Genomic DNA, 55,966 nt, shown 5'->3' with positions numbered 1-55,966 from the left:
TCGGGGCTCGCTCGAGCTCGCGCCCGTGATCGCGAGTCTCTGAGATGACGTTTCCAGCCCCCGCTCCGGAGTGATCGATGACGTCTGAACCCAAAGCACCTTCGGCCACGCCTTTGCCGCCGCCGCCGATCGGCCTGTTTGCCCAGGTCATCTTTGGCTCGCGCTGGCTGCAGGTGCCGCTCTATATCGGCCTCATCGTCGCGCAGGCCGTCTATGTGCTGCTGTTCTTGAAAGAGCTCTGGCACCTGGTCCTGCACTCGTTCGACGCCAGCGAGCAGCAGATCATGCTGGTCGTGCTCGGGCTGATCGACGTCGTCATGATCTCGAACCTTCTGATCATGGTGATCGTCGGCGGCTACGAGACTTTCGTCTCCCGGCTGAACCTGAGCGGTCATCCCGACGAGCCGGAATGGCTCAGTCACGTCAACGCCAGCGTGCTCAAGATCAAGCTGGCGATGGCGATCATCGGCATCTCCTCGATCTCGCTGCTGCGGACCTTCATCGAGGCCGGCAATCTCGGCACGACGCGCAGCAATTTCACCGAGAGCGGCGTGATGTGGCAGGTGCTGATCCACCTGACCTTCATCATCTCGGCGATCGGCATCGCCTGGGTCGATCGTCTCAGCGATAGCGGGCACCGCAAGGCCGGTCACGGCTGACGTGCGATCGGGCCGCGCTCAGAGACGCCGGCCCCGCGCCAGCGTCTCGGACGGCGCTTCGCCGAACGTCATCTTGTAACCCCGCGCGAAGTCGCCGAGGTGCCAGAAGCCGTTGCCGAGCGCTGCGGCCTTGACGCTCAATCCGGCGCCGCCGGTCAACAACTGGATGCGGGTGAACCACAGCCGCTTGAGCCTGAGATAGTGATGCAGGCTTACGCCATGCACAGCATGCGTCGCGGTCTGGAGCGTGCGCACGGACACGCCGAGCGCGCGGGCGAGGTCGTCGCTGTAGAGCGGCTTGCCGCGGATCAGCGCAATGACTTCATCGAGATGAGCAATCAGCCTGCGGTGCTTGTCGAAAGATCCGCGCGGCGCGGAGAGCGCGCCGGCCGGCAGCAGGACGTCGTCAAGGCAGGAGAGCAGCGTCTCCTGGAGCGAGCGGCTGAGCGCGTCGAACTCTCTCGGATTGTCGAGATCCGAGGCCAGGCGGAACATGCTCAGGATCGTGGTACGCAGGCGTGCCATGGCGGCATCGTGCGGGCGGACATAGCTGAGTCCGCTGTCGTAGTCTGCCCAGCCGCGATGGCGCATGTCCGAGTTGTAGCGCATCATCAGATAGGTGTTCGTGCCATGCGCGATGGAATCAATCGGCACCGTGCCGCGGACGACATTCACCATGGAATTGTCGATCTCGTGGCCGTTGGTGATCGAATGAAACGAGAATGGCACGGTGAGGCCGATGCCGCGGTCGGTGCCGACATCGACCTCGAGACGGCGCGGGAAAGCGCGCTGGAGCACGAAGAGACCGTCCTGAAGCGGCAGGATGGCGCGAGACAGCGAGACCTCGCGTGGGCGAAGCGGCGTGCTGACGCCGAGGCCCAGGACGTCATTGGCCCGAAACTCGTCGAAGTCCGAAAAGCGCTCGATGCGAAGGATGCGCGAAGGCGTGAGCTGACTTACCGGCATGGCGGCATACTGGGCGGTGTCAGGAAGGGCATGAGCGATCCGTGGAAACTACCAGATGGCCAACCATCGGCCCTATCCCGGGAAACTACTGTCAGACTTCATCACGCTACTTGCGGATAGGACGCGCTCTCCCGCCGCTCGCGCTCGCCGAGCTCACGCACGAGCTCTTGAAGAAACGACTCGGTGTAGGCGGGCAGGGTGCGCTCGGCGCGGACATAGATGCCGAGGTCCGACCAGACCGGGCTCCCGGCATTGTCGAGCGGCAGGAACACGAGCTGGCTCTCGCGCGACAGGCGGCCGATGCCGAGCTGGGTCTGAAAGGCGACGCCGACACCGCGCGCGGCGAGCTCGCGCATCAGGTCGATCGAGTTGGCCTGGATTGCCGGCTCCGGCGTTTCCGGGAGCTGAGCGATCAGCGGCTGGAGCAGGTGATAGATCGACAGCTCCGGCAGCGCGTTGATGACGGGAAAGGCGAGGCATTGTGCCAGCGTGACCGTCTTGCGACGCGCCAGCGGATGTTCGCGGGCGACGATGGCGCCGAGGCGAAACCGCTTCAAGGCGACCTGGCGCAGGTCCGGCGGATGCCGCAGCGCCATGGCGATGCCGATGTCGGCCTCGCCGCGGCTGAGCGCTTCCAGCACGTCCGACGATCCTTTCACCTCGGTGGTGAAGCTGACGCGCCGGGCGCGGCCGCGATGCGAGGCGATCAGGTCCGGCAGCACCGACTCGGTCAGGGACTCGATGCAGGCGATGCTGACCGTGCCGTGCCAGGCACCGGAGAGCGACGCGACGTCCGAGCGGAAGCGGTCGAGGTCCTGGAGCACGTTCATGACGTGCCGGGCCAGCATCTCGCCGACCGTGGTCAGCGTCAGGCCGCGCGCATTGCGCTCGAAAAGAGGCGATCCAACTTCTTGTTCGAGCTTGAGAATCTGGCGGCTCACCGCCGACGAGGCGACGTTCAGGACGCGCGCCGCTGCGCGGATCGAGCCGGTGCGGCGGACCGCGTGGAAATATTGGATGGATGGTGAGTGAAAGCGCATGAGATCCCCGGTCCGATTATAGCTGTTGCCGAAACGGCATCAACATGTGCGAAATTCTCTGCTTTTCGAGAGCGGCCGTCCCGCCTAGGTTGCCGCCGGCTTGGCCGGCCTTGCCGGGGGGACGGCAGGCCTGCGCAACGAGGCGCCAGGGGATTTTGGGGTGGACGAGAACGTTGCTTGCGAGGTCGTGCGGGACACCCGCATGGTCGACCGCCGCCGGGCCGCGGCCTATGTCGGCGTGACCGCCGGACGCTTCGAACAATTGGTGCGCGACAATGTAGTGCCGCCGCCGGTGATGGTGGACAACAAGCGGCGCTGGCCGCTCGCGTTGCTGGATATTGCCAGGGACGCTGTCCTCAGCAGCATGCCGCGCCTGCCGGAAGTCAAGGTCGATGCTGCGCCGGACCTGCGCCCGTGCGAACGCGACCCGGCGCCGGTCTCGCGCGAATTGCCCGATCAGGCCTGGTTCGAGCAGCGCGCGAGTTTCGTGCAGCGGGTACGCCGGTCGCTGCTGTCGGGCAACGAGATTCGTCTCTTGCGCGAGTTCAAGCTGCTCAAGCAGAACCAGATCAGCATGTTCGGCTATTACGGCAGCTTCGAAGCCCTGATGGTGCGCGGCTATGTCGTCGAAGTCGCCCGCAAGCCGCCATCGAGCCGTCCGCTGGTGACCTATCGCCTGACCACGCAGGGCGAGCAGGTGATCTCGGCGCTGAAGGACGAGCCGGTGATCTGAGCCCGTCAGGACTTTCGCGAGCGTGCGATGTCCGACTTGAGCGCCGTCAGCTCCTTGCGCACCGCGCGCGCCGCGTCGCGCTCGATCTTGCGGTACCGCGCGATCAGGGTCGCGCCGAATGTCGTGAGCATCGCGCCGCCGCCATTCTTGCCGCCTGCCTGCGGTTCGACCGCAGCACGACCGCAAATACGGTTGATCTCGTCCACGAGATCCCAGGCGCGCTTGTAGGACATGTCCATCGCCCGGCCGGCCGCCGAGATCGAGCCGTGTTGCCGGATCTGCTCAAGGAGCTCGATCTTCCCGGGGCCGATGCGGCCCCGGTCGTCAAGATCGATGCGAACGCTCAGTTGGGGACGTGAATTTGCGCTCGCGCGCGGCATGATCGGATCTCTTGGGCCAATTGCATCAGAGATTGCCACTCCTGCCGGTCGCGGACAAGGAGAGTGCGGCCTGCCGGGTCCCGTGACCTGCCGCAGCACGGCATCGTTTTCAAGATCGCTAAAATTGTCTGCGATCCGCTCAGCGGCTGCAAACTCTCCCGACAAGTCCCGCAGCGCCTTAAACCTAGGTTTTGCAACCGGCGTGCATGCTGACTGCAAAGGGTGGGGCATCAGAATGTCAGTTGTCAGGGAGATCGTCGCAGCGGTCGCGGGAGTCTACGCGCTCCTGTTCGTGTGCGACGCAGTGTTCGGCGTCGGCGAGGCGCGTTTCGACGACGCCTATTATAGCGCCAGCACCTACGCGCCGCGGCCAAAGGAGTTTCGCTTCGCCGGCGACACGCCGCCGGCTAAGCGCGTCAGCGATGCCTTTGCGCAATTCGCGCCGGGCGAAGCCAGGCCGAACAGGCGTTACTCGTCTCTGACGACGATCATCCGCTAACGTCACTCCCCTTGGATCCACTCCGCGACGCCGCGCCACAGCGTGTCGCGGTGCTCGGGGCGGAAGAAGCCGAAATGGCCGATCGCCTTGGCACCGACGTCGGACGGCTTGACCGTTAGCACCTCCGGTTTGATCGCGCTGAAGCCGCCGGTGAGCAGCTCGACCGCGGGCCGCGTCGCCCAGGGATCGTCGGAGAAGCACATCGCGCGCAGCTCGCCCTTGAACTTCGCGAAATTCTCCAGCGCGGGCAGCTTTGAATCGAAGAGATAGCGCGGGCTCGAGACCCAGTCGGCCCATTGCAGGAAGACGCCCTTGGGCAGGTCCTCGCCGATGCCGGCCCAGCCCGGTGCGTAGCCGAGCGCGTGGGCGAGCGGTACGCCAATGAGGTTCATGAAGGCGAACACACGATATTTCTCCGGCGACGTCATCAGCCGCCAGGTCGCGGCCTGCGAGGCCACGAACGCGGCGCGCGATATTTCCGTGTTGTTCGCAATCAGCCCGAGCGCCTGGCCGCCGAAGGAATGGCCGACATAGGCAAGGGGCAGGGTGGTGTAGCGCTCGCGCATCCAGCGCACCGCGGCGGTGACGTCCTGCGCGGCCCAGTCCGACATCGAGGCTTTGAAGCCGACCAGCGATTTCGGCTGGTTGTAGCCGACCATCGCCGGCTGGCGGGAGTCACCGATGCCGCGATAGTCGTAAGTGAGGACCGCGCAGCCGCGATGGGCAAGGTAGGAGGCGAAGCCGCGGTAGATCTTTCGCGGGACGGCGGTGGCCGAATTGATCAGCACGGCATGGCGCTTGGCGCCGCGCGGCAGGAACAGGGTGCCGGTCAGCGCATACCCGTCGGTCGCCGGGAAGCTGATCTCGTCGATGAAAACGTCGTCCGGTGCGGCGTCCATTGGCTGGAGGGTGTGCTGCCAGTTTCTTCTACCGCCCCCAGCAAATGCGAATTCAGCTTTTCCCGCAAGGGTTTGCAGTGCGAAATGGATTTACAACTGGCGGCGCGGGGCCAGCCTGTGTATAAGGCGGCCCTCGCAACCCACAGATCAGGTTGTGTTTTTTGCTTCACGGAGAGATTGCGATGTCCGAGCGGTGGACGCCCGAGTCCTGGCGCAGCAAGCCGGTGCTCCAGGTGCCCGATTATCCCGACGCCAAGGCCTTGGCCGACGTCGAGGCGCAGCTTGCGACCTTTCCGCCGCTGGTGTTCGCGGGCGAGGCACGCAATCTGAAGAAGGCGCTGGCCCGCGTGGCGGCCGGCGAGGCCTTCCTGCTCCAGGGCGGCGACTGCGCCGAGAGCTTTGCCGAGCACGGCGCCAACAACATCCGCGACTTCTTCCGCGTGCTGCTGCAGATGGCGGTGGTGCTGACCTATGCCGGCGCCGTGCCGGTGGTGAAGGTCGGCCGCATCGCCGGCCAGTTCGCCAAGCCGCGCTCCTCGCCGACGGAGAAGATCGGCGGCGTCGAGCTGCCGAGCTATCGCGGCGACATCGTCAACGACATCGCCTTCACGAAGGAAGCGCGGGTGCCGGATCCGCAGCGTCAGCTGATGGCCTATCGCCAGTCGGCCGCGACGCTGAACCTGCTGCGCGCGTTTGCAACCGGCGGCTACGCCAATCTGGGCAGCGTGCATGAGTGGATGCTCGGCTTCCTGAAGGATAGCCCGCAGTCCCGCCGTTACAAGGAGCTGGCCGACCGCATCTCGGACGCGCTCAATTTCATGCGTGCCTGCGGCCTCGACCTCGAGAGCCATCCCGAGCTGCGCGCCACCGATTTCTACACCAGCCACGAGGCGCTGCTGCTCGGCTACGAGCAGGCCATGACCCGCGTCGATTCCACCACCGGCGACTGGTACGCGACCTCGGGCCACATGATCTGGATCGGCGATCGCACCCGTCAGCTCGACCATGCCCACGTCGAATATTTCCGCGGCATCAAGAACCCGATCGGCCTGAAGTGCGGCCCGTCGCTCAAGCCCGACGAGCTGCTCAAGCTGATCGACGTGCTCAACCCGGACAACGAGCCGGGCAGGCTGACGCTGATCAACCGCTTCGGCTCCGACAAGGTCGCCGACCATCTGCCGGGCCTGATCCGCGCCGTGAAGCGCGAGGGCAAGGTCGTGGTCTGGTCGTGCGATCCCATGCACGGCAACACCATCACGTCCACGTCAGGCTACAAGACGCGGCCGTTCGACCGCGTCCTGTCCGAAGTAAAGTCGTTCTTCACCATCCACGCGGCGGAAGGCACCCATGCCGGCGGCGTGCATCTGGAGATGACCGGCCAGGACGTCACCGAATGTATCGGCGGCGCCCGCGCCATCACCGACGAGGATCTCAACGACCGCTATCACACGGTCTGCGATCCCAGGCTCAACGCCGAGCAATCCATCGACATGGCTTTCCTGGTCGCCGAGCTCCTCAAGCAGGAACGCGTGGGCAAGGCGAGGCCGATGCCGGTCGCAGCGGGGCTCTAGGACCTTGCTGCGGATCTGGAAGGCCACGATCAACTCCCGCAATGGTCTTGCCTTTGCGTTCCGCTCGGAGCAGGCCGTCCGGGAGGAGATTTTCGCGCTGCTGCTGTCGCTTCCGCTCGCGTGGTTCGTCGGCTCGACCGCAACGCGCGCGGTCGAGCTGGTGTGCGCGGTCGCTTTCGTGCTGGTGGTCGAGCTGCTCAACACCGCGATCGAGAAGCTCGCCGATCGCCTGACCATGGACCATGACAAGCAGATCGGCCGGGTCAAGGACATGGGCTCGGCCGCGGTCGGCGTCGCGCTCCTGATGGCCGGCGCGTTCTGGATCCTTGCCATCGTCGAACGATTGGGCTTCGTCTAGCCAAGGGATCGGAGCGCGGTGGCCATGACGGAACGTCTCAACGCATTCGCGGTCACGCTCGCCCAGCTCAATCCGACCCTGGGCGACATCGACGGCAACGCCGCCAAGGTGCGGGCCGCGCGCGCGCAGGCGATCGCCGACGGCGCCGATCTCGTGCTGTTTCCGGAATTGTTCATCGCCGGCTATCCGCCGGAAGATCTGGTGCAGAAGCCGGCCTTCCAGGCCGCCTGCCGCGCCGCGATCGAAAGCCTCGCGCGCGAGACGGCCGACGGCGGGCCAGCCATGCTGGTCGGCACGCCATGGGTCGAGGACGGCAAGCTCTATAATGCCTGCGCGCTGCTCGACGGCGGCCGTATCGCGAGCTTGCGCTTCAAGTGCAATCTGCCGAACTACGGCGTGTTCGACGAGAAGCGGCTGTTTTCGCCCGGGCCCGCGGCCGGCCCGGTGACCGTGCGGGGCGTGCGGATCGGCGTGCCGATCTGCGAGGACATCTGGCTTGAGGAGTCCGAAGACTACGAGAACGTGGTCGAGACACTGGCCGAGACCGGCGCCGAGATCATCCTGGTGCTGAACGGCTCGCCTTACGCCCGCGACAAGAACGACGTGCGTCTCTCGGTGGCCGTGGCGCGGGTGACGGAGAGCGGGCTGCCGCTGGTCTATCTCAATCAGGTCTGCGGCCAGGACGAGCTCGTGTTCGACGGCGCTTCCTTCGCGCTCAACGGCGATCTCTCGCTCGCCGCGCAATTGCCTGCCTTTGCCGAGAACATCAGCACGCTGCGTTTCATCAGACATGGCGACGATTGGCGCTGCGCGGGGCCGATCGCGCAGCTGCCCGAGGGCGACCACGCCGACTACGCCGCCTGCGTGCTGGGCCTGCGCGACTACGTCGCCAAGAACGGCTTTCCCGGCGTGCTGCTCGGAATTTCCGGCGGCATCGATTCGGCGCTCTGCGCGGCGATTGCGGTCGATGCGCTCGGTGCCGACCAGGTCCACGGCGTGATGCTGCCCTATCGTTACACGGCAGCGCATTCGATCGCGGATGCCGGCGAGCTCGCCGGCCATCTCGGCATCCGCTACGAAGTGCTGCCGATCGCCGAAGCCGTGACCGGCTTCGAAACAATCTTGTCCGGCATCTTCAAGAACCTGCCGCCCGATATCACCGAGGAGAACCTGCAGGCCCGCACCCGCGGCACGCTGCTGATGGCGATCTCCAACAAGACCGGGCTGATGGTGGTGACGACAGGCAACAAGTCGGAAATGTCGGTCGGCTACGCCACGCTCTATGGCGACATGAACGGTGGGTTCAACCCGATCAAGGACATCTACAAGACCCAGGTGTTTCGGCTGGCAAGCTTGCGCAACGGCTGGAAGCCGGATGGCGCGCTCGGGCCTGCGGGCGAGGTGATCCCGCCCGACATCATCACGCGCCCGCCGAGTGCGGAGCTGCGCGAGAACCAGACCGACCAGGACTCGCTGCCGCCCTACGAGGTGCTCGATGCCATTCTGCAGGGTCTCATCGAACGCGAGGAGCCGCTCGATCAGATCATCGCGTCCGGCTTCGACCGCGAGACGGTGATCCGCATCGACCATCTCCTCAACGTCGCCGAATACAAGCGCCGCCAGGCCGCGCCGGGCGTGAAGGTGACGGCGAGGAATTTCGGCCGCGACCGCCGCTATCCCATCACCAACCGCTTTCGCGACAAGGGCGAGGAGCTGCCGGTGGCGGACGAGACGCTGGTCTCGCGCGGCAACCGGGCGTCGATCGACGCGTTCGAGGGGTGACAGTTATCGAGTTGGGGGCTGGCGTGGTTGGCGCAGGCGGTCTCGCCACCCAGTCCGCTGTCATCATCCGCCTTGTGCGCAATTGCGCACTGGGGCGGATGATCCAGTACTCCGCGGCCGACGTTGTCAAAACCAATTGATGACACGGCGTACTGGATGCCCCGCCTTCGCGGGGCATGACAGTTGAGTGTGCAGCGCGACTACCTGCTGTCGCTACTTCTGTTGCTGCGGCAGGAAGCTCGGCCCCACCGAGCGGATCGGCTTGTTCTCGGAGGACGTCGTCGCCGTGCCCGTGTCTGCCGGGGGCGTTGCGGCCGGAGCGTTCGCTGTCGTCGGCGCCGGGGGCGTGCCCTTCTTCGCGTTCGTCGCAGGTGCACCCTTACCAAGCCGCTGCTGCTGCATTTTCTTGGCGCTCTCCTCGGTGACGATGATGTCACCCTGCTGCTCGGCTGACGCCTTGTCGTCGGCCGATTTCAAGGCGTCGGCCCAGGTCTGGCCCGCCGCCTTGCAGGAGCAGGACGGGTTGAACTCGCTGCGGAATTTGAACGCGGTCGGTAGCGCCGTGTAGGGCTGGCCGCTGGTGGAGACCGCGGAGTTCATGTCCTCTCCGGGATTGCGGTGGGTGTAGAGCACGGCTTCCGCGGCCGGGCACAGCGCCTTGCAAGTCTTTTCGTCGTCGGGGAAACGCGCCGGCACGGTGGCGAACGAGATCGGGAAATAGGCGCCGTCGCAGGTGCGCACGCACACGGTGCGGAAGGTGCCGGATTGCGGGCCGAGATCGGAGGGCGGGCCGCCTTGCGGATTGTTGGGATTGTTGCCGCCGAACAGATTGCTCAGGAAGTTGCCGCCGCCTTGTGATTGCGCCGCGTTGGCGTATTGCGGGCCGCAATTGTTCTGCGCGAGCGCCACCAGCACCGAGCGGCGCTGGCTGTCGCGCTCCGGGCTGAAGCCGCCGGCGCCGCCGCCGCGCAGGCGTTCGAGATTGCCGGTGATCTGGTCCAGATTGGCGCGCATCTGCTGGATCTGGGTGTTGACCGGGCCGCATTGCGCCGACTGGCCGTTGAACAGCGAGAAGAAGCCGGAGGAATCGCAGCCCATGCGCTTGGCCTGCATGGTGACGCGGTCGAGCTCGGCCTGCTGCTTGGCCTGGGAGTCCTGATAGCGGCGGATCTGGTCGTCGCGCGCGGGATCACCGCCGCCGCCGCGATCGAGCGCGGCGAGCTGGCCTTCCAGTCGGACGCACATCGGATTGGGGCCAAGCCCATTCTGGCCGGGCTGGGGCGGTGGACCGGGCGGGCCGGCCTGCGCGAAAGCGCCGGTGGCGAGCACGACGGTGCTCAGAAGCACGGTGCAGGCAGAGAGGAAGCGGGCACGGGAGAGAGACAAAAATTCAGGCATATCCGCCATTCTAGCGAGGTCACGGCCCCATGTGACATTGGAGGGCAGAAGCGCGCCCTCCCATAGCCGCTTCCTGCGGCATCGTCACGTCGTTTCGGGGCCAAAGACCGGGCCTAAGATACGCCAGTTCCGAGCGAATTCAGCGCTGGCAGGTGATTGCGACATATTCGTCGCAATGGCCATGCGAGCAGTTTGCGCCGGTTTTGGGGACAGAGCCGGTAATTTCGTCGGGATCGACCCGGCGATAGCTTGATGCCTGGGCAAAATCCCGTGACTGGCAGTAGGTCCGGGCGACCTGCGCGCCGCATTTGTCGCCCTTGGCCAGGCAATGATCGACGCCGTAGCCGTCAGCCTGGTTGGGAATGATGAAGACGCGGGTTTCGGCAAAAGCGCTGGATGCTGAAATGATGGAGGCGCAGGAAATGAGCGCGAGCAATGATCGCATGAGAACACCGGAGGCAAAAAGCAGGAACTGCCGGTTCCAGAATGGGCGCAAATAGTTAAGGATCATGAACCCTTAGGGCCGGCGAGGGCGCAGTGCGGAGACAAAACGGCATTTCCGCGGCACTCTTGACGCGGGGCCGCCTCATAGCCCATATGTTCCGCCATGAACGGTCTCCTCGTCATTTGCGCCATTTGCCGCGAGATTACGAGCTAGCGATTCGCTGGCTGGAGCCGTCTTTTCTCAAAACCATTGAGAGCACTGGACGCCCGGCCAACAGCCGACGGGTATCCATATGGAACTGCGCCTTTACGATACGCTGACGAAGGAGAAGCGGCCGTTCGTGCCGCTCAATGCGAACGACGTCCGCATGTATGTGTGCGGACCGACCGTCTACGACTTCGCCCATATCGGCAACGCGCGGCCGGTGATCGTTTTCGACGTGCTGTTTCGGCTGCTGCGCCATCTCTACGGCGAGGCGCACGTCAAATACGTCCGGAACATCACCGACGTCGACGACAAGATCAACGACCGTGCCGCGCGCGACTTCCCCGGCCTGCCGCTGAACGAGGCGATCCGCAAGGTCACCGAGCAGACCGGACAGCAGTTTCACGCCGACGTCGATGCGCTCGGTGCGCTGCGGCCGAGCGTCGAGCCGCGCGCGACAGAGCATATCGGCGAGATGCGCGAGATCATCGAACGGCTGGTCAAGGGCGGCTTTGCCTATGCCGCCGAGGACCACGTGCTGTTCTCGCCGCAGGCGATGAACGCGGCCAATGCCGGCCTGCCGCGCTATGGTGCGCTGTCCAATCGTTCGCTGGACGAGATGATCGCTGGTGCCCGCGTCGACGTGGCGCCCTACAAGAAAGACAACACCGACTTCGTGCTGTGGAAGCCGTCCAAGCCGGGCGAGCCGTCATGGCCGTCGCCGGCCGGCATCAAGGCCGAGGGGCGACCGGGCTGGCACATCGAGTGCTCGGCCATGGCCTGGAAGCATCTCGGCGAGCATTTCGACATCCATGGCGGCGGTATCGATCTCGTATTTCCGCATCACGAGAACGAGGTCGCGCAGACCTGCTGCGCCTTCCACCGCGAGCGCATGGCGAACTACTGGATGCACAACGGTTTCCTGCAGGTCGAGAGCGAGAAGATGTCGAAGTCGCTCGGCAACTTCATCACGATCCACGAGTTGCTCGCGGATTGGCCGGGCGAGGTGCTGCGCCTGAACATGCTGAAGACGCATTATCGGTCGCCGATCGACTGGACCATGAAGTCACTGGAGGAGAGCGCCAAGACGCTCGACGACTGGTATCGCGTCGCGGCCGACGTCGCGCCGGGCAAGCCGGCTGCGTCCGTGGTCGATCCGTTGCTCGACGACCTCAACACGCCGCTCGCGATCGCGGCGTTGCACGGTCTGCGCAGCAGCGACGTACCCGCCCTGGCGGGTTCATTGCGGCTGCTCGGCTTCCTGTCCGAGAGCGCTGCGCAGTGGGAAGGGCGCAAGCAGCAGGCCAGCGGCGTCGATGCCAAAGAGGTCGAGCGCCTGCTCTCGGAGCGGACGGCGGCCCGTAGCCGCAAGGATTTCAGGGAGTCCGACCGCATCCGCGATCTGCTCGCTGCGATGGGCGTTGCGATCAAGGACTCCAAGGACGGGACGACCTGGGAGGTCATGCGATGAAACGCCCCGACACGCCGTTTCCGCGGCACTGGCTCTATTACATCGCGCTCAAGATTCTGCTGCTCGGCGCCGCGGTGGCACTGGCGCTCAAGCTCTACGGGATATGGTGAAGACCATGGGACAGACTTTGCCAAAGCCCGGCTTGCGGCCCTTCCTGCCGGCTGACGTGCCGATGCTCGCCGCGATCTTCACGGCCAGCATCGAGGAACTGACCGGCGAGGACTACAACGAGGCGCAGCAGCAGGCCTGGATGGAGGCCGCTGAGGATGAGGAGTTCGGCAAGCGGCTTGCGGCCGACCTGACGCTGGTCGCTACATTGGAAGGCTCGCCCGTCGGCTTCGCCTCGTTGCGCGGCGCCGATCACATCCGCATGCTCTATGTGCATCCCGCCGTGACCGGACAGGGCATCGCGACCATGCTGGTCGACGCGCTGGAGAAGCTTGCCGGCGGCCGCGGCGCGACCGGCCTCTCGGTCGACGCCAGCGATACCGCAGAAGGATTCTTCGCCAAGCGCGGCTACGTCGCCATGCAGCGTAACAGCATCAGCGTCAACGACGAGTGGCTCGCCAACACCACGATGAAGAAGACGCTCGGAGCTGCGTCATGAGCAGGGAGCGCCTCTATCTGTTCGACACCACGCTGCGCGACGGCGCGCAGACCAATGGCGTCGATTTCACGCTGACCGACAAGCAGATCATCGCCGCGATGCTGGACGAACTCGGCATCGACTATGTCGAGGGCGGCTACCCCGGCGCCAATCCGACCGACACCGAGTTCTTCGGCACCAGGCCGAACTTGTCGCATGCGCGCTTCACCGCCTTCGGCATGACGCGCCGGGCAGGGCGCTCGGTCTCCAACGATCCCGGTGTTGCCGGTCTACTGGAAGCGAAAGCCGATGCGATCTGTTTCGTCGCGAAGTCCTCCGCCTATCAGGTGCGCGTGGCGCTGGAGACGACGAAGGAGGAAAACCTCGCTTCCATCCGCGACAGCGTCGCGGCGGCGAAGGCGGCCTGCCGCGAGGTCATGCTCGACTGCGAGCATTTCTTCGACGGCTACAAGGAAGATTCCAGCTTCGCGCTCGCCTGCGCCAAGGCGGCCTATGAGGCCGGCGCGCGCTGGGTGGTCTTGTGCGACACCAACGGCGGCACCATGCCGAACGAGATCGAGGCGATCGTCGCCGAGGTGACCAAGCACATCCCCGGCGATCATCTCGGCATCCACGCCCATAATGACACCGAGCAGGCGGTGGCGAATTCGCTCGCCGCGGTGCGCGCCGGCGCGCGGCAGATCCAGGGCACGCTGAACGGGCTTGGCGAGCGCTGCGGCAATGCCAATCTCTGCTCGCTGATCCCGACCTTGAAGTTGAAGCAGGAGTTTGCCGACGCTTTCGAGATATCGGTCACGGCGGAGAAACTGGCGACGCTGGTCAAGGTCTCGCGCACGCTCGACGACATGCTCAACCGCGTGCCGAACCGGCATGCGGCCTATGTCGGCGAAAGCGCCTTCGTGACCAAGACCGGCATTCATGCCTCCGCCGTGCTGAAGGATCCGCACACCTACGAGCACGTGCTGCCCGAGACGGTCGGCAATCACCGCAAGGTGCTGGTGTCCGACCAGGCCGGCCGCTCCAACGTCATCGCCGAGCTCGACCGCGCCGGCATCATTTACGAGAAGAGCGATCCGAAGCTGACCCGGCTCGTGGAGGAGTTGAAGGAGCGCGAGGCGGCCGGCTACGCCTATGAATCCGCCAACGCCTCGTTCGACCTGCTGGCGCGCCGCACGCTCGGCAAGGTGCCGCAATATTTCGAGGTCGAGCAGTTCGACGTCAATGTCGAGCAGCGCTACAACGCGCTTGGCGAGCGTGTGACGGTGGCACTTGCCGTGGTCAAGGTCGATGTCGCCGGCGAGCATTTGATTTCGGCCGCGGAGGGCAACGGCCCCGTCAACGCGCTCGACGTCGCGCTTCGCAAGGACCTCGGCAAGTACCAGAAATACATCGAGGGTCTGACGCTGATCGATTACCGCGTGCGTATCCTCAATGGCGGCACCGGCGCGGTCACGCGCGTGCTGATCGAAAGCAAGGACGAGAACGGCGACAGCTGGACCACGGTCGGCGTGTCGCCGAACATCATCGATGCCTCGTTCCAGGCGCTGATGGATTCGGTGATCTACAAGCTCGTGAAGTCCGGCGCGCCGGCGTAGGGGGCGGCAATTCGAGGCATGGCGGCGCCACAATCGCCGTCATTGCTAGGAGCGAAGCGACGAAGCAATCCAGTGGCTTCCGCGGATGCACTCTGGATTGCTTCGCTTCGCTCGCAATGACGAGGGGAGGGAGCGTTTGCAATGATCGACCACATTTCCGTCGGCGTCAGCGACCTCGAACGCTCCGCAAGGTTTTACGAAGCGACGCTCGCCGCCCTCGGCCTGACGCGCTTGGTCACGCGGCCGCGGACGATCGGCTTCGGCAAGGCCTATCCCGAGTTCTGGATCAACTTGCGCGAGAACATGCCGCTGGTGCCGTCGGAGAGCGGCGTGCACATCTGCCTGCGGGCGAAGACCACGGCGGAGGTCGACGCGTTTCACGCCGCAGCACTCAGGGCTGGAGGTGCGTCCGAGAGTGCGCCGGCCCTCCGCCCGCACGACCGTGTGCGCTACTACGCGACATTCGTCGCCGATCCCGACGGCAATCGCATCGAGGCGGTGACGTTCCCGAGCGAATGATGTTTAGAGCTTGCGCGCCACGTCCGGGGCGAGCTGCTTTTCGGCTTCGGCGAGCTGGGCCACGGCGGACTTCAGCTTCGGCAGGATGTCCTCGACGCGATCGGCCTTGAGGATGTCGACCGACAGGCCGGCGCGGATGAACTCGGTCTGGCGCATGTGCGACAGCAGCGAGAACAGCGGCTCCCAGAAATTGTCGATGTTGGCGAGCAGCACCGGCTTGGCGTGGCGGCCCAGCTGCTTCCAGGTCAATTGCTCGACCAGCTCCTCCAGCGTGCCGACGCCGCCCGGCAGTGCCACGAAGGCGTCCGAGCGTTCGAACATAAGCCGCTTGCGCTCGTGCATGTCGGGAGTGACGATCATCTCTTGCACGCGCGTCAGCGCGTTCTCGCGCTTGCGCAGGAATTCGGGGATGATGCCGGTGACGGTGCCGCCGTGATCGAGCACGGAGGTCGCGACCGCGCCCATCAGGCCGACCGAGCCGCCGCCATAGACCAAGCGGACGTTGTTCTCGGCGAGCGCCTTGCCGAGCGCCTTGGCGCCTTCGGTGAAACGTGGATTGGTTCCCGGGCCGGAGCCGCAATAGACACAGACGGTTTTGATGGTGCTCATTGGTACCATGATGCATTGCAGCGAAAGGGCGTCAAGCTCAATCGGTGATTCGGACCACCCGGAAATCTACCGGTAAATGGCGACAAACAATCGAAGATTCGCCATCTGGCGGGGTGCGTTCGCCTCCGGAAGCTTCTATATGACGAGCGAAAATCCTTAATCGCAACGCAGCCCGCATTCGGCGGGCTTTCAGGCTGTTTGATGACTCCTCCCCATTCGCCCCATGGCGCCGAAGTGCCCGAGCCGGCCGGCGGACCGCTGGAACGGGCCACGCTGATGGGCACGCTGGCGCATCTGTGGCCCTATATCTGGCCGGGTGACCGCTTCGACCTAAAGATGCGCGTGGTCTGGTCGATGGTGCTGCTGCTCGCCGCCAAGCTGATCACGCTCACGGTTCCATTCAGCTTCAAATGGGCGACCGATGCGCTGACCGGCGCCAACACCGCGCCGGTGCAGCCCGACAACTGGCACCTCTGGGTGATCGCCTCGCCGTTGCTGCTGACCGCGAGCTACGGCGTGATGCGCATCATGATGGCGGTGCTGACGCAATGGCGCGACGGCATCTTCGCCCGCGTGGCCATGCATGCGGTGCGCAAGCTCGCCACCATCACCTTCATTCACATGCACGAACTCTCGCTGCGCTTTCACCTCGAACGCAAGACCGGAGGCCTGACGCGTGTGCTCGAGCGCGGCCGCGAGGGCATCGAGGTCATCGTGCGGATGGTGATCCTCCAGTTGATCCCGACCATCGTCGAGGTCTCGCTGCTGATGGCCGTGCTGCTCTGGCAGTTCGACTGGCGCTACGTGGTCGCGACCCTGATCACGGTGACGGTGTATATGTACTACACCTACGTCGCGACCGAATGGCGGATCGGCATTCGCCGCAAGATGAACGATTCCGACACCGAGGCGAATACCAAGGCGATCGACTCGCTTCTCAACTACGAGACCGTGAAATATTTCAGCGCCGAGGCGCGCGAGGCGCAGCGTTACGACAAGTCGGTCGCGCGCTACGAGGAATCGAGCGTTCAGGCCTATACGTCGCTCGCCGTGCTCAACACCGGACAGGCGGTGATCTTCACGATGGGGCTGACCGCGACCATGCTGATGTGCGCGATCGGCGTCCGCAACGGCACCAACACGGTCGGCGATTTCGTGCTGGTCAACGCCATGATGATTCAGCTCTACCAGCCGCTGAATTTCATGGGCATGGTCTATCGCGAGATCAAGCAGGCGATCATCGACATCGAGAAGATGTTCAACGTCCTTGGCCGCGAAGCCGAGATCAAGAACGTGCCCGATGCGAAGCCGCTGGTGGTCTCCGCCGGGAATGTGCGTTTCGAGGACGTGCGCTTTGCCTATGAGCCTGCACGCCCGATCCTGAAGGGCATCAGCTTCGAGGTGCCGGCCGGCAAGACGGTGGCGATCGTCGGCCCGTCGGGGGCAGGCAAGTCGACCATCTCGCGGCTTCTGTTCCGCCTCTACGACATCTCGGGCGGCAGGATCTTGATCGACGGCCAGGACATCCGCGAGGTCACACAGGCCAGCCTGCGCGCCTCGATCGGCATGGTGCCGCAGGATACCGTGCTGTTCAACGACACCATCCGCTACAACATCCGCTACGGCCGGTGGGACGCCAGCGATGCCGAGGTCGAGCAGGCAGCGCAACTGGCGCAGATCGACCATTTCATCCGTATGGCGCCGAAGGGCTACGAGACCCAGGTCGGCGAGCGCGGCCTGAAGCTCTCCGGCGGCGAGAAGCAGCGTGTCGCCATCGCGCGGACCGTCTTGAAAGCGCCGCCGATCCTGGTGCTGGACGAGGCGACGTCGGCGCTCGACACCCACACCGAGCACGAGATCCAGGGCGCGCTCGAGCGGGTGGCGAAAAACCGCACCTCGCTGGTGATCGCGCACCGGCTTTCCACCATCGTCGGCGCCGATGAGATCATCGTGCTGGACCAGGGCCGCATTGCCGAGCGCGGCACCCACGCCAAGCTGCTCGCGCAGGGCGGCCTCTATGCCAGCATGTGGAACAGGCAGCGCGAGGCGGAGGCCGCGCGCGAGAAGCTGGCCAAGATGGCTGATACCAGCGAGGCGCCCAACCGGGAGCCGCCGCCGGTCCAGGATGCCCTGACAGCGCCTGCGGCCGCGGAGTGACCTTGTCTCCGGTCCCAACTCTGGCCTAAACAACCGCGCGGGGCACCCCGCGTGCCATCAACCCTCAGGCGGCAGATAGCGATGTCCATTCTCGATTCGATCCAGCGTCAGATCCCGCCGATCCACAAGGAGGGCTATCCCTTCATCGGCGGCTTTGCGCTGGCAAGCCTGATCCTGTTCTGGCTGTGGTCGCCGCTCGGGTGGATCGGCACGATCCTGACCGTGTGGTGCGCGCTGTTCTTCCGCGACCCCGTGCGGGTGACGCCGGTGCGCGACGGGCTCGTGGTATCGCCGGCCGACGGCCGTGTCTCGATGATCACCATGGCGCTGCCGCCGGCCGAGCTCGGGCTCGGCGACCGTCCGCTGCCGCGCATCTCGGTGTTCATGAGCGTGTTCAACTGCCATGTGAACCGCGCCCCCGTTGCGGGCAGGGTGGACCGCATCGCCTACCGGCCCGGCCTCTTCATCAATGCCGAGCTCGACAAGGCGAGCGAGGACAATGAGCGCAACTCGCTGGTGATCACGACGCCGACGGCACGGATCGGCGTGGTCCAGATCGCGGGGCTGATCGCCAAGCGCATCGTCTGCTTCGTCAGGGAAGGGCAGGCGATCGGGGCCGGTGAGCGCTTCGGCCTGATCCGCTTCGGCTCGCGCCTCGATGTCTATCTGCCCGTCGGCACCAGGGCGCTGGTCTCGGAAGGGCAGACCGCAATCGCCGGCGAGACGATTTTGGCCGACCTTGCCGGCGACGACCCGAGCCGCGCCTACCGCGCCAATTAACCCATAAGTCGGTCCATGGGGGCCTTCCGCCGCAATGGCGGAGGGAAGCGGGGCTTGCTATATCTCGCCTTGAGGTGAGGACGATCCATGACGCCCTACGACTCCAGAGATCCAGACGTGCGCCGCCGCCGGTTCCGCCCGATCCCGGTGCGGATGCTGGTGCCGAACGTCATCACGCTGCTGGCGATCTGCGCCGGCCTGACGGCGATCCGGCTGTCGATCGAAGGGCGGATGACGCTTGCCGTCTATGCCATCGTGTTCGCTGCGGCGCTCGACGGCATCGACGGCCGCATTGCCCGGCTGATCAAGGGCCAGTCCAAGTTCGGCGCCGAGCTCGACAGCCTCGCCGATTTCGTCAATTTCGGCGTGGCCCCCGGCCTGATGCTGTATTTCTGGCAGTTGCACGAGCTCGGCAATGCCGGCTGGATCGCGGCCATGGTGTTTGCGATCTCCATGTGCCTGCGGCTTGCGCGCTTCAACGCGACACTGGACGATCCGAACAAACCGGCCTTTGCCGCCAATTTCTTCACGGGCATGCCGGCGCCGGCCGGTGCAATTACCGTGATGTTGCCGATTTATGCCGCGTTCCTGGATCTGGGCCGCTGGCCCGCGTCGCTCACGGCCGGCTATACGCTGTTGATTGCCTTCCTGATGGTATCGCGCCTGCCGGTTTTCTCCGGCAAGAGCATGCGCATGCGGGTGCCGCCGGAGCTGGTGTTGCCGGCCTTCGTCGCGGTGATCTTCTTCATCGCGCTCCTGATCAGCTATCCCTGGTATGTGCTCTCGATCGGCACGGTGCTGTATCTGGCCTCACTGCCGCTCGGTTTCAAATCCTATCGCGATCAGGCCCGTGCGATGGAAGCGACCGCGCCGGCCGCAGGAGGCGAGGTCCCGTCGCCCCCCTCGGCGCCGACACTGGCAAACCTGGCGGAGCCGCCGGACGAGGACGACCGGCCCGGACGGCTGCACTGAGCGGCAAGACACTGAGCGGCAAGACACTGAACGGCAAGACACGGATATCTGCCATGAGGGCGTGCTGAGTTGGGTTGAAGCCTGATCTCGGCTATATCGCCCGTGCAGGCGGCACCGCGCCAACAGCGGCCGCCAATCTGGGAGAGAACGCCGTGACCAATTCCGCGACCGGGCCGCTGCCCGCTTCCGTCCTCGAAGCGCTGGGCCGCTACGACACCCCGACGATCTGCAATGCCATGGAGATCGTCGCGCCCGAGCGCCGGCTGATCGGCTACACCACCAAGCAGCTCGTCTGCCCGTTCCCCGATCTGCCGCCGATCGTCGGTTACGCCCGCACGGTCGCGATCCGCTCGGTGCTGAAATCCTCGCTGCCGCCCGAAGAGCAGTCCAAGCGCCGCATCGACTATTACGAATATGTCGGCACCGGCCACGGTCCGCGCATTTCGGTGATCCAGGATATCGACGGTCCCGATGTCGGCTACGGTGCGTTCTGGGGCGAGGTGCAGAGCAACGTGCACAAGGCGCTCGGCTGCCTCGGCGTCATCACCGACGGCTCGATCCGAGACATCCCGCAATGGGCCCCGGGCTTCCAGGCACTGGCCGGTTCGATCGGCCCGTCGCATGCGTGGGTGCATGCGGAGAGCTTCGGCGGCGAAGTGCGCGTCGCCGGCATGACCGTGAAGTCGGATGACCTCATTCACGCCGATCAGCATGGCGCTATCGTGATCCCGCTCGACATCGCCGCGAAGCTGCCGGATGCCGCCGAACTCTGCGGCCGCCGCGAGACGCCAATCCTCGAGATCGCCCGTAGCCCCGACTTCACGCTGGAGAAGCTGAAGGCCGCGCTGAAGCGCTCGGCGGAAATCCACTAAGCTCCTGACTTGGCAAGCGGTCGCCGGCTCGCACGGGCCGGCGACATGGATGTGGTCCTGGTGCGCAAGACAAATTGCTTCTCAAGACAAATCGCTTGTTCAGAAGCGTCTGACCATTCCAGACATCGGCCTGCACGAGACGCCGAGGATTTCGTCGCATGGCGGCGTCATCATGGTTAGCGAAGTGTTGAGATTCATGTCGCTGCGCGGCAATCGCGGTACCATCGGCAGCGGCGGACACGCTGTCCGGACTTAACCTTTACGCGTCTTTAATCGCGGCTCACTAGGGTTTCCAATGCGGTTCGGGGTTGGGCCGCGCCATCGGCCAGGACGGCCGTTGTTGCGTTCGCGTTGGAGTCTCCCATGGATATCATGACGGGCGCCGGGCTTGTGGGCGGCCTCGCCGTTATCGCGCTGATGGTGTTCATGGGCGGCGATCTGCACATGTTCATCAGCGATCATGCGGCGATCATCATCTTCGGCGGCTCGGCCGCAGCGACCATGATCCGCTTTCCGCTCTCGGTGCTGATGCATGGCCTGCCGCTCGGCATGAAATTCGCCTTCACGATGAGCCGGCTGTCGGCGCACGACCTGGTCGACGAACTCGCTCGCATCGCCGAGATCGCCCGCAAGCAGGGCCCGGTGGGGCTGGAAAAGGTCGAGACCGACGAGCCGTTCCTCGCGAAGGGAATCCGCTACGTCGCCGACGGCTACGACCTCGACTTTATCAGGGACAATATGGAGCGCGACCGCGACAATTTCCTGCTGCACCTCAACGAAGGCAGCAAGATCTACCGCGCCGTCGGCGACTGCGCGCCTGCGTTCGGCATGATCGGAACGCTGATCGGCATGGTGCAGATGTTCTCGAACATGTCGGATCCCTCGAAGCTCGGCCCGTTCATGGCGACCGCCCTGCTGGCAACTCTCTACGGCGCGCTGGTCGCGAACCTGCTCTGCCTGCCGATCGCCGACAAGCTGCATGGCAAGCTGATCGACGAGGAAACCAATCGTACGCTGATCATCGACGGCATTCTGATGATCCGCGACTCCAAGAGTCCGACGTTGGTGCGCGAAATGCTGCTGGCCTATCTGCCCGAGAAGCACCGTCACGCCGAAGGCGAGCCGGTTCCGGCGTAAACACCGGACGCCGGGATCTGACAGATGGCAAAGAAGAAACGCGAAGAAGCTCACGGCGGCCATGGCTGGTTCGTGACGTTTGCCGATCTGATGGCCTTGCTGCTGGCGTTTTTCGTGATGCTGGTCGCGTTCTCCACCCAGGACTCCAACAAGCTGAAGATCGTCGCGGGCTCCATGCGCGAGGCCTTCGGCGTCCAGAGCGAGGCGCGCTACGCGGGCATCATCGAATCCGACGGCCTGCCGACCCGTGCGCGGCTGAAGAACGTCGACCACATCCAGCCTGAGGAGTCGTCGAACACGCCGACGCCGGACCAGGAGGATCACGACAAGACGTCCGGCGCGAGGCTCAAGGTCGACCGCGGTTTCGCGCTCGCCGCAGCGTCGCTGCGTCAGGCCCTGCAGGACATGCCGGAACTGACCGAGATGTCCAAGCACATCATGTTCGAGGAGACCAAGCAGGGCCTCAACCTCGAGATCGTCGACCAGGACGGCCGCTCGATGTTCGCCGACGGCTCAAAGGTGCCCTTTGACCGCACGCGCCGCCTGATCGAGAAGCTCGCCATTCCGCTGAAGGCTACGCCGCTGCGCGTCTCCATCGCCGGCCACACCGCAGCCGGTTTCGTGCCGACCCGCAGCGACTACGGCGCCTTCGATCTGTCGGCCGATCGGGCCAATGCAGTGCGCCAGATCCTCGAACGAGAGGGCCTGCCGCCGTCGCACGTCTTCGCTGTTTCGGGCAAGGCAGACACCCAGCCGCTGTTTCCGGACGACCCCTCGCTGGCGGCCAACCGCCGGGTGACGATCACCCTGATGCGGGAAGATCCGCCGCTGCCGCCGAATTTGAAGCCCTAGAGGTCTTGCGCTACCATCTTACCTGAGGCATGTCGTCGCGCTGGCGGCAACCGTTGCTGCGGCGTCACAGCATCTGCCTCGCCGCCTGCTAAGGTGCTGTGCCGATTGACAGCCGCGCCGGAAGCGTCAAAAGGCGCCGGATCAATTCCAGGGACGAAGCGTTTTCCATCCACATGACCACGAGCATCACATCGGCCGAGACCCAGGACGGGCCGGTCACTTCGGGCTTTTGGTCCCTTACGCTCGGGAGCATCGGCGTCGTCTTTGGCGACATCGGCACCTCGCCGCTCTACGCATTCCACGAGGCGGTCAGAGGCGCGGCCCATGGCGAGCCGGTGTCGCGGGTCATCGTGCTCGGCGTGCTGTCGCTGATCCTGTGGGCGCTGTTTATCGTCGTCACCGCCAAATATGTCCTGCTGCTGCTGCGCGCCGACAATAACGGGGAGGGCGGCACGCTCTCGCTGATGGCGCTCGGCCAGCGCGCGCTCGGGCGGCGAAGCTGGTTCCTGCTCGCGCTCGGCGTGGTCGGCGCCTCCATGTTCATCGGCGATTCCATGATCACACCGGCAATCTCGGTGTTGTCGGCAGTCGAAGGTCTCAAGCTCGCCACGCCCGCCTTCGAGCATTACGTCGTGCCGCTCACCGTCTTCATTTTGGTGCTGCTGTTCGCGGTCCAGAGCAAGGGGACAGCGCTGGTGGCCTCGGCCTTCGGGCCGGTGATGGTGATCTGGTTCACCTGTCTGGCGGTGATGGGCGCCGTCCACATCGCCGACGATCCGTCGGTGCTGGCCGCGATCAATCCCTATTACGCGCTGGAGTTCCTGCTGTCGCACGGCACCATCGGCCTCGTCACGCTGGGCGCCGTCTTCCTGGCGGTCACCGGCGGCGAGGCGCTCTATGCCGATCTCGGCCATTTCGGCCGTAAGCCGATCCAGTCCGCCTGGATGTTCTTCGTGCTGCCCTCGCTGCTGATCAACTATTTCGGACAGGGCGCGCTGGTGCTGTCCGATCCCAGCGCGATCGAGCATTCCTTCTACCGCATGGTGCCCGAGTATCTGGTGTTGCCGCTGGTCGGACTCGCGACCGCCGCGACAGTGATCGCGAGCCAGGCGGTGATCACGGGCGCCTATTCCCTGGTCTATCAGGCGGTGCAACTCGGTCTCTTGCCGCGCTTCGAAGTGCGCTACACCTCCGCAATCCATGCCGGCCAGATCTATCTGCCGCGGGTGAACCGGCTGCTCCTGATCGGCGTGATGCTGCTGGTGCTGTTGTTCCACACCTCCAGCAATCTGGCTTCGGCCTACGGTATCGCGGTCTCCACCACCATGGTTGCCGACGGCATCATGGGCTTCGTCGTCATCTGGAAATTGTGGAACTGGCGCGCCGCGACGGCGGCCGCCGTGATCATGCCCTTCGTTATCGTCGACATGACTTTCTTCAGCGCCAATCTGCTCAAGCTGCTCGAAGGCGCCTGGGTGCCGTTGCTGTTCGGCGTCGTCATGGCCGGGACGATCTGGACCTGGCGGCGCGGCACGGGGATCCTGATCCAGAAGACGCGCCGGATCGAGGTGCCGCTGGACGACCTGATCAAGAGTCTGGAGAAGCGGCCGCCGCACGTCGTCAAGGGCACGGCGGTATTCCTCACCAGCGATCCTTCCTTTGTACCCACCGCTCTGCTGCACAATCTCAAGCACAACAAGGTGCTTCACGAGCACAATGTGATCCTGACCATCGAAACCGCGCAGACACCGCGGGTCGATCTGGCTGATCGGTTCAGGATGGAGAAGGTCAGCGACAAGTTCTCGAAGGTCCGGCTGCGGTTCGGGTACATGGAGCAGCCGAACGTGCCCAAGGCGCTCGCGATCGCACGCAAGCAGGGCTGGCAGTTCGACATCATGTCGACGTCGTTCTTCGTGTCGCGAAGGTCGCTGAAGGCCTCGGCGCAATCCGGCATGCCGCTTTGGCAGGACCATTTGTTCATCGCGCTGAGCCGGTCCGCCAATGACGCCACCGACTATTTCCAGATTCCCACCGGGCGGGTGGTTGAAGTCGGCACACAAGTCACCATTTGATCGCAATCGGCGAATCTATGCGATTTTTGCATGGCGAGGGCCCAAAAACGGGCTAGGCTATGCCGGTAGCGCAGGGCTATAAGCCGCGCGCTCTTACGCCGTTGTGCAGTGAAGCATTTTAGAGGCCACTGGGCTCTCCCATGACAAGTGATGTAGCGATTTCCGCCCCGGAAACGGCGGCGGCCAATGGGCATGGCGAAGCCCATACGACCGCCCGTTTCGGTGCGCTGACGCTCGGCAGCATCGGCGTCGTCTACGGCGATATCGGCACCAGTCCCCTCTACGCGTTCCGGGAGGCCGTCATGGCCGCGTCGGGGACGGAAGGGGCCCCGACCCAGGCTGCTGTGCTCGGTGTGCTCTCGCTGATCCTGTGGGCGCTGGTCGTGGTGGTGACCCTGAAATACGTGGTGATCCTGCTGCGCGCCGACAATAACGGCGAAGGCGGCACGCTCGCCCTGATGGCGCTGGCGCAGCGCGCGGTCGGCACCCGCGGGGCGACTATCGTCATGCTCGGCATCATCTCCGGCGCTCTGTTTTACGGAGACGCGGTGATCACGCCGGCGCTCTCGGTGCTGTCGGCGATCGAAGGCATGAAGGACGTCACGCTGCGGTTCGAGCCCTACATCGTGCCGCTGACCGTGGTGATCCTGGTCGGCCTGTTCGCCGTGCAGTCGCGCGGCACCGCCCGGGTCGCCGCCTTCTTCGGCCCTGTGATGTGCGTGTGGTTCGCGGTGATCGCGGTTGCGGCGATCCATCCGATCATCGAGCAGCCGCAGGTGCTGTATGCGCTGAACCCGCTCTACGCCGTGTCCTTCATGCTCCACCACGGCATCATCGGTTTCGTGACGCTGGGCGCGGTGTTTCTGGCCGTCACCGGCGCCGAGGCGCTTTATGCCGACCTCGGCCATTTCGGCAAGCGGCCGATCCAGACGGCCTGGTTGTTCATCGTGCTGCCGTCGCTGGCTCTCAACTATCTGGGGCAGGGCGCTCTCGTCCTCGGCGATCCCGGCGCAATCGTGAGTCCGTTCTTCCAGCTCTTCCCGCAGGGTTTCTTCCGTGGCTGCATGGTCGTGCTCGCCACCGCCGCAACCGTGATAGCGAGCCAGGCCGTCATTACCGGTGCCTATTCGCTGACACGCCAGGCGATTCAGCTCGGCCTGCTGCCGCGCTTTGAAATTCGCCATACGTCTGAAGCCCATTCCGGCCAGATCTTCATCCCGCGCATCAACCAGTTGCTGCTGGTCGCGGTGGTGCTGCTGGTGCTGCTGTTCCGCTCCTCCAGCGCGCTCGCCTCGGCCTATGGCATCTCCGTGACTGGCACCATGGTGGTCACGGCGATGATGGGCTTCGTCGTGATCTGGAAGGTCTGGAAGTGGTCGCCGTTTGCGGCCGCCGCTCTGATTGCGCCGTTCCTGTTCCTCGACCTGACATTCCTCGCTGCGAACCTGCTCAAGGTGTTCGAGGGCGGCTGGGTGCCGCTGGCGCTCGGAGCGCTCATGATCATTCTGATGTACACGTGGCGGCGCGGCAGCCGGCTGCTGTTCGAGAAGTCGCGCAAGCTCGAATTTCCGCTCGCCGATCTCGTGGCGATGCTGGAGAAGCGGCCGCCGCAGCGAGTGCCCGGCACCGCGGTGTTCCTGACCAGCGATCCGCTCAGCGCGCCGACCGCGCTGATGCATAGTCTGAAACACTACAAGGTGCTGCACGAGAAGAACGTCATTCTCACCATCGAGACCGCGCAGACCCCGCGCATCGATCCGGCCGAGCGGGTCAGGCTGGAGCAGATCAGCCCGACCTTCTCCAAGGTGACGCTGAAGTTCGGCTTCATGGAATCGCCCAACGTGCCCAAGGCGCTGGCGATCGCCCGCAAGCTCGGCTGGCAGTTCGACATCATGTCGACCTCGTTCTTCCTGTCGCGCAGGGCGCTGAAGCCCGCCGTCCATTCGGGCATGCCGCGCTGGCAGGACCGGCTGTTCATCTCGCTCAGCCGCTCCGCCAACGATGCCACCGACTATTTCCAGATCCCCTCCGGCCGCGTTGTCGAGGTCGGAACTCAGGTGACGATTTAAGGTCCGGATTCAAGGCACACTTCAAGTCGCTGCGATTTAGCCTTAACTTCCGGCATGCGGCTCAAGCCTTTGTAGCGCTTGATTTTCGCCTGCCGAGGGGCGAGGTTGCCGGCGCCGGGATCACCCCGGCGGCGGCTCGCGACGTTGGAGGATGATGTGGCAAATCAAGTACAGGATCTGACCCCGGACGAGGTCTCCAAGGGTGTCGCGGAAGGGCGCTATATGCTCGTCGACGTGCGCGAGCCGAACGAGGTCGAAGCCGAGGCCTATCCTTATGGCATCGTCGTGCCGCTCTCGACCTTCGATCCCAAGGCGATCCCCGATCCCGCCGGCAAGGAGGTCGTGTTCGCCTGCCGTTCGGGCAAGCGCTCGGTGACGGCCTCGCTCGCGGCACAGGCGGCGGGCCTGCCTTACGACAAGCACCTGGCCGGGGGCATGCTCGGCTGGAAAGCGGCGGGTCTTCCCAGCAAGGTCGGTGGCTGATCGACCCGATGTCAAAGAGCTCGTCCCTGAACAAGATCTTCGCCGATCTTCCCGTCACCATCTTCGAGGCGATGTCGCAGGCCGCCCGCGACAATGCCGCCATCAATCTCGGCCAGGGCTTCCCTGACGATCCGGGTCCGGAGGACATCCGCCGCGCCGCGGCGGAGGCCTCGCTGAACGGCTACAACCAATACCCGTCGATGATGGGCATCCCGGAGCTTCGCCAGGCGATCGCCACCCATTACGGCCACTGGCACGGCCTCAAGCTCGACCCGATGAGCGAGGTGATGGTGACCTCCGGCGGCACCGAGGCGCTGACCTCGGCCATTCTCGCGGTGGTCCAGCCCGGCGACGAGGTGGTCTGCTTCCAGCCGGTCTACGATTCTTACCTGCCGATCATCCGCCAGGCCGGCGGCATTCCGCGCCTCGTCCGGCTCGAGCCGCCGCACTGGCGTCTGAATGAAGACATGCTGAAAAGCGTCTTCAATTCAAAGACCAAGGCGGTGCTGTTCAACAATCCCCTGAATCCCTCCGCGGTGGTCTATCCGCGCGAGGACCTCGAGCTGCTGGCGCGCTACTGCCAGGAGTTCGACGTCATCGCGATCACCGACGAGGTCTGGGAGCACGTCACTTTCGACGAGCACAAGCACATCCCGCTGATCACCATCCCCGGCATGCGCGACCGCACCATCAAGGTCGGCTCGGCCGGCAAGATCTTCTCGTTGACCGGCTGGAAGATCGGCTTCGTCTGCGCCGCGCCGCCGCTGCTGCGGGTGGCGGCCAAGGTGCATCAGTTCCTGACGTTTACGACCGCGCCAAACCTGCAAGCCGCCGTCGCTTACGGTCTCGGCAAGTCCGACGACTACTTCCTGTCGATGCGCAAGGACCTGACGCGGAGCCGGGACCGCTTGACCAAGGGGCTGGAGAGCCTCGGCTTCCCCGTGCTGAAGTCGCAAGGCACGTACTTCCTCACCGTCGACCTGTCGCCGCTCGGGCTCAACGAGAGCGACACCGAGTTCTGCTGGCGGATCGTGAAGGACTACAAGGTCGCCGCGATCCCGGTCTCGGCCTTCTACGAGCAGGACCCCGTGACGTCGGTGGTGCGCTTCTGCTTTGCCAAGAAGGACGAGACCCTCGACACCGCGCTGGAGCGGCTGTCGGACGCGGTCCGTGGACGCAAGAGGTAGACAGGGATGACGAACGTCGGCCGCTCCGGATTTGGCTTTGGTCTCGCGATCGCCGCAGCGCTGACGTTCCTCCCGGTGCCGGCAGGGGCCGAGGACCGCGTCGTCAACTTCTACAACTGGTCCAATTACATGGCGCCTGATGTGCTAGAGGCCTTCACCAGGGAGACCGGCATCAAGGTGGTCTACGACACCTTTGATGCCAACGAGACGCTTGAGACGCGCCTGATGGCCGGCAAGTCCGGCTATGACGTCGTGGTGCCCACGGCCTATTTCCTGCAGCGCCAGATCAAGGCCAACATCTTCCAGAAGCTCGACAAGGCGAAGCTGCCGAACCTCGGCAATGCCTGGCCGGTCGTGACGCAGCGCCTCGGCATCTACGATCCCGGCAACGTCTACGCCGCCAACTACATGTGGGGCACGACGGGCATCGGCTACAACGTCGCCAAGCTGAAGCAGATCCTCGGGGCCGACGCCAGGATCGACAGCTGGGACATCGTGTTCAAGCCGGAGAACCTCGCCAAGTTCAAAGACTGCGGCGTCCACATGCTCGACTCCGCCGACGACATCTTTCCGGCGGCGCTGAGCTGGCTCGGGCTCGATCCGAACTCGACCAAACAAGCGGACCTCGAGAAGGCCGCCGACGTGGTCGCCAAGGTCCGTCCGTCCGTGCGCAAGTTTCACTCCTCCGAATATCTGAGCGCGCTCGCCACCGGCGAGATCTGTTTCGTGGTCGGCTGGTCCGGCGACATCATGCAGGCCCGTGCGCGCGCCGCCGAAGCCAAGAAAGACAACAGCAGCGGCATCGAGATCGGCTACACGATCCCGAAGGAGGGCGCGCAGATGTTCTTCGACAATCTCGCGATCCCAGCGGATGCCAAGAACGTCAAGGAAGCCTACGAGCTGATCAACTATCTCTACCGCCCCGACGTCGCCGCCAAGAACTCAGACTTCCTGTCCTACGCCAACGGCAACCTCGCGAGCCAGAAGCTGGTCGATCCGAAAATTCTGAACGACAAGAACATCTATCCGGACGAGGCGACGCTCGCAAAGCTGTTCGTCATCACGGCGCGCGAGCCGGCGACGCAGCGCATCATCAACCGGTTGTGGACGAAGGTGAAGACGGGGCGCTGAGAGTATACGTCATTGCGCGGAGCGAAGCGACGAAGCAATCCAGGCTATTTCCGCGGAAAGACTCTGGATTGCTTCGCTTCGCTCGCAATGACGGAGCAAAATCACCGCCACCTGCGATGCAGCCACAGCCACTGCTCGGGATATTCGCGCACCCAGCTCTCCACCACGCTGGTGATCGCCTGTGTCGTACCCTGGATGTCGATCTTGCCGTCGGCATCACGCACCGGCGGAATCTCCTCGGTCAGCTCGGCGCGGAAGCGATTGCCGAGCAGGCGGATGATGCGGACGCCGTGGATGGGGCATTCGACCTGGCGGAGCAGGCGCGCCAGCATCGGGTTGGCGCGGGTCTTGCGGCCGAAGAAGGTGACCTCGACTCCGCCGGTCAGATACTGGTCGATCAGCATGGCGACGTGCTTGCCGTCCTTGAGCGCCTGCGCGAGGCGCAGCGGCGCGTCGCGCCCGGCAGGGATCAGCGTGCCCATGTTGACCTGGCGCATCTCCTGGATGATGCGATCGGCGGAGGCGATGTTCGGCCGGCGGTAGAGGATCGCGGTATCGAGCCCGTGTGCGACGGCGGCCAGCGCCGGCAGTTCCCAATTGGACAGATGCGCGGCGAAGATCAGCGCCGGCTTGCCGTCGTCGCGGATGCGGTCGAACAGCTCGATGCTGCGCTGGGGCAGTTCGATCCGGCTGTTTTCCGGATGGTCGCGATCGTAATCCCAGACGTGGTCCATGTGCGCAAACTCGCCGCCGACGCGGCCGAGATTGTCCCACACGCCCATCAGGATCTGCTCGATCTCTTCCGGCGACTTCTCGGGAAACGCGGCGGTGAGGTTGGCGCGGCCGATGCGGTGCTCGCGCAGGCGCGGGCCGATCAGCTTGGTGACGCGCGCGAAGAAGTCCGAGGTCTTGACCGGATCGAAATAGCGCGTGGTGCGCAGCATGCCGACGGTGGCGGCGCCGATCAGGCTCCCGCCGATCGACTTGGCAGCATTCCGCGCGCGAATCTTCGTGCTGATAGGAATCAGCGCCATGCCGCGTCCGGTCAGACCGGTTCGCGGGTCAGGATCAGCGAGGCGTTCTGGCCGCCGAAGCCGAACGAGTTCGACATCACCGCGGTGACGCGGGCATCGCGCGCCTTGTTGCCGACGACGTCGAACAAGATCGTGGGATCCGGCGTCTCGTAGTTGATCGTCGGCGGGATGCGCTGATGCTCGAGCGTCAGCAGCGAGAAGATCGCCTCGACCGCGCCGGCGGCCGAGATGGTATGGCCGACCATCGACTTGTTGGACGTGACCGGGATCTTCGAGATGAGATCGCCGAACACGGCGGATGTCGTGTTGTACTCCATCTTGTCGTTCTCGGGCGTCGCGGTGCCGTGCGCGTTGATGTGGTCGATCTGGTCCGGCGTCATGCCGGCATCGGCCAGCGTCTTGTTCATGCAGCCGATGATCGGCTTGCCGTCGGGCGAGGAGCGGGTGCGATGGAAGGAGTCGGTCAGCTCGCCGCAGCCGGCGATCACGCCGAGGATCTTCGCGCCGCGGGCGGTGGCGGCTTCGTAGCTCTCGAGCACCAGAGCGCCGGCGCCTTCGGCCATGACGAAGCCGTCGCGGTTCTTGGAGAAGGGGCGCGAGGCCGCCTGCGGCGGATCGTTCTGGGTCGACAGCGCCGAGAGCAGCGAGAAGCGCACCAGCGCTTCCGGGTTCACCGTGCCGTCGGTCGCGACGCACAGCGCGGCATCGGTCTCGCCGCGGCGGATCGCCTCGACGCCGAGCTGGATCGAGGTCGCGCCCGAGGCGCATGCCGTCGACAGCGAGATCGGCGAACCCTTGGTGCCGAAGGTCTCGGCGAGGTGGGCTGCCACCGAGCCGAACATGAAGCGGTGGTGATAAGCGCTGTACTTGCCGCCGCCCGAGATGCGCAGCAGATCGTCATAGGTGAAGTCCGGCGAGCCGACGGCGCGGCCGAGCTCGCGGCGCTGCGGCCATTCGACCTCGACCGGCGCAACCGCGAGGAAGAGGGGACCCGGGAAATCGGCCTTGGCGCCAATGCCGGCCTGCTCGAGCGCCTCCTGCGTCACGAGCTCGGCCATCCGCTCGGACAGGCCGGTGGAGGAGAACGGATCGACGCTGACGAAATCCACGGTGCCGGCCATCGTGGTCTTGAGGCCGTCGACCGGAAAGCGCGTGATGGTGCGGATGCCGGATTCGCCGGCGACGAGCTTCGCCCAATTGTCGGCCTTGCCGGCGCCGAGCGAAGTCATGATGCCCATGCCGGTGACGACGACGACGGGACGCCCGAGTTTGTCGCGTGGTGCAGTCATAATCGATCCCCCGATAGAGCTAGAGCGTCATCAGCCCAAACGCGCCGCGCCTCAGCCGACCGCCTCGACCAGCGCCATGCCTTCGCCGCGCCAGTGTCCGGCCCCCACAACCACAATCTGGGTGGGCGTCCCCTGCATTTCAATCTCAAGCCCCGTCGAATCGTTCGGCGGGAACAGCGCGCCGCGCGAGATCGACAGGGCGGCGAGCGCGAGCCCAAGCGGGAATTGCGTTTCCATGGTGTGGCCGAACATCGTACCGGTCGAGCGCACTGGGAATTCGGCATGGCTCTTCAGGAAGCCGCGCTCTTCCGATGTCGCCGGCTCCGCGCCGGTCGCTCCGGTGATGATCGCGCCCTTGCCCTCACGCTTGGGCAGCTTGGCCCAAAGCTTCTCCAGCGTTGCCGCCATGTCGCCGGGCTGCTTGCGCCGGGCAAGATCAGCGACGACGCTCGACAGCTTCGCAAACGGCTTGGCGCCGCGTGCCTCGGCGTGCGCCTTCGATTCCAGCACCAGGAAGGCACCGGCCGAGCCGAGCGCGAAACCGGCGTGATCCTTGCGCGCCCAGACGGGGGCAAACTTGTCCTTCAGATTGAAGTCGCCGAATTCGTAGAGGACCATCAGGTCCTTGCGCTCGCCGTTATGCGAGCCGCCGATCAGCGCGATGTCGCTCTCGCCCGAGGCGATGCGCGCCAGCGCGATGCGGGCGGCATCGGCGCCCGCGACTTCTTCGCCCATGAAGGTGCGCGAGGTGCCGCCGAGACCGTGCACGATGGCGATGTTGCCGGCGAGGAGATTGGAGAGCTGGGCCAGGAACAGCGTCGGCCTGAGATCGCTCATTAGCCGCTCGTTCAGGAAGCCGGGCGCGTTCGCACCCTTGGCCTCCGCCGTGAGCACGCCGGTGTCGACGTTGAGATCGCGCTCGCCGCCGCCGGCGGCGACCACCATGTCGATCTTCGACAGAATGTCCTTGTTGCCCTTGATCCCCGCAGAGTCGAGCGCGAGGCCGGCGGCATAGGTGCCGATGCGCTGCCAGGCTTCCATCTGGCGCTGGTCGCCCTTCTTCGGGATCTGGCTGTCGAAGGAGACGGGCATCAGGGGATGCACGATGTAGGGCGCAAAGCCCTTCTCGTCGACATTGATGCGCTTCTCCTGGAGCGCGGTCCAGTTGGCGTCCAGGCCCTCGCCGAGCGAGGTCGCAAGTCCAATGCCGGTGATCCAGACTTCCGTCTGGCCGGGCTTCGAAGAGGTTTCAGTCATGGCGATACGGCCTGTTGCGGAAAGCCGACTCGCTCGGCGACTTTCGTCATGTATCCGCGCATATCCGCATTGGGGAAGGGGATCAGCGTGAAGGTCAGCGATGAATTCGCGCGCAGCTTGCCGCCGACCCGGATCTTGGCTTCGGTCATGGCGTAACCCGAGCCCTCATGGGCCACGCTTGCCTCGAGGGTCATCAGTTCGCCCGGAAACACCGAGCCGCGCACCTTGGCTTCCTTCACGGCAGCGAGAATCGGCATACGCTCGAACTTGAGCACGCCAAGCAGGAGGAAGCCCGAGGCCTGCGCCATCGATTCGATCAGGAGTACGCCGGGCATCAAGGGATAGCCCGGAAAGTGTCCCTCGAAGACGGTGCTTTCCTTCGGGACCTCGGCTTCAACGACGATCGTCTTCTCGTCGACCTTGAGGTCGACGATGCGATCGATCATGTGGAAATATTCGAGTTGCATGACCGCCCAATCAGGCGCTTGCGCCCTTGGCGGCAACCAGTTCGTCGATGCGCGCGCACAGGTTCTTCAGCACGAAATACTGCTCGGTGGTCGCCTTGCCGTCGTTGACCTCCTGGGTCCACTTTTCCAGCGGCAGCTTGATGCCGAACTGCTTGTCGATCGCGAACGCGATGTCCAGGAAATCGAGGCTGTCGATGCCGAGGTCATCGATGGCGTGGCTATCCGGCGTGATCGTGTCGCGGGGGATGTCGCAGGTTTCAGCGATGATCGTAGCGACCTGATCGAATGTGGATGACATCACTAAGCCTTTGATATATTGCGGATATTGTCAGATGTTCCAGAGTGGCATGGTGGGTGGGCATCGCGCCCCTGATGACGCCCTCAAACCCCCCTCTGGCCGGGTTGAGTGCCCGTATAACGGAGCGCCGCCCTGAGTTCAATGGAGCCGGACAGGGCGGGGACAGGGCTGGGGATGCCCGCCGGCATCCTTTCGGCACAAGGGCCAGTTGGTCGGCCGTACCTAGATCTGCGGCGTGACGATCTTCGCGCAGTCCCGGCGGCCCATCAGCACGCAATCCTGGGTCCGCCTGAGGTCGGCGATGCTGACCGCGAGCCAGATTCCGACCGCGGTCAGCGCGATGGTGAAGGCGAGTGCGGCGATATTCGCAAGCATGCGGTGGCGGAAATCGTCCGGCTCGGGGCGAGGCTGCTCGAAGCGCGACAGGTCGAGCGGTTCGGGGGTCACGCGGAGCGGCTGCACGGTACCGCTGCCCCGGTGGGTGGCCGGGGAAGGCGAGGTGCGCGGCCTGAACTGGAGCACCCGGTGCTCGTCATCCGAGCTGATGGGCCGCTGGGTTTTCATGGTGCAGGGATCACTCCGAAGCAGCGATTTTTAGATAGCATACGGGACGAACGCGTTGCAGAAAATCTTCTCAATGCGCACGTGCATTGCGCCTTTGCACTATCTTTCATGGGATGTCCTCGGGCATAGCGAACGATCGTGGCGGCGGGCGTCATCCTGGTGTCGGGCACGTGCAGGTTGCGCTGCAGCAACAGTCCGAAGCGCACGCCGTCCGGCCCGTGAGCATCGGCTTGTGATCTCCGTGCCGGGCCGAACGCATTTTGTCGCCGCCGGCCCCATGGCATAGTCGGCAAACCTGGACCACCGGCTGCAATCCTGTGAGGGGCCCTTCGACCATGACCAGCAACGCGCGCGAGCCGAGAGTGCATCCGGTGCCGATCCTGTCGCTGCGGCCGACGCAGATGACGGTCGGCATGCGCGAGGTCAAGGAGAAGCGCAAGCGCTGGCGCGAGCACGGGAAGAAGAAGCAATCCGAGCTGCTCGGCAGCCACATGATTCCCGTCGTCTACGGGCCGGACCAGCGCTATTACGTGATCGACCATCATCATCTCGGCCGCGCCCTGCACGACGAGGGCATCAAGGAGGTGCTGGTGACCGTGGTCGGCGATCTCAGGATGGTCGAGCGCGAGGCCTTCTGGGGCGTGATGGACAACAAGCGCTGGGTCTATCCCTACGACGCCAAGGGCGAGCGGCGGCCGTTCCGCGATCTGCCGAAATCGGTCGTCGATCTCAAGGACGACCCCTTCCGCAGCCTCGCCGGCGAACTGCGTCGCATGGGCGGTTTCGCCAAGGACACCACGCCGTTTTCCGAATTCCTGTGGGCCGACTATCTGCGCAGGAAACTGGTGCGCAAGGAGGTGGACGCCAATTTCGACAAGGCGCTCGAGAAGGCCTTGTCCGCAGCCAAGAGCAAGGACGCGATCTACCTGCCCGGCTGGTGCGGCCCGGCGTCGGACGATTAGGCGGGAGCGCACACATCAGGACGGCATGCGGACCGCAAGCCGGGCCTCATCACAGCCTCTTGAGCAACATCATTTTCGGCGCCCATGAAACCGTCCTGAAACAGAGCGGCCCCATCTATATGGGGTAGTCGAGCTCACACAGGAGGCCAAAATGCGCCGTCTGGTTTTCGTCCTTGCCTTGCTCGCGGTCGCTTCAGCAGGGATATCGGCATCGTTTGCCGCGGTTCACCACGCCAAGACATTGACGTTTTCCGAGCGCTTCGCGCCGGCGCTCGAGTTGATGGCGAAGCGCTAGCATAGCCTTTTACAGCCGCGCCGTGCGGATCACTTCGGTGGTTGCGGGCCGGGGGAGGAAAGCAGGCGTTCCATCGCCGCGGCGGCCTCGCCGTCGCGCGCCTTCTGCAGCAGCGTGTGGCGCTCAGAGCCGGCCGGCAGCTTCTTGGCGGCGGCGCGGGCCTCTTGCGTGAACTTGTTCAGGCGCTCCTGAAGGGACAGGGCGGGTCGTGTGCGGTTGCGCTTTTTTGTCATGGCTTGGCCTCTCCGGCGCGAAGCCAACCATGCGGATGCGAGCGGCGTCCTTAACTTTTGTTGGAACCGGCGGCGCGGATCGCGGGTTTTCATTGCAGCGGAGCCACGGCGCCGCGAACCGAAATACTGGTTCCCATTCACCCCAATCGGAGCTCCATCGCGTGTCCAGCGATCCGATCCGCGCTGCGCTTGTCAGGCGTTTGCGCATCTCCTCCGCGATCGCGGAGGAGGACATCAAGGAGATCGAGGCCCTTCCAATCACGGTACGGCAGTATCCGGCGGAAACGCCGGTGGTACGCGACGGCGAGCGGGCGACGGACTGCTGCCTGATCGCCGAGGGCTTCTGCGTGCGCTCCAAGACGATCGCGAGCGGCAAGCGGCAGATCCTCTCGATCCACATCCCCGGCGAGATACCGGATCTGATGAGCCTGTTCCTGCATGTGATGGACCATGAGCTGTCGACGTTAACGCCCTGCACGCTGGCGTTCATCAACCACGAGACACTGCAAAAGCTCCATCGACGCAATCCGAGTATCGCCGAAATGTTCTGGCGGGATACGTTGATAGACTCGGCGATGTTTCGCGAATGGATCGTCAATGTCGGCCAGCGCCCTGCGCCGGCGCGGCTTGCCCACGTCATGATTGAACTTCGTGAACGATTGCGAATCATCGGGCGCGTGGACGGCAATAATTTCGAGATGCCGCTGACCCAGGAGCAGATCGGCGAAGCTCTGGGGATCACCGCTGTCCACGCCAACCGCGTCATCAAGCAATTGCGCCAGGAGGGCATCGTCGAGCTGCAGCGAGGCCGGGTAACGGTGCTGGACGAACGGAAATTTCTGGAACTGGCGGATTTCGACGGCCGTTATCTGCACCAGTCGCCGACGCTTTGATGGCGCCAGATGCCGTGACTCCAGTTTTGATATTCGGCGGTGACAGTGCCGAACCTGCGGCCCGACGGCGCAGTCCGACTTGACGTACCGCAAATCGGCGCTGGTGCTGGCCGCTAAGGTCCGGCGGCATGATGCCGAACAGCGTTTGATGTCGAAGCGCCAGGTGGGTACATCATGCCGACCTGGAGACGTGACGATGAGTCTGATTTTTCGCCTTCTGTTTGTCCTCGCCGGAGCCGTCACCGCGCTGTTCGTCGCGCGGGATGCGCTGAACTTCACCATCATCCAGACCTTCGTCGCCATCCTGCTCGTGACCGCGGTCCTGCTCGCCGGGAGCCTCTGGAGCCTGCGGCGGAAGACGTGAGCGGCACGGACAGCGGAAGCTCGGCCGGGCTGAGCGAGACCGAGGCTCGGGCGCGGATCGCGGACGACGGTTACAACGAATTGCCTCGACCCGACCGCCGCGGCCCCCTGGGGATCGTGCTCGATGTGCTGCGCGAACCGATGCTGGCGCTGCTCCTCGGTGGCGGATTGGTCTACCTCGCGCTTGGCGATCTCAAGGAAGCCATCATCCTGCTGACATTCGGTGCAATGTCCATCGTGATCACGGTGGTGCAGGAGAGCCGGACCGAGCGCGTGCTGGAGGCCTTGCGGGACCTGACCAGCCCGCGCGCGCTCGTCATACGGGACGGCGCGCGCCGCCGGATTCCAGGCCGCGAGGTCGTCCGCGGCGATCTCGTCGTTCTCGGCGAAGGTGACCGGATTCCCGCCGACGCCAGACTGGTGGACGCGCGCGATCTGCAAATTGACGAGTCCCTGCTGACCGGAGAGTCGGTACCCGTTCGCAAGCAGGTCGCGGACAAGGCGGCATCAGTCGATCACCGGCCCGGCGGCGAGGATCAGCCCTTCGTGTATTCCGGTTCGATGGTGGTGCGCGGTGAGGGGCTGGCGCGGGTCGGGGCCACCGGCCCCCGTAGCGAGATCGGGAAGATCGGGCTGTCGCTGCGCGGTCTGCAGGCGGAGCCGCCGCGGCTCCAGCAACAGACGGCGCGGCTGGTGCGGCTCTGCTTTCTCGGCGGCGCGGTGATCAGCCTGGCGGCCGTCGCGCTTTACGGCACCCTGCGCGGGGATTGGCTGCAGGCGCTGCTCGCAGGCATCGCAATCGGCATGTCCATGCTGCCGGAAGAATTCAGCGTCGTGCTGACGGTGTTCATGGCGATGGGGGCATGGCGAATCTCGCAGGCCCGCGTCCTGACGCGCCGCGCCGCCGCCATCGAGGTCCTCGGTTCTGCGACCGTGCTGTGCACCGACAAGACCGGGACGCTGACGCAGAACCAGATGTCCGTCGCGGAGCTGCGGCTGCTCAATGGGGCATCGATGCGTCCGGCGAAGGCCGGACAAGATCATGCCGGGCCCGAATTCGTCGAGCTGGCGCGCTGCGGCGCGCTGGCGAGCTCGCCGGAGCCGTTCGATCCCATGGAGAAGGCCCTGCACGCCTTCGCGCGGGATACCTTGCGCGAGCGCGATGCGATGGGCGGTCCCCGGACCCTGGTGCGGACCTACGGTCTGCGTCCCGAGTTGCTGGCCATGTCTCAGGTCTGGCGGACCGCCGGTGGAGCCGACCTCGTCATCTGTGCCAAGGGCGCGCCCGAGGCGATTGCACGCCTGTGCCGGCTGAGCGATGCCGACCAGGGGGCGGTGAGAGATGCGGTTGGAGCGATGGCGAGGGATGGGCTGCGCGTGTTGGGAGTCGCCGCAGCATCGGGCAATGACACGCAGCTTCCATCATCCCAGACGGATTTCGCCTATCGCTTCGTCGGTCTGGTCGGGCTGGCCGATCCGCTCCGTCCAGAGGTCCCTGAGGCGGTTCGGGAATGCCGCGCGGCGGGGATCCGCGTCGTCATGATCACGGGCGACTATCCGGCAACGGCCGTTGCGATCGCGAGCCAGGCCGGACTCGACGCCCGCGACGTCGTGACCGGCGACCAGCTCAAGCTGGCGGACGACCCGGAGCTCGCCGACCGTGTCAGGCATGCGAATGTATTCGCCCGGGTCTTGCCGGAACAGAAATTACGCATCGTCCAGGCGATGAAGCGCAACGGCGAGATCGTCGCGATGACCGGCGACGGCGTCAACGATGCTCCGTCGCTCAAGGCCGCCCATATCGGTATCGCGATGGGAGGGCGCGGGACCGACGTCGCTCGCGAGGCATCGTCGATCGTCCTGCTCGACGACGATTTCGGTTCGATCGTGGCGGCCATTCGCCTGGGCCGGCGCATCTACGACAATCTGCGAAAGGCGATGGCCTTCATCTTTGCCGTCCATGTTCCGATCGCGGGGCTTGCGCTGTTGCCTCTGGTGTTCGGGCTGCCGTTGATCTTCAGTCCGGTGCACATCGCGTTTCTGGAGCTGATCATCGACCCCATATGCGCGCTCGTGTTCGAGGCGGAGCGGGACGAGCGCGATGCGATGACGCGTCCGCCGCGGCGGGGCGATTCCGAATTGTTCTCGTGGCCCCTGATCGGCTGGAGCGTGCTTCAGGGCGCCCTGGCATTTGCCGCGACCGCCGCCATATTCGTCGGTGCGCTTCGCTCCGGCCTCGCGTCCGACGAGGCGAGGGCGCTCGCCTTCGTCTCCCTCGTCGTCTGTATCCTGGCCCTGGTCCTGGTCAACCGGTCCTTCAGCGCGTCGCTCGTGTCCGCATTCTTCCGTCCGAATCCGGCTTTGGCCTGGATCTTCGTGGTGGTCGCGCTCGTTCTCGCCACGGCGCTGCTGTGGCCCCCGGCGTCCAGCCTGTTCCGCTTCGGTCCCTTGCATGCCGACGATCTGATGATCACGCTCGGCGCGGGATTGCTGGTGCTGACGGTGCTCGAGCTGCTGAAGCCGCTGTGGGGGCAGCGGCTCCGATTCTAGCATCGGCTGATTGAGCCCGGCTTTTGGCTATTTCTTCGGTAGGCGCCCCATCAGATAGAACTCGTCATTCGGGCGCATCCCGGTGAAATTCGCCAGCCGGTTCGACAGCGCGAAGAAGGAGGAGATCGCGGCGATGTCCCAGATGTCGTCGTCGCTGAAGCCGTGGGGTGCGAGCGCGGCGAAATCTTCCTCGGAGATCCGCTGCGCATCGACCGAAACGTTCATCGCGAAGTCCAGCATCGCCTTCTGCCGCGGTGTGATGTCGGCCTTGCGGTAGTTCACCGCGACCTGGTCGGCGATCAGCGGATTCTTGGCGCGGATGCGCAGGATCGCGCCGTGCGCGATCACGCAATACTGGCACTGGTTGGCGGCCGAAGTCGCCACCACGATCATCTCGCGCTCGGCCTTGGTGAGACCGCCGTCCTTTTCCATCAGCGCGTCGTGATAGGCGAAGAAGGCGCGGAATTCGTCGGGCCGGTAGGCCAGCGTCAGGAACACGTTCGGTACGAAGCCGCTCTTGTCCTGCACGGCAAGCAGTCGCGTGCGGATGTCGTCGGGAAGCGTGTCGAGAGCGGGTGCGGGGAAGCGTGGAGTGGCAGGCTTTGTCATGGGCATGATTTCCGGCTTGGGGCCGGCAACCATAGTCGATGCGGACGGCGGGCTCAACGCGCGGCTCCCGGCTCTGCGCAGCAGCGTTGCACGCTGCAGCGCGTCCGGGACACGAAAGGATTTTACCGCAGCGGCTTCTTCAGGAGCGAGAAGCGGTCCGGATCGAGCCCCATCGACGGTTGCAGCATCGGCGCTTCGGCGGGGGCGAGCGTCTTGGCCGGCGGCGCCTGGAACACCGGGTCGTTGGGCACGTCGCGCTGCGAGGTGGCGCCGCGCCAGCGCTCGAGCACCGCACCGACGAAATGCATGTCGTGCCCCGAAGTGACGGACGGCACGCTGCTGATGGTGGCTTCGCCGCGCGGCAATTGATGCGGCGGCACCTCCTTGAAGCGAAGGCGCGTCGGCAGTGCGACGCCTTCGCCGAATGCCAGCACCTCGCGGGTGCCGAGCGAGGGCACGAAGGACAGCAAATTCGCGGCAGCATCCGACACCGCGGCACGCAGCAGCGCCTGGTCGCGCTCGTTGGCAAGACGCATCGTGAACAGCGTGTTGCACTGGGAGATGATGGTGGCGTCGAGCTCGGCAGGGCGCTGGGTGATGAGGCCGAGATACACGCCGTATTTGCGGCCTTCCTTGGCGATGCGCGAGACCGCCTTGCGGGTCGGCCCGAAGCCGACATTGCGGTCGGCGGAGGCGTAGCGGTGGGCTTCCTCACAGACGAACAGCATCGGCGAGACGCCGTCGCTCCACAGGCCGAAATCGAAGGCCATGCGGCACAGCACCGAGACGACGGAATCGATGACCTCGGCCGGGAAGCCGGCGAGCTGCATCACCGTCATCGGCTTGCCGTTGGCGGGCAGGCGGAACAGATGGCTGATCACCTCGGCCATGGTGTCGCCGCCGACATTGGCGTTGTCGAACATGAAGGCGTAGCGAGGGTCGTTGCGCACCGCCTCGATGCGCGAGATCAGCTTGTGATAGATGATGCGCGAGGAGCGATTTTCGAGCTTGCCCATGCGCTCGTCGATCAGCGAAATCAAATCGACCAGCCGGTACGGCACCGGCGTGTCGACGGTGAAGCCGACCTGCTTGGGATCGATGCGCTTGAGGCCGAGGCGGTCGGTGTTCTGGTACTGGGTGTAGATCCCCTTGGCGATCGGGATCACCTCGGCGAGGACGTCGAGCTCCTCCGGCACGCCGGCGCGGCCGCCGAACAGCACGTCGACGATCTCCTCGAAATTGAACAGCCAGAACGGCAGCTTCAGGTTCCGCGGGTTGAGCACCAGCGCACGGTCGCCGAAGCAGCGGCCATATTCGTTGTGCACGTCGAGCAGGAAGATGCGCAGATTCGGACGCGCCTTGAGGATCTCGTTGAGCAGCAGCGACACGCCGGTGGATTTGCCGACGCCGGTCGATCCGAGCACCGCAAAATGCTTGGACAGCATTTCCTCGACGTCGACATAAGCGACGACGGAGCGGTCCTGCTGGAGGAAGCCGACGTTGATCTGGTCCGACCCGGTCGGCGCGTAGATCGTGCGCAGCTCCTGGCTGGTGATCAGGTCGACGGAATCCCCGATGGTCGGATAGTTGGTGACGCCGCGCTGAAACTTGGCCTTGTCGGCGGCATTGTGGATTTCGCCCAGCAGGTCGACGGAGGCGATGGCGATGTAGTTGTCGCTGCTCGACAGATTCTCGCAGGACACCTCGGTGATCATGGCGACGATGACCGAGCTGGCGCAGCGGATGCTGACGAAGCGGCCGACGGTGGCCCGGACCTCCGAGATCGGCATCTGGCTTTCCGCCAGTAGTCCGACCCGGGCGAGCGACCCGCGAACCGAAATCACGCGTCCAAAGGATGTCACGATGAATGAACCTGGAATGAGCGAGGAGTTTAACCCCGACTATGAGAGGCGGGGCTGCACAAACGGTTAAGCAGCAGGTGCAGGCGTTTTCTTAAATCTGCGACAATTCGGCCATGAGATTTGTTCCGACTGTATGCTTGCTCCCGGAATCGGCGGGAAAATGCTGCTTTTCTGGGCCCATCTTGTCGCGATCCGTTAAGGAATGATTTACCATGTACGGAACAGCGGTTGACGAAGGACGGAAGTCGCGACGGCCGGCGAGGGGGACGGGACGGATGTCGGGAAAAATCGTCAAGACGCGCGTCGGGCCGGGCATCTATCTGCTTCGATTCAAGACGCAGTACGAGCTGACATCGACCTTCCTGCGCGTGCAGGAGCAATACGAGTCGCCGGAGTTTCACGGGCGGGTGTTCTCGCTCGAGCAGTACATGGACTGGTATGCCGCGCGACACGGCAATTTCACCTACTATCAGGACTGGTCCGGCTTCAACGTGCCTTCGACGGCGTTTGCGCCGTTCCATGCCGGCGCGTTCGATCCGCTCACGCGCAAGGAGAAGCGGCTGCTCGGATTGTTCGCGAGGTTGCGCGGACGCTTTTACGTCATCGGCGTCTACGAAGGCCGCGGCAGCACCCTGACGCACGAGCTCGCGCACGCGCTGTTCTTCACCGACGCCGATTACCGCAGCAAGGTGCGAGAGGCGATGCGTCCATATGATACGCGTGCGCTCGGGCGGCAGCTCGCAAGGGCCGGCTACGCGCAACACGTCATCGAGGACGAAACCCAGGCCTATCTGATTGCGCCTTCGGGCAAGCTCGGTCTTGCGTCGAAGGCGTTGATGCCGCTGCGGCGAAAGCTGCGGGCGCTATTCCATGAGCATGCGGCGAAGCTGTCGGTGCCGGCGGGCTAAGGGAGATTGCGCCGGATGAAGTCGATGGTTCTCTTCTGGCGAAAATAGTTGCAGTGCCAGACTTCGGGATCGTTGCCAAAATCCTCGATGTCCCGGATTTTCAGCGGAAAGTCTGTCTCTCCCAGGTTGGTCATCGAGCCAGTATCGACCACGAGGTCGTTGTCGCCGGGGAAAATCTGGTCGGCCGCAAGGTCGGCACCCCGTAGCGCTCTGAAGTTTTTCCAGAACTGCCATCCGGGGTCCACCGTCGCGAAATTCGACTTGACGACGAAATATGCAGGCTGCGTCGTGCAAGGACCTAGTCGAAGCAAATTGAGTTCGTAGTTGTTGGATATCTGGGATTGTCCGAACAGCCCCGGAACGAGCGCGATGAGCCCGTCAAGGAGAGGCGTGTGGGCGAGTGTCCCGGTGACGGTCATCACCACCTCGACCAGCTTGCCCGCGACCCAGAGAAACGGATTGGCAGCGCCGACGAGCGTCAGCGTCTTCTCGGCAAACGTCCCGATATTGGAGATCAGGCTCAACGCGTGCTGGAGCTTGTCAGGCGCAGCCAGCGAGGTGCCGTACAGCGGCGAGCCCGCGAAGACGACGCGCGTCTCGGCTTTGAGCGCTGCGCCGAACGCTTCCAGCCACCAGCGAACGATCAATCCCCCGCGGCTGTGGGCGATGACGTGGACCGCTCCGGTGGCGCCGCTGAAAGCGCGTCCGAGCTCGAGCGCATTCAGCACCGGGCTTACGGCGAGCGTCGCGTGCTCGAACACGAGAACCTGGTCGTACTTGTCGGGTCCGTTCAAAGCGGCATTGAGAAATGCCTGGCCGTCCGTCGTCGCTTCGAATTCGCCAACCATGTTGACGGCGTTGGAGAAGGTCCCGTGGACGAGCAACAAGGTCCGGCCCTTGAACGGTCCGTGGACATCATTGGCATCGATGACGAATTTTCGCGGTCCGCCCCGCAATTGTCTGAGGTGGGATTGCAGCGAGACGCCGATCGCGGAATTGAGGCGCATGTCGATCGCGCCGATGGCAGCGGCAGCCCTGTTGGGCTGAAGCCTCGGAAACTCCTTGATCAGAACGACCGTCTGGTCCGGAAGCGGTGGCGGCCCTCCGGCACGTCGTGCACGGCGGCGGCGCTGCGGCGCTTCCTCCCGGGCCGGAACGCCGTCATACCAGCGCAGGACGCCGTTTTCCTCGACCAGCGAAGCCGCAAGAATGTTGCCGTCGGGCGAGTTGGATGCGCTCCGCCGGCGCCGTCGCAGGCCTGCCACGGAGTCCATCCTGTCATCATGATCGACGTAGAGAGCCTTGAACAGGTCGTCGTGATCCTCGGCCGCCTTGATCAGCGACCGGTAACGGCGGGGATCCTCCGCGTCAAACTGTGACATGTTCGATGCCGTCATTCGTTGATGATCGGAAGCGGTGTGACGTTCAATTCGCGTGCGCGCTGGATGTCGAGCAGGCTGTCGAATTCCTTCTGGCTGCGCATGTTGGCTCGACCTTCGGTTTGCGCGTCCTTGAACCCATAGGCTCCCGTCAGGTAGGTGGCCTCGAGCATCACGAGATCGCCTGACGTCACATAGGCCCTGATTTCGGCGTAGCTGATTTTGGTGAGCCGCCAGCCATAAGGATCGACGTAGGGCAATCCCGCATCCCGGGTGGCCGCGTCGCCAACGCTCGCCACCGTTGCTGGTATCTTGATCACGCCCACGAAGTCGTCATGCGCCTTTTCAGATCGCCAATAGCCGACGAAAGCATGCCCGCTGAGCAGCACGACGACCGGAAAGATGCCGACATATTCGAGACAAGAGGCGAGCAACAGCGCGAGGTCGATGCAGGTGCCGGTGTTGGACGCGACGATCTCGCTCGGCGTGCGCAGCCGCTGACTTTGCTCGGAATAGGCGGGAGGAGGATTGATGTACTGGAAACGATATTCGTTCACCAGTGCGGTCCAGATGGCCTGGACCTGGCGGTCGACGGCGCCCTCTTCGTCTTGCTGATAGCCGTCGAACCCTGCTCCGGGATCGTCGAGAATGCCAATCAGATAGCGTCGCGAGGCCTGGATGATTGCAAGAATTGCGGGATCCCTGGGCAGCACGAAGCAAGGCAGCCACGGGTTATTCCTGGTGTCGTCGACCCACTCGTCAACAGGGATCAGGGTGACGCGCCTTGTTTCCTCGAACGCTGTCTTTCCGCCACAAGTCACTCTCACGTAAACGGCGGACTGCACTCGTTCGTGCAGCGAACGCGTCAGGCCGGCGGTGAGGGGGACGATCACTTTGGAGAACAGCGGCAGCTGCAATTCCGTCATGATCGGGATCGTGTAGCGGTAAGGGTAATTCTCTGCGCCGACGCAGAGCTCGACTTGAATTGCGATCGCTTCGACAGGGCCCTCAACCAGCCGCGTCAGCGTCAGCTTTTTGAGCAAGGGCCTGTTATTATGCAGCAGCGAGTAGTTGATTTCCCCTGCGACGTCCAGGTCGACCTTGATCGGAATCATGAGGCGGCCCTCTTCTTTCGGGAAGATGCCTTCTTCCTCGCCGGACGCGATCTCGACGTCGGCCTCTTGATGGATTCGCTGCCCTCTTCGAAGACACTACGTCCCATCCAGATCACGATCGACGTGCCGTGTACGTCCAGCGGCATCGCCTCCCACGACATCAGGAAGGCGTCCGGAATCGATAGGATCTGGTCTTTCGTTCCGTAGCGCCAGTTCCAGTAGAATGTCTGGAAGAACAGTTCCGCGACATCGTCGTCGATCTCGTCGAGAAAGCCGAGAGCGACGTGGGCTCCCTTTCTGACCAGTTCGCGCGCGATGCGCGCGCCGGAATAGTAGAGATTGAGCGTCACGAGCCGAGGTGGGGTGGTCGGATTCACAAGGGTCTCGGCAAGATCTTCGTATAGAACGGGAAGCTCGCTTTCATGGGCCTCGCGGAGGATCATTCCATCAGGCACCCGTCCGGCCTCGTCGATGGTCGCATTGAAGAGCGCCTCTTTCATCCTCTTCATGTCCGGATAGAAATCTTTGACCATCCACCCGGCCTGGTGGGTATCAATCCCGGTGACGTGGATCGCCTCCCAATTCTTACGGCGGACTTCCTTGGCGAGTTCGCTTTTTTGGGGCGTTCGTAGGATCGTCCGGTATGGATCGTCGTCTTTTCTGCCAGATGCACCAATCGCGACATCGATGCGCTTTTCCTCGTCCTCGAATCCGTACTCGTCATCGAAGCGCCCAGGCGCGCTTTCGACGAAGAGGACGCTGTTCGGCGGGTGCGGCCTGACCTTCGCAAAACCGCGGCCGAAAAGGCGAGAAATCAAGGTGCTGTGGTAACGGCCCTCCGCGCGCGTGCCGGCGCTGAGCAGGTATTCCCAGGGAATTTCGCAGGCGGCCTCATGGATCGCGCAAGCCTCCTTATCCCGACGATCCCAATCGTACAGTTCGACCTCGATACGGTTTACGTGCGCCAACTCGCGCAATCGTTTGGACGAAATACCCACGCGCTCGAGGTCCTTGGCGGCGCGTTTGCCGATGGATTTGCGTTGCTCTGGATCGGAAGCCCATCGCGAGCGCACGCGCAGGAGATAAGTCCACTCTTGCGCGAGCCGTGGGAGAAGCTCGGCATTTTCGATGCTGGTCTCGGCGACGCCGGCGGCGCGTATCGTGGCGATGCGTCCCGGCGCCGAATTGCCGGCCGGCTGCGCGCTCATGGATCGCTTGGCCATCGAGCTCCCCCGACTCCCGGCGCGCCTATCGTCCTGCCGCACGGGTTCCAGACATTACACCTTTAGATAGCAGCTGCCATCAAGATCAGCTCAGGCAGGAGAACAAATTGTCGCGCGCGCGTCCGGCGGCCAGGAGGCGCTGCGGTTGCCCGCGCAACGCGCGAGATCTGGTCGGAGCAAAATGGGCGGTGTCGGGGTAAGCCCAGCAACACGAGTTTGTTGACGAGACCTAATCATTTGTACATTAGTACAAATAAACTGCGGCCTCGGTGCCGCCCCGGATGCATGAGCTGATCGCAGCCGTGCATCCGGATGCGCGATCCGGTCTGGCGGATCGCAGTCAAGCCTGGAGGAAACCATGCAGCCCGAACCGATCCTCGATCTCGCCCATCTCGGTCACATGGAACTGCTGACGCCGAAGCCGGACGAGAGCCTGAAATTCTTCGTCGACGTCATGGGCATGACCGTGAGCGGGCAGAAGGGTGACTCCGTCTACCTGCGTGGCTGGGACGATTACGAGCGCTATTCGTTGAAGCTCACGGCCTCGAAGACATCAGGCATGGAGCATATGGCGCTACGCGCGCGCAGCCAGCAGGCGCTGGAGCGGCGCGTCGCCGCGCTCAAGGGCTCCGGCTTCGACATCGGCTGGATCGACGGCGACATGGGGCAGGGGCCGACCTTCCGCTGCAGGGATCCCGACGGCCACATCGTCGAACTCTATTACGAGACCGAATGGTATCAGGCACCGCCGGAATTGAAGCCGGCCCTGAAGAACCAGGCGCAACGTTTTCCCGCGCGCGGCGTCAACGTCCGCCGCCTCGACCATCTCAACTGCCTGGCCACCGACATCAAGGCCAATCGCGAGTTCTTCGAGAACTATCTCGGCTGCCGCCTCACCGAGCAGATCGTGCTCAATGACGGACGGGAAGCGGCGATGTGGCTGACGATGTCCAACAAGAGCTACGATTTCGCCTATTCGCTCGACCATTCCGGCGTGCCCGGTCGCTTCCACCACGTCACCTACGCGCTCGACAGCCGCGAGGAGATCCTGCGCGCCGCCGACATCTTTCTGGAGAACGGCGTCCACATCGAGACTGGTCCGCACAAGCACGCGATCCAGCAGACCTTCTTCCTCTACGTCTACGAGCCCGGCGGCAACCGCGTCGAGGTCGCCAATGCCGGCGCGCGGCTGATCCTCGCGCCCGACTGGAAGCCTATCGTATGGACGGAAGAAGAGCGCAAGAAGGGGCAGGCGTGGGGCCTGAAGACGATCGAGTCCTTCCACACCCATGGCACGCCGCCGGTGGAGGCGAAGAGGCACGACTAATGCGTTGATGTGCGAACCCTCGCGATCGTCTCTTGCACACCGGTCCAGGCCGGCTTGTCCGGCGCGAACTGCTTGCGCAGGAAGGTGACGAGCTCCTCGACTTGCGCGTCGCTCATGCTGTTCCTGAAAGCGGGCATGTAGCCGAGATCGCTGGAGACCGGATCGGCAATGCCGTGCAGGATCACCTGCACGAGGTTGTCCGCTTTTGCGCTGTGCAGATTGCTGTTCAGCGCGAGCGAGGGCCTGCTGCCGAACAGCGGCAGGCCGCCGACCTCATGGCAGACGGCACAGGCGCCCTGGTAGAGGCGCGCGCCGGTGGAGGCAGCGGTGGTGACTTGCGTTGCGCTTTCGAGTTTCGCGGCGAGTGCGGGCGCATCGGCCGCGTCTTCGTTGAACGAATTGAGATAGACCGCCATCGCGCGGATATCATGATCGGGCAGGGCCTTTAGATCCCTGACGATCGGCGCCATCGGGCCGGCGGCGACGCCGTGATAGCGCGAATGGCCGGTGCGCAAATAGGTGAACAGCTCGTTCTCGCTCCACGGGACCGGCGCGTGCGACAGCGAGGTCAGCGGCGGCGCCTCCCAGCCCTCGGCAAAGCCGCCGGCGAGATAGGCGTTCCGCTGCTCGGCGCCGAGCGCATTGCGCGGCGAATGGCAGGCGCTGCAATGGCCGAGGCTCTCGACCAGATAGGCGCCGCGATTCCAGGCCCCGGATTTGGCGGGATCGGGCTTGAACTCTTTCGCGTCGTGAAACAGCGCATTCCAGCCAGCGAGCAGCGGGCGCAGATTGAACGGGAAGGCCAGCGCGTTCGCCGGTGGAATCGCCCGCACCGAGGGCTGTGCCATCAGATAGGCATAGAGCGCCTGCATGTCGGCGTCGCTGGTTCTGGCGAAATGCGTGAAAGGGAAGGCGGGATAGAGCTGCCGCCCGTCGCGATGCAGCCCGTCGCGCATCGCGCGCTCGAAGGCGGGATAGGACCAGGCGCCGATGCCGGTCTCGACATCGGGCGTGATGTTGGTGCTGTAGATCGTGCCGAAGGGCGTCTCTAGCGCGCGGCCGCCGGCGTTGAGCGCGCCCGTGAGGCTGGTGTGGCACTCGGCGCAATTGCCGAGCGCGGCAAGCTGCTGGCCACGGGCGATGGTCGCGGCGGAATAGACCGATGCATCAGGCCGCGCGATCGGCGCGATGGCGCGGCCGGGCATGAGAGCTGCGCCAATGCCGATCGCGGCGGTGCAGACGGCCGCAATTGTTGCAAAGATGCCGGCGCGCTTGACGAAGGGACTTTCCCAGATGCGGGACGGAGGGAGCGCAGCAGGGGCGGGCAGGGCTTGCGGCACGGGCGATGTCTCACCGTGCAGGCCCTTCAGGATGCGCTCCGGCGTAAATGGCGGCTCGCGAAAGCGCACGCCGGTGGCATCGAAGATCGCATTGGCAATCGCCGCCGCGCTCGGCACCGACGCGGACTCGCCGACGCCGAGCGGCGGCTGGTCCGGCCGCGGCAGCATCAGGACGTCGATCTTTGGTACGTCGGGGAAAGGGATGATCGGATAGGCGCCCCATTCCCGCGCCGCCACCGCGCCGCGCTCGAACGAAACCTCCTCCATCAGTGCGCGGCTGGTGGACTGGATGACGTTGCCGTGGATCTGGTGGCGCACGCCGTCCGGATTGATCATCAGGCCGGAATCCTGCCCGGCGACCACGCGGGTGACGCTGACGTCTCCGGTGGTCTTGTTGACCGCGACGTCCGCGACCCAGGCCGACCACGCCGCGCCGTAGCCGGGAAACTTGCTGTGGACGTAGAGCGCGTACGCAAAGCCGCGACCGTGCACGATCTCGCCGTCCTTGTCCTCGCGAACCGGTCGTGGCGTCCAGCCCGCGCGCTCGGCGACCGCGTTGACGAGATCGACCGCGCGCTGGTCCTTGAGATAGCGCAGGCGGTATTCGATGGGGTCGACGCCTGCCTCGGTTGCGGCCTCGTCGATATAGGATTCATGCGCAAAGGTGTTCGGCAGCGCCGAGACGCCGCGAAACCAGGACGCGCGCACGATCGGCGCCATGTCATGCGCGACAACGCGCATGTTGTCGTAGTCGTATGGCGGGATCGCGGTGCGATCGCCCATCTGCAGCACCGCGGGCTCGGACGAAACGCGACCGGTGAGCAGGAGCGCAAGCGTCGGCGCGGCATTCGAAGGGTAGCGCGTGGCGAGATCGTAAGCCGCGATGCCGCCGTCGGCGTCGAGGCCGCCATTGACGTCGATGAGCTGCGCGGTGCCCTTGGGCTCCCAGGCGTGCTCCTGCTCGCGCGTCAGCTGCACGCGTACGGGCCGGCCGACGGCGCGTGAGAGCAGCAGCGCATCGGCGGTGACGTCATCGGCGCAGTTGCGGCCATAGCATCCGGCGGCCTCCAGCCGGATGACCTCGATTTCGCTCTCGGGACGTTCGATCAGCAGCGCGAGATCGCCGCGCAGCAAATGTGGATTCTGCGTGCCCGACCAGACGCGGATATTGCCGTCCCTGAAATCGGCGACCGCGCAGGACGGACCGATCGACGCGTGCATCTGGTACGGCCAGACGTAAGTGCGCTGCATCGGCCTGGCCGCGCTGGCGATTGCGGCATCCACGTCGCCCTTGTCGATCAGCGTGCGCGGCGTCGAGGGATTGGCGCGCAGCGCGGTCTCGACATCGGCGAGGTCGGTGAGTGCAGGCGTTGGCCGCCAGCTCACCGCGAGCTGCTCCGCCGCGCGGATCGCATGTTCCTCGCGTTCGGCGACCACGCCGACGAAATCGCCAATGCGCACGACGGCGATGAGACCGGGGATGTCGCGCACCGACGACTCGTCGACGGCAATGAGGCTGGTGCCGACGAACGGCCCGGCATCGACGCCGGCATAGGGCGGACGCACCACGCGGCCGTGCAGCATTCCGGGCACGCGGATATCGTGCACGAAGGTCAGCTCGCCCGTGGCCTTGGCGGGGAGGTCGACGCGCGGCATCGACTGGCCGACGATGGCGTAGTCGCCGACGGGCTTGACGGTGACGTCTTCGGTCAGCTCGAGGCGGATCGTCTTGCCGCCGATCAGCTCGCCATAGCTGACGCTGCGGTTGTCGCGCCCGCGCACGAGGCCGTCCTCGATCCGCAAGTCGGCAGCTGGCAGCTCCAGCCATTCTGCTGCGCGCGCGATCAGGAAATGGCGGGCTTGAGCGGCGGCCTTGCGCAGGGGGACGGCGGTGATCTGGATGGTTTCGCTGGCGATCGTCGCGCCCTGATTCGGAACCAATGCGGTGTCGCCGAGCACCACGACGACGCGGGCAAAGGACACGTCGAGCTCTTCGGCGACGATCTGGCCGAGCGCGGTGCGGATGCCGGTGCCGAGATCGACATGGCCGTTATAGGCCGTAACCGAACCGTCGGCGGTGATCCGGATGAAAGTTTCGGATGTCACCTCGTCCACCGTGTGGACGACGACGAGCGACCCCGGTTGCCGCTCAGCTTCATTCGGAAGAGGGAAGGCCATCAATCACCGGCCTCGGCGAGTTGGCCCGAGGCGCGCATCACCGCGCGCAGGATTTCGACATGCGTGCCGCAGCGGCAGAGATTGTAGCGCAGCGCCGCAAGCGCTTCCTGCTCGGTCGGCTGCGGATTGATCGCGAGCAGCGCCTTGGTGGTCATGATCATGCCGTTGAGGCAGTAGCCGCATTGCGCGGCCTGCTCGTCGATGAAGGCCTGCTGCACCACGTCGGGCTTGTCGCGCGTGCCGAGGCCTTCGAGCGTCACGATGTCGCGGCCGGCGCAGCCGCCGATCGGAATCACGCAGGAGCGCGCGGCCGCGCCGTCGATCAGGACAGTGCAGGTGCCGCATTCACCCAAGCCGCAGCCGTATTTCGGACCGTTGAGCCCGAGATCGTTGCGCAACACGTAAAGCAGCGGCGTCTGCGGCGCCGTCGTCACGTCGTGGATCCTGCCGTTCACGGTGAGGCGGATCGGTGTCTGAATCATCCTCGTTCCCAGGCCCCGCGATCACGCGATCGCAAAAAATCCAAATCGCTCAAAATCCATGTCGTGACGATACCGTTTGTACACAAACGTGCAAGTCGGCATGCCGCAGTGCAGCGCGATTGCCCGCTTTGTGGACAGGTCGGATAGGCAAATGAGGTTTTATGCGGCAGTCGCATCTTTTGCGCCGCACGGCCGCTTGACAGCTTTCGGGAGCGCGCGCACCATCGTTCGTATACGAATGATAACCGCAGTGTGCGCTGGCTTCGACATGGTGATGGAAACGACGAGCGCTGTTGCCGACAAGATCCGCTGCGATGCCTGTCCGGTGATGTGCTACATCAGGCCGGGCGCCGCGGGCGCGTGCGATCGCTACGCCAATCACGACGGCAAGCTCGTCCGCGTCGATCCGCACGTGATCCTGGAGCGAACCGTCTCGCATGGCGGCAAGCTCGTCCCGTTCAGCCGCACCGAAGATTGGGACGGCAAGATCGTCCATGAGCCCTCGACCTTCGTGACGGCGATCGGCGCGGGCACGACTTATCCCGACTACAAGCCGGCGCCGTTCATCGTCTCCGCGGAGGTCGACGGCGTCGACATGGTGACGGTGGTCACCGAGGGCATCTTCTCCTATTGCGGCATCAAGGTGAAGATCGACACCGACCGCTATCTCGGCCCCGAGACCGCGACCGTCCGTGCGCAGGGCGAGGCGGTTGGTCACGTCACGACCAGCGAATACGGCTCGCAGATGCTGTCGCTCGGCGGCGTGCATCATCTCACCGGCGGCTCCAAGAAGGAGGGCCGCGTCACCTGCGATACGCTGATGGATCTTGCGAATTGCAAGGCGGTGGAACTCACCATCGACGGCGGCGCGAGCGTGGTGGTGCAGGCCGGCCAGCCGCCGATCGTCAACGGCATGAAAGAAGAGCGCATGCGCGTCGGCTGCGGCTCGGCGACGATCGGCATGTTTGCAAAGCAGTGGCACGGCAAGGTCGACGAGGTCGTCGTGGTCGACGACCACATCACCGGCGTGCTCAGCGAGCACCAGGCCGGCAAGCTGCTCGACATCGCCGACACCGGCATCAAGATGAAGGGGCGTCGCTCGACGCCCGGCCGCTATTTCCAGGTCGCCGATCCCGGTACGGGCTGGGGGGGCACCAACATCTCCGATCCACTGTCGATTCTCGGGCCGTTCGACGTGAAGGAGGCCAAACCCGGTCTCTCGATGCTGATGGTCTCCACCACTGGCGAGCATTCGTCCTATTACGTGCTCGACGAGGCCCTGAAGCCGGTCGAAACCGAGATGCCGGCCGACCTGAAGTTCTCGGTCGAGCGCATCCAGGAGAATTGCGAGCCGGCGCTGTGCACGGTGCTGTTCATGGCGGGTGCCGGCGGCTCGCTCCGCGCCGGGGTCACCGACAATCCGGTGCGGCTGACGCGCTCGGTGAAGGACGCGCTGACGCGCGTCACCAGCGGCGGGGCGCCGGTCTATGTCTGGCCGGGCGGCGGCATCACCTACATGGTCGATGTGACGCAGATGCCGGCGGGCGCGTTCGGCTACGTGCCGACGCCGGCGCTGGTCGCGCCGATCGAGTTCACGATGAAGTTGTCCGACTACGCGGCGCTCGGCGGGCACATGGATTACGTAAAGCCGCTCTCCGAGGTGAAGAACGGCGATGATGTCCGCCAGCTGCCCTGGCAGAACCCGATTCCGGGGCCGCGGGCATGACCAGGCTGCCGCAGATCGCATTGCTGTCTGATGGCCGGCGGCTGCATTTGCAGGATGGTCCGATCGATCTGATCGTAGAGGCGAGGGGGCACGCGGACGAGGTGCGGGCGGCCTATGAGGCGGCGGCGGGGCGCTTCACCGGATTGCTTGACGAGCTTTGCTCGGAATTGCCGGAGCTGCGGCGGGCGGCGCTGCCGGCGGCGTGTTCGCTGGAGGGGACCGTGGCGCGGCGCATGTATGCTGCCGTTACTCCCTACGCCTGGGACCGCTTCATCACGCCGATGGCTGCAGTGGCGGGCAGCGTAGCCGAGGAAATTCTTGGTGCCATGATTCACGTGGCGACGCTCGATCAGGCCTACGTCAACAATGGCGGCGATATTGCTCTCCATCTCGACGAGGGCGAGCATTTTTTGGTCGGCTTGATGGATCGGCCGGATCGTGACGGCGTGATGCGAACGATGCGGGTCTACTCGACTGACCCTGTGCGCGGCATCGCAACCAGCGGGCGCCACGGTCGCAGTTTTTCATTCGGCATCGCCGATGCTGTAACGGCGCTGGCCGCCACGGCGTCGCAGGCCGATGCAGCGGCCACGATCATCGCCAATGCGGTCGATCTGCCAGGGCATCCCGCCATCATCCGGAAGCCTGCGAATGCGCTTCAGCCTGACAGCGATCTCGGCCCACGTCTGGTGACCCGCGAAGTCGGTGAATTGTCGCAGACCGAGATCGCAGCAGCGCTGGAATTTGGCGCGGAATGTGCACGGCAATTATTCGATCGCGGATTGATCGAGGGTGCCGTGTTGCAGCTTTGTGGTGATATGCTTGTCATCGGACCGAAAGATATTGAACGGCAGAAATCGCGCCCGCTGGTACTGGAGAACGCGGTTCATGCCTGAGCAGGGAAGAAACCAGGGGAAACAATCATGAGCGCGATCATCCGCAAGATCGTCACCGTCGTCGAAGAGACGCAGATGGAGATGGGCCGCCAGGTCTCGCCGCCGACCCGTCGCGCCGCGGCGATAGCCGTGATCGAAAATCCCTTCGCCGGAAAATATGTCGAGGATCTTTCGCCGCTGATCGCGATCGGCGAGGAGCTTGGTGAGCTCCTGTCGAAGCGCGCGGTGGCGGCGCTCGGCATCGACGGTTCGAAGGCGCAGAGCTACGGCAAAGCAGCGGCGGTCGGCGAGAATGGCGAGCTGGAACATGCGGCTGCGATCCTGCACCCCAAGATGGGCGCGACGGTGCGCAAGGTGCTGGGCAAGGGCGCCGCGCTGATCCCGTCGTCGAAGAAGCGCAGCGGTCCCGGCACGACGCTGGATATTCCGCTCGGCCACAAGGACGCCGCCTTCGTGCGCAGCCATTTCGACGGCATGGAGGTGCAGATCAACGATGCGCCGCGCGCCAACGAGATCATGGTCGCGGTCGCCGTCACCGACAGCGGCCGCCCGCTGCCGCGCGTCGGCGGGCTGACGGTTGCCGAGATCAAGGGCGAAGACGGTCTGAGATAGCTGGCACGGCTTCTCCGATCATCGCGCTGAAAACGTAGAGAGTTAAAAACTGGAGGTTGGGATGCGAGCAAGAAATCTTTTCGTCGGCGCGGCCTTCGCGCTTCTGGCGAGCGGCATGGCTCATTCGGCCATGGCGCAGGACATCAAGATCGGCGAGATCAACAGTTACTCGCTGCTGCCGGCTTTCACCGAGCCCTATCGCAAGGGCTGGCAGCTCGCGGTCGAAGAGATCAACGCGGCCGGCGGCATCAACGGCAAGAAGCTCGTCGTCATCTCCAAGGACGACGGCGGCAAGCCGGCCGACGCGCAGACCGCGGCCAACGAGCTCGTGTCGAGCGAGGGCGTGGCGATGCTGGCGGGCACGTTCCTGTCGAACATCGGCCTCGCAGTCAGCGACTTCGCCAACCAGAAGAAGGTGTTCTTCCTCGCAGCCGAGCCACTGACGGACGCGGTCACCTGGTCGAAGGGCAACAAGTACACCTTCCGCCTGCGGCCCTCCAACTACATGCAGGCGGCGATGCTGGTGGAGGCGGCCGCGAAGCTGCCCGCGAAGCGCTGGGCGACGATCGCGCCGAACTACGAGTACGGCCAGTCGGCGGTGTCGGTGTTCAAGAAGCTGATGTCGGAAAAGCGCCCGGACATCCAGTGGGTCGACGA

54 protein-coding genes (2 of these 54 only partly in view) are annotated in these 55,966 nt (G+C 64.6%); 33 read left to right on the top strand and 21 right to left on the bottom strand.

What is annotated here, in order from left to right:
* Both FNV92_RS22310 and FNV92_RS22305 read left to right on the top strand, forming a co-directional pair.
* A protein-coding gene (locus FNV92_RS22310; protein WP_143844537.1) for a TerC family protein crosses the window boundary here: on the top strand, positions 1–43 show its 3' end. Its footprint begins 596 nt before the window's first position; the window shows 43 of its 639 coding nt (coding positions 597–639); its start codon lies beyond the left edge, outside the window; the stop codon is at positions 41–43.
* A 34-nt stretch (positions 44–77) separates the two neighbouring features.
* Positions 78–659 carry a TIGR00645 family protein gene (locus FNV92_RS22305; RefSeq protein WP_143844538.1) on the top strand — a complete coding sequence of 194 codons (582 nt, stop codon included), beginning with the start codon at positions 78–80 and terminating at the stop codon, positions 657–659.
* 18 nt (positions 660–677) lie between these two features.
* On the opposite strand, the gene FNV92_RS22300 is transcribed toward FNV92_RS22305, so the two are convergent.
* Together FNV92_RS22300 and FNV92_RS22295 are read right to left on the bottom strand one after the other, a co-directional pair.
* A complete protein-coding gene (locus tag FNV92_RS22300; RefSeq protein WP_143844539.1) occupies positions 678–1,625 on the bottom strand; it encodes a helix-turn-helix domain-containing protein in 948 nt (315 codons plus the stop codon).
* A gap of 101 nt (positions 1,626–1,726) precedes the next feature.
* Complete coding sequence (locus tag FNV92_RS22295; RefSeq protein ID WP_143844540.1) at positions 1,727–2,665, bottom strand: LysR family transcriptional regulator; 939 nt, start codon at positions 2,663–2,665, stop codon at positions 1,727–1,729.
* 160 nt (positions 2,666–2,825) lie between these two features.
* Here FNV92_RS22295 and FNV92_RS22290 point away from each other — a divergent pair, with 160 nt between their 5' ends.
* Positions 2,826–3,398, top strand: a complete 573-nt coding sequence (locus FNV92_RS22290) for a hypothetical protein (protein WP_143844541.1) — start codon at positions 2,826–2,828, stop codon at positions 3,396–3,398.
* Between the two features lie 5 nt (positions 3,399–3,403).
* Here FNV92_RS22290 and FNV92_RS22285 read toward each other — a convergent pair whose 3' ends face one another.
* Positions 3,404–3,778, bottom strand: coding sequence for a winged helix-turn-helix domain-containing protein (locus tag FNV92_RS22285; protein WP_143844542.1), 375 nt, complete (start codon positions 3,776–3,778; stop codon positions 3,404–3,406).
* A gap of 235 nt (positions 3,779–4,013) precedes the next feature.
* Here FNV92_RS22285 and FNV92_RS22280 point away from each other — a divergent pair, with 235 nt between their 5' ends.
* Entirely contained in the window at positions 4,014–4,277 is a 264-nt protein-coding gene (locus FNV92_RS22280; protein ID WP_143844543.1) for a hypothetical protein, read from the top strand.
* Positions 4,278–4,279: 2 nt separating this feature from the next.
* Here the strand turns inward: FNV92_RS22280 and FNV92_RS22275 are convergent, their stop codons facing one another.
* On the bottom strand, positions 4,280–5,176 hold the full coding sequence (locus FNV92_RS22275) for an alpha/beta hydrolase family protein (RefSeq protein WP_143844544.1): 897 nt from the start codon (positions 5,174–5,176) through the stop codon (positions 4,280–4,282).
* Positions 5,177–5,358: 182 nt separating this feature from the next.
* Between FNV92_RS22275 and FNV92_RS22270 the strand changes: the two genes are divergently transcribed.
* Genes FNV92_RS22270 through FNV92_RS22260 form a run of 3 tightly spaced genes read left to right on the top strand, consistent with a single transcriptional unit; the run spans position 5,359 to position 8,887 of the window.
* Positions 5,359–6,747, top strand: coding sequence for a class II 3-deoxy-7-phosphoheptulonate synthase (locus FNV92_RS22270; RefSeq protein ID WP_143844545.1), 1,389 nt, complete (start codon positions 5,359–5,361; stop codon positions 6,745–6,747).
* A gap of 4 nt (positions 6,748–6,751) precedes the next feature.
* Positions 6,752–7,105 (top strand): diacylglycerol kinase, encoded by a 354-nt coding sequence (locus FNV92_RS22265; RefSeq protein ID WP_015686935.1) that lies wholly within the window; start codon positions 6,752–6,754, stop codon positions 7,103–7,105.
* Between the two features lie 24 nt (positions 7,106–7,129).
* Positions 7,130–8,887, top strand: coding sequence for an NAD+ synthase (locus FNV92_RS22260; RefSeq protein ID WP_143844546.1), 1,758 nt, complete (start codon positions 7,130–7,132; stop codon positions 8,885–8,887).
* A gap of 213 nt (positions 8,888–9,100) precedes the next feature.
* Here FNV92_RS22260 and FNV92_RS22255 read toward each other — a convergent pair whose 3' ends face one another.
* Together FNV92_RS22255 and FNV92_RS22250 are read right to left on the bottom strand one after the other, a co-directional pair.
* Positions 9,101–10,294 carry a DUF2865 domain-containing protein gene (locus FNV92_RS22255; protein WP_143844547.1) on the bottom strand — a complete coding sequence of 398 codons (1,194 nt, stop codon included), beginning with the start codon at positions 10,292–10,294 and terminating at the stop codon, positions 9,101–9,103.
* A gap of 130 nt (positions 10,295–10,424) precedes the next feature.
* Positions 10,425–10,730: a hypothetical protein gene (locus tag FNV92_RS22250; protein WP_143846241.1), complete on the bottom strand. Its 306-nt coding sequence runs from the start codon at positions 10,728–10,730 to the stop codon at positions 10,425–10,427.
* Between the two features lie 292 nt (positions 10,731–11,022).
* Here FNV92_RS22250 and cysS point away from each other — a divergent pair, with 292 nt between their 5' ends.
* From cysS to FNV92_RS22230, 4 genes are all read left to right on the top strand, one after another.
* Positions 11,023–12,405: a cysteine--tRNA ligase gene (gene cysS, locus FNV92_RS22245; protein WP_143844548.1), complete on the top strand. Its 1,383-nt coding sequence runs from the start codon at positions 11,023–11,025 to the stop codon at positions 12,403–12,405.
* Positions 12,406–12,520: 115 nt separating this feature from the next.
* Positions 12,521–13,012 (top strand): GNAT family N-acetyltransferase, encoded by a 492-nt coding sequence (locus tag FNV92_RS22240; RefSeq protein ID WP_168213607.1) that lies wholly within the window; start codon positions 12,521–12,523, stop codon positions 13,010–13,012.
* The gene (cimA, locus tag FNV92_RS22235) at positions 13,009–14,607 is read left to right on the top strand and encodes a citramalate synthase (RefSeq protein ID WP_143844550.1); all 1,599 of its coding nucleotides are present in this window, start codon (positions 13,009–13,011) and stop codon (positions 14,605–14,607) included. The genes FNV92_RS22240 and cimA overlap by 4 nt, the downstream gene beginning before the upstream one ends.
* A 141-nt stretch (positions 14,608–14,748) precedes the next feature.
* Positions 14,749–15,126, top strand: a complete 378-nt coding sequence (locus FNV92_RS22230; protein ID WP_143844552.1) for a VOC family protein — start codon at positions 14,749–14,751, stop codon at positions 15,124–15,126.
* Between the two features lie 3 nt (positions 15,127–15,129).
* Here FNV92_RS22230 and FNV92_RS22225 read toward each other — a convergent pair whose 3' ends face one another.
* The gene (locus FNV92_RS22225) at positions 15,130–15,735 is read right to left on the bottom strand and encodes an LOG family protein (protein WP_015686927.1); all 606 of its coding nucleotides are present in this window, start codon (positions 15,733–15,735) and stop codon (positions 15,130–15,132) included.
* A gap of 201 nt (positions 15,736–15,936) precedes the next feature.
* Here FNV92_RS22225 and FNV92_RS22220 point away from each other — a divergent pair, with 201 nt between their 5' ends.
* The 11 genes from FNV92_RS22220 (at position 15,937) to FNV92_RS22170 (ending at position 29,447) form a co-directional block, all read left to right on the top strand.
* A complete protein-coding gene (locus tag FNV92_RS22220) occupies positions 15,937–17,892 on the top strand; it encodes an ABCB family ABC transporter ATP-binding protein/permease (RefSeq protein ID WP_143844554.1) in 1,956 nt (651 codons plus the stop codon).
* Between the two features lie 81 nt (positions 17,893–17,973).
* Entirely contained in the window at positions 17,974–18,672 is a 699-nt protein-coding gene (locus FNV92_RS22215) for a phosphatidylserine decarboxylase (protein ID WP_143844555.1), read from the top strand.
* A gap of 87 nt (positions 18,673–18,759) precedes the next feature.
* Positions 18,760–19,644 (top strand): CDP-alcohol phosphatidyltransferase family protein, encoded by an 885-nt coding sequence (locus FNV92_RS22210; RefSeq protein WP_143844556.1) that lies wholly within the window; start codon positions 18,760–18,762, stop codon positions 19,642–19,644.
* A 152-nt stretch (positions 19,645–19,796) separates the two neighbouring features.
* On the top strand, positions 19,797–20,516 hold the full coding sequence (locus FNV92_RS22205) for an RraA family protein (protein WP_041748957.1): 720 nt from the start codon (positions 19,797–19,799) through the stop codon (positions 20,514–20,516).
* A gap of 363 nt (positions 20,517–20,879) precedes the next feature.
* On the top strand, positions 20,880–21,653 hold the full coding sequence (locus tag FNV92_RS22200; RefSeq protein ID WP_015686922.1) for a motility protein A: 774 nt from the start codon (positions 20,880–20,882) through the stop codon (positions 21,651–21,653).
* Between the two features lie 24 nt (positions 21,654–21,677).
* Complete coding sequence (locus FNV92_RS22195) at positions 21,678–22,505, top strand: OmpA/MotB family protein (protein ID WP_143844557.1); 828 nt, start codon at positions 21,678–21,680, stop codon at positions 22,503–22,505.
* Between the two features lie 173 nt (positions 22,506–22,678).
* A complete protein-coding gene (locus FNV92_RS22190; protein WP_168213608.1) occupies positions 22,679–24,577 on the top strand; it encodes a potassium transporter Kup in 1,899 nt (632 codons plus the stop codon).
* 140 nt (positions 24,578–24,717) lie between these two features.
* Entirely contained in the window at positions 24,718–26,646 is a 1,929-nt protein-coding gene (locus FNV92_RS22185) for a potassium transporter Kup (protein WP_143844559.1), read from the top strand.
* 156 nt (positions 26,647–26,802) lie between these two features.
* A complete protein-coding gene (locus FNV92_RS22180; protein ID WP_143844560.1) occupies positions 26,803–27,129 on the top strand; it encodes a rhodanese-like domain-containing protein in 327 nt (108 codons plus the stop codon).
* Between the two features lie 8 nt (positions 27,130–27,137).
* Positions 27,138–28,316 (top strand): aminotransferase, encoded by a 1,179-nt coding sequence (locus tag FNV92_RS22175; protein ID WP_015686917.1) that lies wholly within the window; start codon positions 27,138–27,140, stop codon positions 28,314–28,316.
* 6 nt (positions 28,317–28,322) lie between these two features.
* Positions 28,323–29,447 carry a polyamine ABC transporter substrate-binding protein gene (locus FNV92_RS22170; RefSeq protein WP_143844561.1) on the top strand — a complete coding sequence of 375 codons (1,125 nt, stop codon included), beginning with the start codon at positions 28,323–28,325 and terminating at the stop codon, positions 29,445–29,447.
* Between the two features lie 101 nt (positions 29,448–29,548).
* Here the strand turns inward: FNV92_RS22170 and FNV92_RS22165 are convergent, their stop codons facing one another.
* From FNV92_RS22165 to FNV92_RS22140, 6 genes are all read right to left on the bottom strand, one after another.
* Complete coding sequence (locus FNV92_RS22165) at positions 29,549–30,481, bottom strand: lipid A biosynthesis lauroyl acyltransferase (protein ID WP_143844562.1); 933 nt, start codon at positions 30,479–30,481, stop codon at positions 29,549–29,551.
* 11 nt (positions 30,482–30,492) lie between these two features.
* A complete protein-coding gene (locus FNV92_RS22160) occupies positions 30,493–31,770 on the bottom strand; it encodes a beta-ketoacyl-ACP synthase (RefSeq protein ID WP_015686914.1) in 1,278 nt (425 codons plus the stop codon).
* Between the two features lie 51 nt (positions 31,771–31,821).
* On the bottom strand, positions 31,822–33,027 hold the full coding sequence (locus tag FNV92_RS22155) for a beta-ketoacyl-ACP synthase (RefSeq protein WP_143844563.1): 1,206 nt from the start codon (positions 33,025–33,027) through the stop codon (positions 31,822–31,824).
* Complete coding sequence (locus FNV92_RS22150) at positions 33,024–33,494, bottom strand: 3-hydroxyacyl-ACP dehydratase FabZ family protein (RefSeq protein WP_143844564.1); 471 nt, start codon at positions 33,492–33,494, stop codon at positions 33,024–33,026. The genes FNV92_RS22155 and FNV92_RS22150 overlap by 4 nt, the downstream gene beginning before the upstream one ends.
* A 10-nt stretch (positions 33,495–33,504) precedes the next feature.
* The gene (locus tag FNV92_RS22145) at positions 33,505–33,792 is read right to left on the bottom strand and encodes an acyl carrier protein (RefSeq protein ID WP_007592476.1); all 288 of its coding nucleotides are present in this window, start codon (positions 33,790–33,792) and stop codon (positions 33,505–33,507) included.
* Between the two features lie 222 nt (positions 33,793–34,014).
* Positions 34,015–34,356: a hypothetical protein gene (locus FNV92_RS22140; protein ID WP_015686911.1), complete on the bottom strand. Its 342-nt coding sequence runs from the start codon at positions 34,354–34,356 to the stop codon at positions 34,015–34,017.
* Between the two features lie 335 nt (positions 34,357–34,691).
* Between FNV92_RS22140 and FNV92_RS22135 the strand changes: the two genes are divergently transcribed.
* Together FNV92_RS22135 and FNV92_RS22130 are read left to right on the top strand one after the other, a co-directional pair.
* Positions 34,692–35,318 carry a ParB-like protein gene (locus FNV92_RS22135; RefSeq protein ID WP_143844565.1) on the top strand — a complete coding sequence of 209 codons (627 nt, stop codon included), beginning with the start codon at positions 34,692–34,694 and terminating at the stop codon, positions 35,316–35,318.
* A gap of 151 nt (positions 35,319–35,469) precedes the next feature.
* A complete protein-coding gene (locus FNV92_RS22130) occupies positions 35,470–35,613 on the top strand; it encodes a hypothetical protein (protein ID WP_015686909.1) in 144 nt (47 codons plus the stop codon).
* A 29-nt stretch (positions 35,614–35,642) separates the two neighbouring features.
* Here FNV92_RS22130 and FNV92_RS22125 read toward each other — a convergent pair whose 3' ends face one another.
* Positions 35,643–35,846, bottom strand: coding sequence for a hypothetical protein (locus FNV92_RS22125; RefSeq protein ID WP_143844566.1), 204 nt, complete (start codon positions 35,844–35,846; stop codon positions 35,643–35,645).
* Between the two features lie 161 nt (positions 35,847–36,007).
* Between FNV92_RS22125 and FNV92_RS22120 the strand changes: the two genes are divergently transcribed.
* The 3 genes from FNV92_RS22120 (at position 36,008) to FNV92_RS22110 (ending at position 39,652) form a co-directional block, all read left to right on the top strand.
* The gene (locus tag FNV92_RS22120; protein WP_168213609.1) at positions 36,008–36,739 is read left to right on the top strand and encodes a Crp/Fnr family transcriptional regulator; all 732 of its coding nucleotides are present in this window, start codon (positions 36,008–36,010) and stop codon (positions 36,737–36,739) included.
* A 196-nt stretch (positions 36,740–36,935) separates the two neighbouring features.
* Positions 36,936–37,103 carry a hypothetical protein gene (locus FNV92_RS22115; RefSeq protein ID WP_168213610.1) on the top strand — a complete coding sequence of 56 codons (168 nt, stop codon included), beginning with the start codon at positions 36,936–36,938 and terminating at the stop codon, positions 37,101–37,103.
* Positions 37,100–39,652: a cation-translocating P-type ATPase gene (locus FNV92_RS22110; protein WP_143844568.1), complete on the top strand. Its 2,553-nt coding sequence runs from the start codon at positions 37,100–37,102 to the stop codon at positions 39,650–39,652. Before FNV92_RS22115 ends, FNV92_RS22110 begins: the two co-directional genes overlap by 4 nt.
* Before the next feature lie 27 nt (positions 39,653–39,679).
* Here the strand turns inward: FNV92_RS22110 and FNV92_RS22105 are convergent, their stop codons facing one another.
* Positions 39,680–40,261: a peroxidase-related enzyme gene (locus FNV92_RS22105; protein ID WP_143844569.1), complete on the bottom strand. Its 582-nt coding sequence runs from the start codon at positions 40,259–40,261 to the stop codon at positions 39,680–39,682.
* A 122-nt stretch (positions 40,262–40,383) separates the two neighbouring features.
* Positions 40,384–42,123, bottom strand: coding sequence for an ATP-binding protein (locus FNV92_RS22100; RefSeq protein WP_143844570.1), 1,740 nt, complete (start codon positions 42,121–42,123; stop codon positions 40,384–40,386).
* Between the two features lie 275 nt (positions 42,124–42,398).
* On the opposite strand from FNV92_RS22100, the gene FNV92_RS22095 reads away from it, so the two are divergent.
* Positions 42,399–43,031 carry an ABC transporter ATP-binding protein gene (locus tag FNV92_RS22095; RefSeq protein ID WP_143844571.1) on the top strand — a complete coding sequence of 211 codons (633 nt, stop codon included), beginning with the start codon at positions 42,399–42,401 and terminating at the stop codon, positions 43,029–43,031.
* On the opposite strand, the gene FNV92_RS22090 is transcribed toward FNV92_RS22095, so the two are convergent.
* The 3 genes from FNV92_RS22090 to FNV92_RS22080 are packed head-to-tail and all read right to left on the bottom strand — an operon-like array spanning position 43,028 to position 46,748.
* Positions 43,028–44,413 carry an esterase/lipase family protein gene (locus FNV92_RS22090; protein ID WP_015686900.1) on the bottom strand — a complete coding sequence of 462 codons (1,386 nt, stop codon included), beginning with the start codon at positions 44,411–44,413 and terminating at the stop codon, positions 43,028–43,030. The genes FNV92_RS22095 and FNV92_RS22090 overlap by 4 nt on opposite strands.
* 11 nt (positions 44,414–44,424) lie before the next feature.
* A complete protein-coding gene (locus tag FNV92_RS22085) occupies positions 44,425–45,525 on the bottom strand; it encodes a hypothetical protein (RefSeq protein WP_015686899.1) in 1,101 nt (366 codons plus the stop codon).
* Positions 45,522–46,748 (bottom strand): hypothetical protein, encoded by a 1,227-nt coding sequence (locus tag FNV92_RS22080; RefSeq protein ID WP_143844573.1) that lies wholly within the window; start codon positions 46,746–46,748, stop codon positions 45,522–45,524. The genes FNV92_RS22085 and FNV92_RS22080 overlap by 4 nt, the downstream gene beginning before the upstream one ends.
* Before the next feature lie 358 nt (positions 46,749–47,106).
* Here FNV92_RS22080 and FNV92_RS22075 point away from each other — a divergent pair, with 358 nt between their 5' ends.
* Positions 47,107–48,075 carry a catechol 2,3-dioxygenase gene (locus FNV92_RS22075; RefSeq protein WP_143844574.1) on the top strand — a complete coding sequence of 323 codons (969 nt, stop codon included), beginning with the start codon at positions 47,107–47,109 and terminating at the stop codon, positions 48,073–48,075.
* Here the strand turns inward: FNV92_RS22075 and FNV92_RS22070 are convergent.
* Together FNV92_RS22070 and FNV92_RS22065 are read right to left on the bottom strand one after the other, a co-directional pair.
* Positions 48,072–51,593 carry a molybdopterin cofactor-binding domain-containing protein gene (locus tag FNV92_RS22070; protein ID WP_143844575.1) on the bottom strand — a complete coding sequence of 1,174 codons (3,522 nt, stop codon included), beginning with the start codon at positions 51,591–51,593 and terminating at the stop codon, positions 48,072–48,074. The two genes, FNV92_RS22075 and FNV92_RS22070, sit on opposite strands and share 4 nt — an antisense overlap.
* The gene (locus tag FNV92_RS22065) at positions 51,593–52,075 is read right to left on the bottom strand and encodes a (2Fe-2S)-binding protein (RefSeq protein ID WP_015686895.1); all 483 of its coding nucleotides are present in this window, start codon (positions 52,073–52,075) and stop codon (positions 51,593–51,595) included. Before FNV92_RS22065 ends, FNV92_RS22070 begins: the two co-directional genes overlap by 1 nt.
* Before the next feature lie 268 nt (positions 52,076–52,343).
* On the opposite strand from FNV92_RS22065, the gene FNV92_RS22060 reads away from it, so the two are divergent.
* From FNV92_RS22060 to FNV92_RS22045, 4 genes are all read left to right on the top strand, one after another.
* Positions 52,344–53,801 (top strand): 6-hydroxynicotinate reductase, encoded by a 1,458-nt coding sequence (locus FNV92_RS22060; RefSeq protein WP_186355536.1) that lies wholly within the window; start codon positions 52,344–52,346, stop codon positions 53,799–53,801.
* Positions 53,798–54,697 carry a UPF0280 family protein gene (locus FNV92_RS22055; protein WP_143844577.1) on the top strand — a complete coding sequence of 300 codons (900 nt, stop codon included), beginning with the start codon at positions 53,798–53,800 and terminating at the stop codon, positions 54,695–54,697. Before FNV92_RS22060 ends, FNV92_RS22055 begins: the two co-directional genes overlap by 4 nt.
* 27 nt (positions 54,698–54,724) lie before the next feature.
* Positions 54,725–55,309, top strand: coding sequence for an amino acid synthesis family protein (locus FNV92_RS22050; RefSeq protein ID WP_143844578.1), 585 nt, complete (start codon positions 54,725–54,727; stop codon positions 55,307–55,309).
* A 61-nt stretch (positions 55,310–55,370) separates the two neighbouring features.
* Positions 55,371–55,966 carry the 5' end (the start) of an ABC transporter substrate-binding protein gene (locus tag FNV92_RS22045; RefSeq protein WP_143844579.1) on the top strand. It continues 607 nt past the right edge of the window, so the window shows 596 of its 1,203 coding nt (coding positions 1–596); it begins with the start codon at positions 55,371–55,373; its stop codon lies off the right edge, out of view.

Origin of the sequence: Bradyrhizobium cosmicum (assembly GCF_007290395.2) — a bacterium.
Classification (GTDB): Bacteria; Pseudomonadota; Alphaproteobacteria; order Rhizobiales; family Xanthobacteraceae; genus Bradyrhizobium; species Bradyrhizobium cosmicum.
Note: the sequence above shows the minus strand (reverse complement) of the source record. Positions and strands in the feature narration are given on the sequence as shown.

Excerpts from the sequence above, each read along its gene's own strand:
- FNV92_RS22255 (WP_143844547.1), bottom strand. The coding sequence starts at position 10,294 with ATGGCGGATATGCCTGAATTTTTGTCTCTCTCCCGTGCCCGCTTCCTC.
- FNV92_RS22090 (WP_015686900.1), bottom strand. The coding sequence starts at position 44,413 with ATGTCACAGTTTGACGCGGAGGATCCCCGCCGTTACCGGTCGCTGATC.
- FNV92_RS22070 (WP_143844575.1), bottom strand. The coding sequence starts at position 51,593 with ATGGCCTTCCCTCTTCCGAATGAAGCTGAGCGGCAACCGGGGTCGCTC.
- FNV92_RS22140 (WP_015686911.1), bottom strand. The coding sequence starts at position 34,356 with ATGAAAACCCAGCGGCCCATCAGCTCGGATGACGAGCACCGGGTGCTC.
- FNV92_RS22060 (WP_186355536.1), top strand. The coding sequence starts at position 52,344 with ATGGTGATGGAAACGACGAGCGCTGTTGCCGACAAGATCCGCTGCGAT.
- FNV92_RS22270 (WP_143844545.1), top strand. The coding sequence starts at position 5,359 with ATGTCCGAGCGGTGGACGCCCGAGTCCTGGCGCAGCAAGCCGGTGCTC.
- cysS (WP_143844548.1), top strand. The coding sequence starts at position 11,023 with ATGGAACTGCGCCTTTACGATACGCTGACGAAGGAGAAGCGGCCGTTC.
- FNV92_RS22175 (WP_015686917.1), top strand. The coding sequence starts at position 27,138 with ATGTCAAAGAGCTCGTCCCTGAACAAGATCTTCGCCGATCTTCCCGTC.
- FNV92_RS22200 (WP_015686922.1), top strand. The coding sequence starts at position 20,880 with ATGGATATCATGACGGGCGCCGGGCTTGTGGGCGGCCTCGCCGTTATC.
- FNV92_RS22135 (WP_143844565.1), top strand. The coding sequence starts at position 34,692 with ATGACCAGCAACGCGCGCGAGCCGAGAGTGCATCCGGTGCCGATCCTG.
- FNV92_RS22300 (WP_143844539.1), bottom strand. The coding sequence starts at position 1,625 with ATGCCGGTAAGTCAGCTCACGCCTTCGCGCATCCTTCGCATCGAGCGC.
- FNV92_RS22095 (WP_143844571.1), top strand. The coding sequence starts at position 42,399 with ATGTCGGGAAAAATCGTCAAGACGCGCGTCGGGCCGGGCATCTATCTG.
- FNV92_RS22150 (WP_143844564.1), bottom strand. The coding sequence starts at position 33,494 with ATGCAACTCGAATATTTCCACATGATCGATCGCATCGTCGACCTCAAG.
- FNV92_RS22260 (WP_143844546.1), top strand. The coding sequence starts at position 7,130 with ATGACGGAACGTCTCAACGCATTCGCGGTCACGCTCGCCCAGCTCAAT.
- FNV92_RS22195 (WP_143844557.1), top strand. The coding sequence starts at position 21,678 with ATGGCAAAGAAGAAACGCGAAGAAGCTCACGGCGGCCATGGCTGGTTC.
- FNV92_RS22080 (WP_143844573.1), bottom strand. The coding sequence starts at position 46,748 with ATGGCCAAGCGATCCATGAGCGCGCAGCCGGCCGGCAATTCGGCGCCG.
- FNV92_RS22285 (WP_143844542.1), bottom strand. The coding sequence starts at position 3,778 with ATGCCGCGCGCGAGCGCAAATTCACGTCCCCAACTGAGCGTTCGCATC.
- FNV92_RS22225 (WP_015686927.1), bottom strand. The coding sequence starts at position 15,735 with ATGAGCACCATCAAAACCGTCTGTGTCTATTGCGGCTCCGGCCCGGGA.
- cimA (WP_143844550.1), top strand. The coding sequence starts at position 13,009 with ATGAGCAGGGAGCGCCTCTATCTGTTCGACACCACGCTGCGCGACGGC.
- FNV92_RS22055 (WP_143844577.1), top strand. The coding sequence starts at position 53,798 with ATGACCAGGCTGCCGCAGATCGCATTGCTGTCTGATGGCCGGCGGCTG.
- FNV92_RS22215 (WP_143844555.1), top strand. The coding sequence starts at position 17,974 with ATGTCCATTCTCGATTCGATCCAGCGTCAGATCCCGCCGATCCACAAG.
- FNV92_RS22220 (WP_143844554.1), top strand. The coding sequence starts at position 15,937 with ATGACTCCTCCCCATTCGCCCCATGGCGCCGAAGTGCCCGAGCCGGCC.
- FNV92_RS22155 (WP_143844563.1), bottom strand. The coding sequence starts at position 33,027 with ATGACTGAAACCTCTTCGAAGCCCGGCCAGACGGAAGTCTGGATCACC.
- FNV92_RS22160 (WP_015686914.1), bottom strand. The coding sequence starts at position 31,770 with ATGACTGCACCACGCGACAAACTCGGGCGTCCCGTCGTCGTCGTCACC.
- FNV92_RS22105 (WP_143844569.1), bottom strand. The coding sequence starts at position 40,261 with ATGACAAAGCCTGCCACTCCACGCTTCCCCGCACCCGCTCTCGACACG.
- FNV92_RS22170 (WP_143844561.1), top strand. The coding sequence starts at position 28,323 with ATGACGAACGTCGGCCGCTCCGGATTTGGCTTTGGTCTCGCGATCGCC.
- FNV92_RS22115 (WP_168213610.1), top strand. The coding sequence starts at position 36,936 with ATGAGTCTGATTTTTCGCCTTCTGTTTGTCCTCGCCGGAGCCGTCACC.
- FNV92_RS22075 (WP_143844574.1), top strand. The coding sequence starts at position 47,107 with ATGCAGCCCGAACCGATCCTCGATCTCGCCCATCTCGGTCACATGGAA.
- FNV92_RS22165 (WP_143844562.1), bottom strand. The coding sequence starts at position 30,481 with ATGGCGCTGATTCCTATCAGCACGAAGATTCGCGCGCGGAATGCTGCC.
- FNV92_RS22190 (WP_168213608.1), top strand. The coding sequence starts at position 22,679 with ATGACCACGAGCATCACATCGGCCGAGACCCAGGACGGGCCGGTCACT.
- FNV92_RS22210 (WP_143844556.1), top strand. The coding sequence starts at position 18,760 with ATGACGCCCTACGACTCCAGAGATCCAGACGTGCGCCGCCGCCGGTTC.
- FNV92_RS22050 (WP_143844578.1), top strand. The coding sequence starts at position 54,725 with ATGAGCGCGATCATCCGCAAGATCGTCACCGTCGTCGAAGAGACGCAG.
- FNV92_RS22085 (WP_015686899.1), bottom strand. The coding sequence starts at position 45,525 with ATGATTCCGATCAAGGTCGACCTGGACGTCGCAGGGGAAATCAACTAC.
- FNV92_RS22295 (WP_143844540.1), bottom strand. The coding sequence starts at position 2,665 with ATGCGCTTTCACTCACCATCCATCCAATATTTCCACGCGGTCCGCCGC.
- FNV92_RS22065 (WP_015686895.1), bottom strand. The coding sequence starts at position 52,075 with ATGATTCAGACACCGATCCGCCTCACCGTGAACGGCAGGATCCACGAC.
- FNV92_RS22305 (WP_143844538.1), top strand. The coding sequence starts at position 78 with ATGACGTCTGAACCCAAAGCACCTTCGGCCACGCCTTTGCCGCCGCCG.
- FNV92_RS22125 (WP_143844566.1), bottom strand. The coding sequence starts at position 35,846 with ATGACAAAAAAGCGCAACCGCACACGACCCGCCCTGTCCCTTCAGGAG.
- FNV92_RS22185 (WP_143844559.1), top strand. The coding sequence starts at position 24,718 with ATGACAAGTGATGTAGCGATTTCCGCCCCGGAAACGGCGGCGGCCAAT.
- FNV92_RS22240 (WP_168213607.1), top strand. The coding sequence starts at position 12,521 with ATGGGACAGACTTTGCCAAAGCCCGGCTTGCGGCCCTTCCTGCCGGCT.
- FNV92_RS22250 (WP_143846241.1), bottom strand. The coding sequence starts at position 10,730 with ATGCGATCATTGCTCGCGCTCATTTCCTGCGCCTCCATCATTTCAGCA.
- FNV92_RS22280 (WP_143844543.1), top strand. The coding sequence starts at position 4,014 with ATGTCAGTTGTCAGGGAGATCGTCGCAGCGGTCGCGGGAGTCTACGCG.
- FNV92_RS22130 (WP_015686909.1), top strand. The coding sequence starts at position 35,470 with ATGCGCCGTCTGGTTTTCGTCCTTGCCTTGCTCGCGGTCGCTTCAGCA.
- FNV92_RS22230 (WP_143844552.1), top strand. The coding sequence starts at position 14,749 with ATGATCGACCACATTTCCGTCGGCGTCAGCGACCTCGAACGCTCCGCA.
- FNV92_RS22275 (WP_143844544.1), bottom strand. The coding sequence starts at position 5,176 with ATGGACGCCGCACCGGACGACGTTTTCATCGACGAGATCAGCTTCCCG.
- FNV92_RS22145 (WP_007592476.1), bottom strand. The coding sequence starts at position 33,792 with ATGTCATCCACATTCGATCAGGTCGCTACGATCATCGCTGAAACCTGC.